Origin of the sequence: Streptomyces sp. NPDC021019, assembly GCF_044333295.1 — a bacterium.
GTDB lineage: Bacteria > Actinomycetota > Actinomycetes > Streptomycetales > Streptomycetaceae > Streptomyces.
Map to the genome: position 1 here is coordinate 1 of NZ_JBIRQR010000006.1, position 57,671 is coordinate 57,671.

The following is a 57,671-nucleotide window of genomic DNA, read 5'->3' on the forward strand; positions in this document are numbered from 1 at the left end:
GAGGAGATCAACACCCGCAAGGGCTGACCCCTCCGCAGAACACCCCGCCCCGGGCCGCACGGTGAACCCCACCGCGCGGCCCGCGGCCGTTCCGGCACCGTCGTCACCGCCGTTCCTCGGCCGGACGTGACGCCAAATCACGGTCGTCGCGATCCCGCGCGCCGAGGCCGAACGTGGTGAAGGCGGTGCGTTCGGGCAGCGGGTAGAACTCCTTGCCCGTCAGCGCGTTGATGATGACGGCGGAACGCCAGGCGGCCAGGCCCAGGTCGGGTGCGCCGACGCCGTGGGTGTGGCGTTCGGCGTTCTGTACGAAGACGGAACCGGCTGTCTCCGGTGCCAGAACGAGCCGTTGGGCCGCGTCGACCTGTGGACGCCCGGCCTCGTCGCGGACGATGTACGGGGCGAGAGCGGCGAGCAGCGTGTCGACGGGGCGCTCCCGGTATCCGGTGGCGAGGACGACGGCGTCCGTGACGTGCCGGCCCCGCGCCTCCTGCTGACCGTGTTCGACACCGAGTTCGATGCGCCCCGCCTCGGTGACAGCGGCATCGGTGACCTCGATGCCGGGGGTGAGAGTCACGTCGGGCCAGCTTCCGCCCAGGCTGCGCCGGTACAGCTCGTCGTGGATGTCCCCGAGCGTCTCCCCGCTGATGCCCTTGTACAGCTGCCACTGGCGGGGCAGGAGCCGGTCCCGGGTGGCCTGCGGAAGTCCGTGGAAGTAGCGGGTGTAGTCGGGGGTGAACTGCTCCAGGCCGATCTTGCTGTACTCCATGGGCGCGAACGCGGGCGTACGGGCCAGCCAGGTCAGACCCTCCGCCCCCTCGGGCCGGGAGCGCAGCAGGTCCAGCAGGACCTCGGCGCCCGACTGGCCCGAGCCGACGACGGTGATGTGACGGGCGGCCAGCAGGCGGTTCCGCTGCGAGAGGTAGTCGGCGGAGTGCAGCACGACGGCGGCCGGGTCCTGGACCAGCCCCCGCAGCGGTTCGGGGACGTGCGGGGCCGTGCCGACGCCGAGGGCGAGGTTGCGGGCATGGGCGAGCCCGGTGGTGAGCGTCTCCCCGTCGGGCCCCAGCCGGGTGAACTCCACGGCGAACGCGTCCTGTCCTGCGTCCCAGGCCACCGTGTCGACCCGGTGGCCGAAGCGGGTGGCGGGGAGCTCGGTACTCACCCAGCGCAGGTAGTTGTCGAACTCGGAGCGGTGGATGTGGAGTTGTTCGGCGAAGTAGAACGGGAAGAGCCTGCGGCGGATCTTGAGGTAATTGAGGTAGGACCAGGGGCTGGTTGGCTCGACGAGGCTTACCAGGTCTGCCAGGAACGGGACTTGGAGTGTGGCGCCCTCGATCAGCAACCCGGGGTGCCAGTGGAAGGCGGCGCGCTGTTCGTGGAAGACGGTGCGCAGCCCGGGGACGCCGTCGGCGAGCGCGGCGAGAGAGAGGTTGAAGGGCCCTGCCCCCACTCCCAGCAGGTCGAGGGGCGGCGTGCGCGGTCCGGGCGTCATCGGGTTCCTCCGGCGGGGGTCGCTGGATCGGCGGCGGGTCGTCCCGGGCACGTCATGGCCACAGCCTTTCCGCCACGGGGGCATCGGCGTCTTCGGCCGCCCCGGCTTCGGCCACCGCACGGTCCGCCGCCGCCGTGACGAGGTCGAGCAGGGGCAGCAGGTCGGCGGTGGCCGCGTCCGGGTGCAGCAGGGTGGCCTTCAGCCACAGGCGGCGCCGGCCGTCGTCGTCCTCCGCCACCGCGCGGCCGAGGACGGCGCGCCCCTCGGCGAGCAGAGCACGGCGGACAGCGGCGACCACGGCGTCGCCCGCCTCGTCCGGCAGCGCGTCGGCCACCGCGGGGCGGAACAGCACGGTGCTGATCCCGATGTCGCCGGGGCGGCGGCGCAACGCGGGGCGGGCGTCGACGGCCCCGCCGAACTCCTGTGCCGTACGCACGCAGTGCTCCACCAGTTCGCCGAGCCCTCGGCGGCCGAGCGCCCGGAAGGTGACCGCCATCTTCAGGGCGTCGGGGCGCCGGGTGGTGCGGATCGAGCGGCCCAGCAGGTCCGGGAGTCCGGCCTCGGTGTCGTCGTCGGCGTTGAGGTAGTCGGCGCGCAGGGACAGCGGCGCGAGCATCCCGGCGTCCGCGACGGCCAGCACTCCGGCGGCGACCGGCTGCCAGCCGAGTTTGTGCAGGTCGAACGTTACGGAGGCGGCGTGCTCCAGGCCCGCGAGCAGCGGGGCCAGCCGCTCGCTGAACAGCAGCGGACCGCCGTAGGCGGCATCGACGTGGAGCTGGGCCGCGTGCCGCTCGGCGACGCGGGCGATCTCCGGCAGCGGGTCGATGCGCCCCTCGTCGGTGGTCCCCGCCGTGGCGACGACCAGCAGCGGCGCTCCGGCGAGGGCGGCCAGCGCGTCGTCGAGGGCGGTCGGGTCGATCCGGCCGTCGCGGCAGGCGACGACCGCGGGGGCGGGCAGGCCGAGCATCCATGCGGCGCGGTGGACGCTGTGGTGGGCGTTGGCACCGGTCACCACCCGGAGGGCGCCGGAGGCTGTCCGCTCCCGGGCGAGGAGCAGGGCCACCAGGTTGGACTCGGTGCCGCCGCTGGTGATGAGGGCGTCGGGGGCGGGGGCCGCGGGGTGGACCAGGCGGGCCAGTGCGGCTGTGGTCAGCTCTTCGATCACCCCGGCGGCGGGCGCCTGGTCCCAGGAGTCCATGGAGGGGTTGAGGGCCGCCCCGGCCAGGTCCGCGGCGACGGCGACGGCGAGCGGCGGGCAGTGCAGATGAGCGACGCAGGCGGGGTCGGCCGGATCGGCGGCCCCTTCCGCGACCGCGCGAACCAGGTCCCCGAGAGCGGCCTCGGGTCCGATGCCCTCCTCCGGCAGGACCGGGGTGCAGAGGGCGAGGGTCTTCAGGGCCACGGCCGCGGGTCCTCCGGCGGGCAGCGGGCCGCCCCGGGCCGGGGCGGCCTTCTCCAGCGCGTCCAGGACGATCGCGGTGAGGGCCCGGAGCCGGCCCGGACCGTGCGCACCGCCCGCGACGAGACCTTCCCACGGTCCTTCCGGGCCGGGAGCCGGCTGCGTTCCGTCGCTCACGCCCCACGCTCCATGGGGAGTTCGCAGGACGGCAGGCCCTGAGCACGCAACATGGCGAAGTCCTTCGGTCGGAGTGCGCGGCGGGTCGTGCGGGTGTGCCGCCCCGCACGCGGGGCGGCACCGGTCGCGGAAAGATCCACAACCGGGCATTCGCTGGTTAGGCTAACCTAACTCCGGCCGTGCGAGAGAATGCGCCGCCGCCGCACGGGGCGACCCATCGGCGTCCGAACTACCTTTCCCCCGAGCGTAGTCGGGACGGAGCCGACGGCCCATGCCGACGTGAGTGCGGCGGCGCCCCGCCCGCCTGCGCGGACGCGTCGAGACAGGCCCCGGCCGCGGGCGCCCTCCCCGGAGCCGTACGGGCAGGGGCCCGGTGCGGGAGCGGTGGCGACCGCTCCCGCACCGGGCCCGGGTCACGCCGCTCCGGTGGGCAGTTCCGCGCGGATCTTCCGCGCGGCGGCGACCAGGTTCTCCAGGGAGACCCGGGTCTCGGGCCAGCCGCGGGTCTTCAGGCCGCAGTCCGGGTTCACCCACAGCCGGGTCGCCGGAATGGCCTCAAGTCCCTTGCGCAGCAGGGACGCCGCCTCCTCGGCGCTGGGGATGCGCGGAGAGTGGATGTCGTAGACGCCCGGGCCCGCCTCGCGGGGGTAGCCGTGGGCGGCCAGTTCGCGGGCGACCTGCATGTGGGAGCGGGCCGCCTCCAGGCTGATGACGTCGGCGTCGAGGTCGTCGATGGCCTGGACGATGTCGCCGAACTCCGCGTAGCACATGTGGGTGTGGATCTGGGTGTCCGGCCGCACCCCGGAGGTGGCGAGCCGGAAGGACTCCGTCGCCCACTCCAGGTACGCGGCGTGCTCGGCCGCCCGCAGCGGCAGTGTCTCGCGCAGCGCGGGCTCATCGACCTGGATCACCGAAGTGCCGCTCGCCTCCAGGTCGTTCACCTCGTCCCGCAGGGCGAGGGCCACCTGGCGGGCGGTGTCGCCGAGCGGCTGGTCGTCGCGGACGAAGGACCAGGCGAGCATGGTGACCGGGCCGGTGAGCATGCCCTTGACGGGGCGTGCGGTCAGCGACTGCGCGTACGTCGTCCAGCGCACCGTCATCGGCCCGGGGCGCGAGATGTCGCCCGCGAGGACCGGCGGCCGGACGTATCGGGTGCCGTAGGACTGCACCCAGCCGTGCTGGGTGGCGAGGTAGCCGGTGAGCTGCTCGGCGAAGTACTGCACCATGTCGTTGCGTTCGGGCTCGCCGTGGACCAGGACGTCGAGTCCGGCCTCCTCCTGGAAGGAGAGGACCTCGCGGATCTCGTTCTTGATGCGCTCCTCGTACCCGGCCTCGTCGATCCGCCCCGCCCGCAGGTCGGCGCGCGCGGTGCGCACGTCGGTGGTCTGCGGGAACGAGCCGATGGTGGTCGTCGGCAGCAGCGGCAGCCCGAGGTGGGCCCGTTGGGCGGCGGCGCGTTCCGGGTACGGCTGGGAGCGGCGGCCGTCCGCGTCGGTGACGGCCGCCGCACGGGCGCGGACGGCGGGGTCGCGGGTGAGCTCGGCATCGGTACGGGAGGCCAGGTCGGCACGGTTGGCGGCGAGTTCGGCCGTGATGGTGTCCGTGCCGCCGCCCAGGCCGCGGGCCAGGACGACGATCTCCTCGGTCTTCTGCTGGGCGAAGGCGAGCCAGCGCGCGATCTGTGGGGCGATTCCGTGCTCGGCGTCGGCGTCCAGCGGGACGTGCAGCAGGGAGCAGGAGGCGGAGACGTCGACCCGGTCGGCGAGGCCGAGGAGGGTGCCGAGGGTGGCGAGCGACTTCTCGTAGTCGTTGATCCAGATGTTGCGGCCGTTCACGACACCGGCGACCAGGCGCTTGCCGGGCAGTCCGCCGGCCGCCGCGAGGTCGTCGAGGTTCCCCGCGCCGGACTCGGTGAAGTCCAGGGCCAGCCCGTCGACGGGGGCCTTGGCCAGGACCGCCAGCGCTTCGCCGAGCCGCCCGAAGTAGGAGGCGACCAGCAGTCGGGGCCGGTCGGCCTGTCCGCCGAGCTCGCGGTAGGCGCGGGCGGCGGCGTTCAGCTCGGCCGGGGTGCGGTCCTGGACGAGTGCGGGTTCGTCCAGCTGCACCCACGTGGCGCCCGCCGCGCGCAGGTCGGCGAGGACCTCGGCGTACACGGGAAGCAGCCGGTCCAGGAGGGTCAGCGGCTCGAAGCCCTCCGCCACCCCGGGGGCCGCCTTGGCGAGCAGGAGGTAGGTGATGGGTCCGACCAGCACCGGCCGGGGCGTCAGACCGAGGGCCAGCGCCTCCTGGAACTCCGCGACCTGCTTGGCGGAGTCGGCGGAGAACAGCGTGTCCGGCCCCAACTCAGGGACGAGATAGTGGTAGTTGGTGTCGAACCACTTCGTCATTTCCAGCGGTGCGACGTCCTGCGTGCCCCGGGCCATGGCGAAGTAGCCGTCGAGGGCGTCGGCGTCGACGGCCTCGCGGTGCCGCTCGGGGACGGCGCCGACCATGACGCTGGTGTCCAGGACATGGTCGTAGTACGAGAAATCACCGGTCGGCACCTCGTGGACTCCGGCCTCGGCGAGCCGCTGCCAGGTTCCCCGGCGCAGCCCGGCGGCGGTCTCCCGGAGTGCGTCGGCGTCGACGCGGCCCTGCCAGTAACCCTCGACGGCCTTCTTCAGTTCACGGTTCCGGCCCTGGCGGGGGTAGCCGTACACGGTGGCCTGCGCTGCCGCGGCTGCGGGCTTCGCTGTCACGTGACTCTCCTTCGCGAGCGTGTCTGCGGGACAGACCCCGGACGGGACGCGGACGCGAAGGGATGACGCCTCGGGCGGAGACCGGGACACGAGGAACCGTGTCCGTCCGCCCGATGGTCACGCCGACCCGCCCACGAGGTCACCGGGATCTCCGCACGCGAACGGTCGCGTGCGGGCAACGGGCAGGTCTTCGGACTCGCGGGCACGTCTGCCGGGGCGGACACCTAATGGCCGTCGCTTCCCAGACCCGGCCGGGCCCAGTGCGTATGACGGCGGTCGTTCCCACTCACCGCTGCGGGGCAGTCCCGGATTCCCACCGGGTTCCCTCTTACGACACCCCGCCTGGCGGACGGGGCGAACCAGCTGCGCCGATCAGCCTAAGCGGGCGCCCGGCCCGCGCACACCGTTGTTCACACTTCGGATGGTGACGTGGGACACGGGTCGGTGAACTCCCCCGACTCCGGCTCGGACCCCGTCGCGGCGGGACACACCATGCCGGGCCACGCCTGTTCTCCGCCCGTTCGGCCGTTCGTCAGCCGCGTGCTGACCACTGGTCAGGTCGAGCGCGTCCACTGGACGTGACAGTGACACAGATGTAACCGAATGGCGTAGGGACTGCGGAACCACCGAGCGTCACAAGCCGTTCTTCTTCCCACTACACGGCCGCCGACCCGCGGCGAGGCCGACCGAGGAAACGGAATACGCCAGATGAAGAAGACAGTCGGGTGGGCCCAGGACGGCGACGACTGGACGATCACCGTGAACGGCACGCTGTATCGCGCGATCGAACGACCGGCGGACGGCCGGGTGCACAACTACCTCGTGCGGGGCGACGACCTCACCGCCGAATGCCCGAGCCTGGGGCACGGGCTCGGCATGATCAGGGCGCACGAGACCGGGCGCTGAACAACCCTGACATCCCTGTCGGTCCGACGACGAGGTGCGGAGGTCCTCCCCGCCCGCGCCTCGACGTGGACCCGTCAGTCATCGGCCGTCAGTCGCCGCCCGCGCCGGGCGGTCGGCTCAGCAGGTAGGTGTCCATGATCCAGCCGTGCCGTTCGCGGGCCTCCGCGCGCAGCCCGCTGATCCGGTCGGCCACCTCGTCGAGCGGGCCGGAGACCAGGATCTCCTCCGGGGTCCCGACGTAGGCGCCCCAGTGGATCCACCATCCCCTGCCCGTCAGCTCCGTGAAGCTCTCGTGGCCGTCGAGCATCACGACGAGGTCGCAGTCCTCGGGGAATCCCTGGGCGAGACGCCGTCCGGGGGTGATGTGGACGGGGCGGCCGACCCGGTTCAGGGTGACGCGGTGCCGGGCGGCGAGGGCGGAGACACTGCTGATGCCGGGGATCACCTCATGGCTGAATTCCACGGTTCCGCGGCCTCGAATGTCGTCGAGGACCGCGAGGGTGCTGTCGTACAGGGACGGGTCGCCCCACACGAGGAAGGCTCCGCACTGCCCCGGTGCGAGCTCTTGGACGATCAGGCGTTCACCGATGTCGGCGCGGCGGTGGCGCCAGTCGTGGACCGCCGAGGTGTAGCGCCCGGCGTCCTGCTGGGTGCGGTCCCGCCACGGGTCCTCGGCATCCACGACCCGGTAGGGGCCGGTCAGGTGTTCGTCGAGGATGTCCCGCCGCAGCCGGGTCAGCGCGTCCTTCTCCTTGCCCTTTCCCAGCACGAAGAAGACGTCGGCCCGGCGCATGGCCTTCACCGCGGCGAGCGTCAGGTGGTCGGGGTCGCCGGCGCCCATGCCGATGACGAGGATGTGACGGGGTGCGTCGCTCATGTCATCCGATCATGCCAGGAGCGGGACGCAGTGGACCTGCCAGGACGTCCGGCCGTGCGTTCGCGGGCAGAGGGGTGGCGCGGTGGAGAACGGCCGCGGGCCCCGGCCGCCGACGGCGCCCCGCAGGACCCCCGTCACCGGATCAGGGGACGGGGGCGGACAGCAGGGTGCCGTCCTCGAAGGTCAGGTAGAGGGAACCGCCGGACACCAGGGCACTGGACGGCCGCATCGAGGGAGCGTCGGCGGCCTCACCCTCCCGAGGCCAGCCGCGGAGCGTGGACCGGCTCGCCACGGCCGTCCCGTGCTCCAGGTCGAAGACCCGCACCCCGCCGTCCCCGAGCACCAGGACCCGGTCACCGGCCACGATGACGGAGTCCTCACCGTTCCAGGTCAGCGACCACTGTTCGCGCCAGGTCCGCGGGTCGAGGGCACTGAGATAGGCGGAGCCCTTCGCCGTGCCACTGCCTCGCACGAGAACCACCTCCTCGTGCCGCGCGCCGTGCAGCATGTCGACACGCGTGTCGCTGACCTTCCTGAGCGTGCGGGTCTCCCGCACCGCTTCCAGACAAGCGACATACGGGGCGCCGCGCCTCGGACCGGGACAGTGGTCGGAGATCCTGTCCAGATCCCTGCCGGTCTTCGGGTCCAGGGTGCGTGTGTCCCCGCCGGTCACCCAGAGACGGTCGCCCGCGATGTCCAACGACTGGGCCTGCGCGGAGGTCATCGCGCGTTCCCACTGCTTCGCGCGGTCCTCGACGGAATACGCGCGGAGGAACACGTCCCCGGCCTCGGCCGGCCCGCCCTCCGCGACGTAGGAGACGAAGAGCTGTCCTTTGTGCACCCGGGCAGCGGCCGGCAGGTACCCCTCACGGCCCGGCAGTCTCGCCACCCGCTTTCCATCGCCGAGATCGAGCACGTCGACACCGGGGCCGTCGGGCGAGGGGGTGTAGACGTGCCGGGTGTCCAGTTCGGCGTAGGGCAGTGAGGTGACGCCCCCTCCGCTGTCGGCGGGATAGCGCCACGCGGGTGTGCCGTCGGCCGCGTTCCTCGCCTCCAGGTACCCCCGCCTCCTGTCCTGGTCCCACCGGACGCAGACGAGCACGGCGCCGCTGAGCGAACAGTCCGACGCGCCGCCCCTTCCGTCGACGGACGTGATCCACGGCTGCCAGCCTTCGGGCTGCAGCGTGCGGTCCAGCGCGTCCGGCCCGAAGTCACCCGTCGCGTCGGCGGCCACGGGGGCGGTGCGTTCGGTGGCGGAGCCGGGGCTCTGCGTGCTCTTCGGGGACCCGCCCGGGTTCCCCGAGGACGCCGTACCCTCGCCGGGTCCGTTCTCCTCGCCCGGCAGGTTCAGCAGGACGACCGTGAGCGTGGCGACGAGGAGAACGGCGCCGACGCCGAGGGACCGGCGCAGCCGGCGTCCCGCCCGTTCCGGGGGCGCCGAGGCCTGCGGTGGCACCGGGGGCGTCGGGGCACCCGGGCCCGGTGGCGCGCCGGCGGGTGCCTTCTGCGGTGCCGGGGGTGCGAGGAGCGCTCGGCCCACGGCGGCCTCGTACGAGCGGATCGCGCCGCGCACACCGTCCGGCCAGGGGAAGGGCGCCCGCACGGGCGCCCGCACGGCTCCCGGGCGGGCCGACGCGGCCTCCGGGTCCAGGGTGCGGATCAGGTCGTCCGTCGTCGGGCGGCGGCCGGGTTCCTGTCGCAGACAGTCGGCCACGACTTCCCGCAACTCCGTCGGCACATGGGCGAGTTCCGCATCACCCTGCACGATGCGGTGCACGATCGCGGCGAGTTCACTGTCCTCGAACGGCCCGTGCCCCGTGGCAGCGAAGCAGAGGACGGCACCGAGACAGAACACGTCGGAAGCGGAGGTCACCGACCGGCCGCCCTCGATGTGCTCGGGGGACATGAAGCCCGGCGAGCCGACCATGATGCCGGTCGCGGTCAGCGCCGTCGCGTCGTAGGCCTGGGCGATGCCGAAGTCGATGAGCCGTGGGCCCGAGGCGCCGAGGACGACGTTGGCCGGTTTCAGGTCCCGGTGCACCAGTCGCGCACCGTGCACGGCGGCCAGACCCCGCGCGAGGTCCGCACCGAGCCGGCGCACCACGTCGACGGGCAGCGGGCCGTGCCGGGCCACCGCGTCGGCGAGCGAGGGACCGGCGACGTACTGGGTGGCCAGCCAGGGTCGCGCGGCTTCCGGTTCGGCAGCGACGAGCGCGGAGACGTACGGACCGCGTACGGCACGCGCCGCCTCCGCCTCGCGTCGGAAACGGATCCGGAAGTCGCCCTCGAGATCCAGGTCGCGGCGGACGGTCTTCAGTGCGACGAGGTCGTCGGGGCCACCGTCCGGCGGCAGGGCGAGGTGGACCGTACCCATGCCGCCGGAGCCGAGACCGGCGAGCAGCCGGTACGGACCCACGTCGTAAGGGGCATCGGCGTCGAGCGGGCGCAACACGGCGTGAGGACTCCAAGTCTGGCGCTTTATAAGGGAGTTCGGCCGACTGAGCAGTCGGGGGCGGGTGCCTCAGTCGGGAAGCTTCATGGACCGCACGGTTCCGTCGTGGTAGATCAGGAAGAGAGCTCCGCCCAGAGACATCACCTGCGGCGCCCAGACCAGGTGCTCGGAGGCGAGGCCGGTCGGGCCTCGATCGCCCGGCGCGCCCTCGATCTCGTGCCGGGCTCGCTCGCCGGCGTCCAACGGCAGCGTGTAGAGGTGGCGGTTGTCGGCGAACACCGCCGTGTCTCCGACGATCACCGGATCCATGGAGGGAAACTCTCCGCCCCCTTCCCCTTCCTTCCGGGGCGGGGCGACCGTGCGCGTCCCGTGCGGAGGGCCATGGGGTGTGAGTTCGACACGGCCATCAGGGCCGAGCCGTAGGCTGTACGTCCTGCCGTTGGCGGGAACCGCGCCCCTTGCGCCGGTCCCGCCCAGGACGGTGCGCGAACCGCCGTCGTCGACCGGTTGCAGAGTCGCCGCGTCCAGCTTCACGGTGGTCCCTTCACGGGTATCGCCGGCCTTCGCGGGTTCCTCGGTGTCACAGTAGACGAAGCCGTTGTCCACCAGCACCGCACCGCACAAGCCGTCCCCGGGCACCCCCAGGGGAGTCGGCTCCCCGGTCCTCGCGTCGAACGCGGTCATGCCGCCGTCCGTCCGGGTGATGAGCCTGCCCTCCGTGAACGCGTCGGCGCCGTACATCCCGGACGCGGCCATCGGCGCGTCATGCGACACCAGGGACCGCTCCCAGAGGTGCTTCCCCGTGCGGACGTCGTAGGCGTGGACGGTCGCGCTCGGCCCGGAGCCCAGGGTGAAGAACGCGACGCCATCACCCAGCAGTGCCCTTCCGAGGCTCTCCGCTTCTCGTCCAAGACCCGTGTCGTGCTCCCAGCGGACCTCTCCGTCCGCGGCGGACCGGCCGCGGACCCTACCGGCCTCGGCGGAGACGACGGTGTCGCCCTGGATGAGGGGGGCGCTGCCGTTGCCCGGAATGCGCATACCGCGGTTGCCCCTGTCCGGCAGGCCGCCGGGATCGGGCGACGCCGCGTTCCACAGCGGTTCCCCGTTGGACGCGCGGACCGCCTCGAGGCCTCCGTCCAAGGTGCGGCAGACCACCAGCACGCTGTTCAGGGCGCAGTCCCAGGGGCGCTCGTCCAGTTTCGCCGACCAGGGCTCCCAGCCGGCCGGACGGACCGTCGAGTCGATGGGGAAGAAGCGGCTGCCGTCCACGCCGTACCGGTGGAGACCGACCCCGGGCGGGATGTCCGCCGACGCGGAGGGCGAGGGGGAGCCCGACGCGGCGCCGGACGCCTCCTCGCCGTCGTCCCCGCCGCCCTCCAGGGCCCGCAGCCCGAAGGCGACGAGCACACCGGCGGCGAGCGCCGCCGCGATCACGGCGACGACCGTGCGCCGGCGCGGACCGGAACGCGGGCCGGCCGGCGGGGTCGCCGGAGGCGGCGGAGTGCCGGTGACCGTTTCCGCGCTGTGCACCGGGGGCGCGCCCGGCATCGTGGGGGCCGCGGTGGCGAGCGCGCCCGCCGCCTCCAGCAGTCCGGCCAGCTCGGCCTCGTCCGCGGCCACCAACTCCCGTACACCGGGCGGCCAGAGGCTGCCGTCGGCGGCGTCCGGCAGGTCGGTCACGGTCCGGAAGCGGGCCTCGAGGACGGCGATGTCGGGGCGGGACGAGGGATCCGGGTGCAGGCAGTCCTCGATCAGTTCTCGCACCGGGTCCGGAACGCCCGCCAGATCCACGTCGGCCTGCGAGATCCGGTAGAGCACGGCGGCCAGCGGGCCCTCCCCGAACGGAGGCGTACCGCTCGCCGCGTAACACAGCACCGACGCCAGGCAGAAGATGTCCGACGCCGCCACCACATGCCGTCCTCCCCGCACGTGCTCCGGCGACATGTAGCCCGGCGAGCCGACCATCACACCGGTCGCCGTCATGGTGCCCGCCCCGAAGTCACGGGCGATGCCGAAGTCGATGACCTTGGGTCCTTCGGCACCGAGCAGGATGTTCGTCGGCTTCAGGTCGCGGTGCTGTACCCGCGCGTGGTGGATGCCGCGCAGCGCCCGTACGAGGCCGAGACCGAGACGGTGGACCGTTTCGACCGGCAGGGGGCCCGCAGCGCGGACCGCCCGCTCAAGGGTCGGCCCTGCCACGTACTCGGTGGCCAGCCACGGCTCCGCGGCATCCGCGTCCGCGGCGAGCAGCCGGGCCGTGAACCGGCTGTCCACCGCACGGGCCGTCTCCGTCTCCCGGCGGAAACGGTCGCGCAGGGCCGGGTCGCCGACCAGTTCCGCCCGCACCCTCTTGACGGCCACGAGCTGCGGGCCGGTGTGGGGGCGCCGAGGCCGCGTATCGGCCCCCAGATACACCTCGCCCATGCCGCCCGCGCCGAGGCGGGCGAGGGTCCGGTAGGGGCCGATACGGCGGGGGGAACGGTCCAGGAGTTCACCGAGCATGCTGCCGCGCCCTCCCTCCGCACGCCGTCGGGCACGTGCGGGCGACGCCCGGAACAGGGGACGTACGTGGTGGTGGCGTGGCTCCGGCCGGGCGAACCCGCATGTTTCGTCCCCCTGTTGAGATGTCGCTGGTCATCACTGCGTTTCCGGTGATCACCCTCGCATGCGGCCGCCTCCGCGGGCCACCCCGCGGACGGGGCCGGCGGTCGATCCGGTCGACGAACGATCCACCACCGCCCTGACCGGCGCACGGACCCCGCTCGGGCACCCGAGATGGGCGAGGCCCGGCAGTGCGGGATGATCCACGCCCCGATGCGCGTTACATCCGGTTGTGTCCGGCTCATTCACCGAGCCGGACCGCGGAACGAAAGCTGGAGGACGGCGCTGTGCACGGTGAGTACAAGATTCCCGGCGGCAAGCTGGTCGTGGTGGACCTCGACGTGGCGGGCGGGGCGTTGCGGAACGTCCGTGTCGCGGGGGACTTCTTCCTCGAACCCGACGAGGCGATCCTCGCGATCGACGCGGCTCTGGAGGGTGCCCCGGCCAACACCGACACGGCCGGGCTCGCGGCCCGGATCGAGGCGGCTCTGCCCGACTCCACGGTGATGCTCGGGCTGAGCGCGGAGGGCGTCGCCGTCGCCGTACGCCGGGCGCTCGCGCAGGCCACGGAGTGGAGCGACTACGACTGGCAGCTGATCCACGATGCCCCGCAGTCGCCGGCGCTGCACATGGCGCTGGACGAGGTCATCACCGCCGAGGTCGCGGCGGGGCTGCGGCCGCCGACGCTGCGGGTCTGGGAGTGGGACTCCCCCGCCGTGATCATCGGAAGCTTCCAGTCGCTGCGCAACGAGGTGGACCCGGCGGGCGTCGAGCGGCACGGCGTGAACGTCGTACGCCGGATCTCCGGCGGCGGCGCGATGTTCGCCGAGCCCAGCTCCACCATCACCTACTCGCTGGCCGTCCCGCAGTCCCTGGTCTCCGGGCTGTCGTTCGCCGACAGCTACGCCTATCTGGACGACTGGGTCCTCGAAGCCCTCGCGGACATGGGCATCAAGGCCTGGTACCAGCCGCTCAACGACATCGCCACCGAGGTCGGCAAGATCGCCGGGGCCGCGCAGAAGCGGATGGTCGGGCCGGACGGCGGGCCGGGAGCCGTGCTGCACCACGTGACCATGGCGTACGACATCGACGCCGACAAGATGCTGGAGGTGCTGCGGATCGGCAAGGAGAAGATGTCCGACAAGGGCACCCGGTCCGCGAAGAAGCGCGTCGACCCGCTGCGGCGGCAGACCGGGCTCCCCCGCCAGACCGTCATCGAGCGCATGATCGAGTCGTTCCGCAAGCGCCACGGACTCACCGCGGGCAGCGTGACGGACGCCGAGCTGGCGCGCGCCGAGGAACTCGTACGCACCAAGTTCGGTACGCCGGAGTGGACCGCCCGGGTGCCGTAGGAGGGTGGCGCGGGGTGCCGTGGACACGTCCGGCCCGGGTGCGCCCGAGCGGTCAGTCGACGGTGACCACGACGGAGTGCCAGCCGCTCGCACCGTCGGGGACGGTCTTGGTGCGCTCCTCGGTCTGGAGTTCGCCGGTGCGGTCGGTGGCGCGGACGGTCAGGGTGTGACCACCGGGGTTCGCCTTCCAGGGGTAGGACCACTGACGCCAGGTGTCGACGGTGCCCTGTTCGGCGAGTTGCGCCGGCCGCCAGGGACCGTCGTCCACCCGGATCTCGACCTTCTCGATGCCGCGGTGCTGGGCCCAGGCCACTCCGGCCACCATCACCGTGCCGGCCTCCGGGCGCCCGAAGGGCTTAGGGGTGTCGATCCGGGACTGGGTCTTGATGGGGGCCTCGCGCGCCCAGTCGCGCTTCACCCAGTAGGCGTCGTAGTCGTCGAACGTGGTGAGCTCGATGTCCTCGATCCACTTGCAGGCGGAGACGTACCCGTACAGGCCGGGGACGAGCATCCGGACCGGGAACCCGTTGACGAAGGGCAGCGGTTCGCCGTTCATGCCGACGGCGAGCATCGCGTCCCGGCCGTCCATGACGTCCTCGACGGGGGTGCCGAGCGTCATGCCGTCCACCGAGCGGGCGATGATCTGGTCGGCCTCGCCGCCTCGGGACGGCGGCTTGACGCCCGCCTCCTTCAGCAGGTCCGCCAGGCGCGCCCCGATCCACCTGGCGTGACCGATGTAGGGTCCGCCGACCTCGTTGGAGACACAGCAGAGGGTGATCTCACGTTCGATCAAGGGGCGTTGCAGCAGATCCTGGTAGGTGAGCTCCAGGTCCCGCCGTACGCCCTTGCCGTGGACGCGGAGCCGCCAGGAGTCCGCGTCGACCTTGGGAACCACGAGCGCGGTGTCCACCCGGTAGAAGGAGTCGTTCGGGGTGGTGAAGGGGCTGACGCCGCGGACCCTCAGCTGTGCCCCCGCCGGGATCGGCTGCGCGGGCGAGGCCGGCTTCGGCAGCGTCACGGCCTCTCGGGAGGCGACGGCGTTCTGACTGCTGCGGCCGTTCAGCGCCCGGCCGACGACGCCGGCCCCGGTGGACGCGGCGGCCGCGGCGGTGGCGGCGATCACGAAGCCCCGCCGGTCCCAGCCGGCCTCGTGCTCCGGCTCGTCGGCCTGTTCGATCTCCTGCTCCCGCTCCCCACCGGTGGTCCGGTGCAGGCGGGTAAGCCGGCCGATGAGGACGTACAGCAGTACGGCCCCGACGACCGCCCCCAGCAGGGACGGCAGACCGTCCACGAGCCCCGTGGAGTCCGGCCTGCCGACGGCGGCCGCCGTGCCGACCACACCGAAGAACAGGACGGCCGCGGAGCCGGCCCGCCGGTGCCGCAGCGCCAACAGGCCGACGCCCAGGGCGAAGAGGGCCAGCGTGACGACGATGCCGAGTTGCAGGACGAGCTTGTCGTCCTCGCCGAAGTTCCGGATCGCCCAGTCCTTCACCCCGGCGGGCGTCCGGTCGATGGCCGCTCCCCCGACCGCCGTCACGGGGCTCGCCTCGGGCCGGACGGCCGCCGAGACGAGCTCGGCGACGGCCAGCGAGGCGAATCCCGCGAGCAGTCCGCTCAGGGCGGCGAGCGTGCCTCGGGTCAGGGTGTTCCGGGTGATCCTCACGGTCGTCATTCGGATCCGTGGCCCCGGCGGATTGGTCCTTCACCCGTACGGGCTCCGAACGCGAACCGCCCCGGCGGGCGCGGGGCCTGCCAGGGCGGGTCGGTGAGGCGGAGGGATCCGCCTCGCATCAGGTCAGGCGAGGGACGCGATGGCCTGGTTGAACGTGGCGGACGGGCGCATGACCGCCTCGGCCTTCGCCGGGTCGGGCTGGAAGTAGCCGCCGATCTCGGCCGGGGAGCCCTGCACCGCGATCAGCTCGGCGACGATGGTCTCCTCCTGCTCGGCCAGCGTCTTGGCGAGCGGCGCGAACGCCTCGGCGAGCTTCGCGTCGTCGGTCTGCCGCGCCAGCTCCTGGGCCCAGTACAGGGCCAGGTAGAAGTGGCTGCCTCGGTTGTCGATGCCGCCGAGGCGACGGCTCGGGGACTTGTCCTCGTTGAGGAAGGAGCCCGTCGCCCGGTCCAGGGTGTCGGCCAGGACCTGCGCCCGCGCGTTGTCCGTGGTGGTCGCCAGGTGCTCGAAGCTGACCGCGAGGGCCAGGAACTCGCCCAGGCTGTCCCAGCGCAGGTAGTTCTCCTTGACGAGCTGCTGGACGTGCTTGGGGGCCGAGCCGCCCGCACCGGTCTCGAAGAGGCCGCCGCCGTTCATCAGCGGGACGACGGAGAGCATCTTCGCGCTGGTGCCGAGCTCCAGGATCGGGAAGAGGTCGGTGAGGTAGTCGCGCAGCACGTTGCCGGTGACGGAGATGGTGTCCTCGCCGCGGCGGATGCGCTCCAGGGAGAAGGCGGTGGCCTCGACCGGGGACTTGACCGAGATGTCCAGGCCGTCGGTGTCGTGGTCGGCGAGGTACGTGGTGACCTTGGCGATCAGGTTGGCGTCGTGCGCGCGGGTCTCGTCCAGCCAGAACACGGCCGGGTTGCCGGTGGCGCGGGCGCGGGTGACGGCGAGCTTGACCCAGTCCTGGATCGGCAGGTCCTTGGTCTGGCACATCCGGAAGATGTCGCCGGCGCCGACGGCCTGCTCCAGCACGACCGCGCCGCTCGCGTCGACGACGCGCACGGTGCCGGTGGCGGGGATCTCAAAGGTCTTGTCGTGGCTGCCGTACTCCTCGGCCTTCTGCGCCATCAGACCGACGTTGGGCACGGAGCCCATGGTCGACGGGTCGAAGGCGCCGTTGGCGCGGCAGTCGTCGATGACGACCTGGTAGACACCGGCGTAGCTGCTGTCCGGGAGGACGGCGATGGTGTCGGCCTCGTCGCCGTCCGGACCCCACATGTGACCCGAGGTGCGGATCATGGCGGGCATCGAGGCGTCGACGATGACGTCGCTGGGAACGTGCAGGTTGGTGATGCCCTTGTCGGAGTCGACCATGGCGAGGGCGGGGCCCTCGGCGAGCTCGGCCTCGAAGGACGCCTGGATCTCGGCGCCGACGTCCGGCAGCGAGTCCAGGCCCTTCAGGATGCCGCCCAGGCCGTCGTTCGGGGTGAGGCCCGCCGCGGCGAGCTGCTCGCCGTACTTGGCGAAGGTGTTCGGGAAGAAGGCGCGGACCGCGTGGCCGAAGATGATCGGGTCGGAGACCTTCATCATGGTGGCCTTGAGGTGCACGGAGAACAGCACGCCCTCGGCCTTGGCGCGGGCGACCTGCGCCGTGAAGAACTCGCGCAGCGCGGCGACGCGCATGACGGCCGCGTCGACGACCTCGCCCTGGAGGACGGGTACGGACTCGCGGAGCACGGTGGTGGCGCCGTCGTCACCGTGCAGCTCGATGCGGAGCGAGCCGTCCTCGGCGATGACCGCGGACTTCTCGGTGGAACGGAAGTCGTCGACGCCCATCGTGGCGACGTTCGTCTTCGAGTCGGCGCTCCAGGCCCCCATGCGGTGCGGGTGGGCCTTGGCGTAGTTCTTGACGGACGCGGGGGCGCGGCGGTCGGAGTTGCCCTCGCGCAGCACCGGGTTCACGGCGCTGCCCTTGACCTTGTCGTACCGGGCGCGAACGTCCTTGGCCTCGTCGGTCCGCGGGTCGTCCGGGTAGTCGGGAAGCGCGTAGCCCTGCCCCTGGAGCTCGGCGATGGCGGCCTTGAGCTGCGGGATCGACGCCGAGATGTTCGGCAGCTTGATGATGTTCGCGCCGGGCGTCCTGGCCAGCTCGCCGAGCTCGGCGAGCGCGTCATCGATACGCTGCTCGGCCTTGAGGTGCTCCGGGAAACTGGCGATGATCCGGCCCGCGAGGGAGATGTCACGGCGCTCGACCGTGACGCCTGCGGTCGAGGCGTAGGCCTCGACGACGGGCAGGAACGAGTAGGTCGCCAGGGCAGGGGCCTCGTCGGTGTGCGTATAGATGATGGTCGAGTCAGTCACCGGGTGCTCCGCTCCACGTCTGCAACATTGCTTGACATCAAGATATCTCTTCACGGTGCCGGGCTCCACAAGGCCCCCGCACGGCTTCACACACCGTGGGCGCGTCCGTGTCCCGGGGGCGGTCTCCCGGCGGTCCGCGACCGGGGCTCGACCACCCCGGGCTCGTCGGCGAAGGCCACGAGCTGCGCCCGGTCGCGGGCCCCGTACCGGATCACGGCCGAGGGCGTGGAGGCCTGGCGGGGGGAGCCGTTCACCGATCACTGTCCGGTCCGCCTGGTCGCGTTCGGCGCGTCGCGGCCGTGGAACGGGTGGCGGGGCTGACCGCCCGGGGGTGAGTCCTGGCCGTCAGACCGGCGGGCGGTGCTCGTACCAGCGCAGGTCGTCCTCCAGCTGGGCGGCGAGCGCGATGAGCCGCTCCTCGCTGCGGGAGGGGCCCAGGAGCTGGGCGCCGACGGGGAGCCCGGACCGGGTGAAGCCGGCCGGGACGTTCACGCCGGGCCAGCCGAGGACGTTCCACGGCCAGGCGTAGGGGCAGGCGGCCGCCATCGTGAGGTCGGTGCGCCAGGCGCTGAGGCGGTCGAAGGCGCCGATGCGGGGCGGTGGCGCGGCCGTGGTCGGGGTGAGCAGCACGTCGAAACCGGAGGCGTCGAAGAGGGCGCCGATCCTGCGGTGCTGGCGCACTTCACGGGCGCGGGCCGCCCGCACCACCCGCCCGCCCAGCCGTGTCCCGGTCCGCAGGGCGCTGCGGGTGCGCGGGTCGAGCAGGGCCGGTTCGGGGTGGCGGGCGGCGAATTCGGCGATGCCCGCGGTGGCGCGGGGCACGAAGGCGAGGCCGATCAGCCCGTATCGGGGGCGGGCCTCCTCGACGTGGTGGCCGAGCCGGGCGAGGGTCTCGGCGAGGGCGGTGACGGCCCGGCGCACCTCCGGGTCCGGTCCGGCGCCGGTGAGCGTGAGCGGGGGACGCCAGGCGAGTGCGATGCGGAGGCGGCCCGGGTCGCGGTGGGCGGCGTCGGCGGCGCGCACGGCGGGCGGGCGGTGGAGGTCCTCGGGGTGCGCTCCGGCGACGGCGTCCAGGAGGAGCGCCGCGTCGGCGACCGTACGGGCGAGGGTGCCGTTCACGGTGAGCCCCTGGAAGGAGTCGCTGTGCGGGTGGACCGAGATGCGCCCGCGCTGCGGTTTGATGCCGACGAGGTGCGTCCACGCGGCGGGGATGCGCACGGATCCGGCGCCGTCCGAGCCGAGGGCGGCGGGGACGAGTCCGGCGGCGACGGCCGACGCCGATCCGCCGGAGGAGCCGCCGGGGGTGTACGCGGTGTTCCAGGGGTTGCGGGTGGCGCCGAAGGCGGGGCCTTCGGTGAAGGGCCACTGGCCCAGTTCGCAGGAGTTGGTCTTGCCGACGACGACGGCTCCGGCGGCGCGCAGCCGGCGGACCGCCTCGCTGTCGGAGGCGGCCGGGGGCCGCTCCCCGTCGCAGCCGAAGTGGGTGGGGAGGCCCGCCACATCGGTGTCGTCCTTGACGGCGACCGGCACGCCGAGCAGCGGCAGCCGCTCCCCCGCCGCGAGCCTCCGGTCGGCCTCGGCGGCGTCGGCGAGAGCCGCTTCGGCGCGCAGGTGGCGGAAGGCGTTGAGGGTGGGCTGCGTGGCCTCGATACGGGCCAGGGCGTCGGCCACGAGTGCGGTGGAGGTGGTGGCCGCGTCGGCGAGCCGACGGGCGCTCTCCGCGAGTCCGGGCCCCGGACCCGGCCCGGGCGGCGGAACGTGGGCGGTGGGGCGGGGGCCGCGCCCGGGTTCCCGTACGGCCGGGCCGGTCCGCTCGGTGGGCTCCGCTGAGGACATGGGCGTGCCGCCTCCCTCGTGGTGCGGGCCGACCGGTCGTCCCGGCGGCGCCCACACGTACTTACTGGAGGGTAACGAGAGGAGGCGGCACGCTCAACCGTTCCGGCCGGAACGGGAGTCCGGGTCTACCGCCACGAGGTCACGGGCGGACGTGGATCTCGCCGATGCCGGTGCCCAGGCTTCCGCAGTGGGCGGTGGACTGGCCGGACTCGCCGGGCCTGAGGGTGACGTGCTCGCCGTCGACGTCCGGGGACCAGCCGCAGACGAGGTGGACCCAGAAGATCTGGGTCTGGCTGCCGTTGTTGCGGCAGAGCGCGAAGCCCGTGTAGTCGTCGATGGCGTGCTTGCCGGTCTCGCAGGAGAGGCCGGGCGGGATCGCGGCCGGGACGGCGGTCGCCGTCGTCGCGGTGACCGGGACCGCCAGCGCTGCCGCCATGGAGGCTGCGGCGACGGCCCGCCGGGCCGACCGGAACCGGTCCCTCCTCAGGAACGGCCTCTTCCCCGTGAACAGCTTCATGGTTCTCCTTACGTGGTACGTGACGTGGTGCGTCCTTACGGTGACCCCGGGCGGGATCACCGCAGCTCTGCCCACCCTCCGTAACGAGAAACGCGTTCACCTCTCACGCTCCGTGTGCGCGCCGGGCGGCTCCCCCGCTCGCGGCGTACGCTCGAATGTGCCGGTTCTCATGGAGCGCACCCCCTGACCGGGGCGTTTTCGAGGAGGCGATGTGAGCGCACACCGTTGGGCCGCGCGTGCGGCGGCAGGGGCCGCGGCCGTTGCCCTCACCCTGACGAGTGGTGTGGTCGCGCAGGCTGATGACGACATCGACTCGCTCTCCGCCGAGGAGATCGCCGACCGCTCGCGCGACGCCCTGCTCGACGTGGACTCCCTGCATCTGAGTGCGCGCGGCAGTATCGACGGGGCCGGGCCGGACGTGCGCCTGGACCTCACGCTGGACCGCGAGGGGAACTGCGCGGGCGGGGTCGACATGGGCGACGACGGTTCGGTGGAGATCGTCAAGCGGGGCGACGACGTCTGGCTGAAGCCGGACGCCGCCTTCTGGAAGAACCACGTGCCGATCGGCGGCTCCGCCTTCGACGCGATCCTCGACGGCCGCTACATGAAGGCCGAGGCCGACGACCCCCGGCTGCTGAGCGTGACCGAGGTCTGCGATCTCGACACCTACCGCGAGCTGGTCACGGACAACGCGGACACCGCCGAGCGGGGCACCCTGACGAAGGGCGAGAGGACCGAGGTGAACGGTGCGCCCGTCGTTCCGGTGACCCGCGCCGAGGGCAACGAGCGCCTGACGGCCTACGTGGCCGCCGAGGGCACGCCGTACCCGGTGCGGATCACCGTGCGCGACTCCGACGAGGAAGGGACCGTGGACTTCGCCGGATTCGACCGGCCCGTGCCCACGGCCACTCCCTCGGCGGACGAGACGGTGGATGTCACGGCCCTGCTGGGCCGCAGCGTCAAGCCTGTCTGAGGCGCCGTCCGGCGCTACGGCCGGGCGATCGGGCGGTCACGCGGTGAGGGCCGGGATGATCTCGGCCCCGTAGACGTCGATGGTCGCCTCCCGGGCGTCGTGCATGTTGTACAGCGCGAACTGGTCGACGCCCAGGTCCCGCAGGGCCTGGAGCTTCTCGATGTGCGCCTCGGCGGGACCGAGCAGACAGAACCGGTCGACGATCTCGTCCGGGACGAAGGCGGTGTCCGGGTTGCCGGTGCGGCCGTGGTGGCTGTAGTCGTAGCCGGAGCGTCCGGCGATGTACGCGGTGAGCGCCTCGGGGACCAGGCCGGAGTGCTCGCCGTAGCGGGCGACCAGGTCCGCCACGTGGTTGCCGACCATCCCGCCGAACCAGCGGCACTGCTCCCGGGCGTGGTCGAGGTCATCGCCGACGTAGGCGGGGGCGGCGACGCAGATGGTGACGGAGTCCGGGTCCCGTCCGGCGTCGTGGGCCGCGTTCCGTACCGCCTTGATCATCCATTCGGTGAGGAAGGGGTCGGCGAGCTGGAGGATGAAGCCGTCGGCCTTCTGCCCGGCCAGGGCCAGGGCCTTGGGCCCGTACGCCGCGATCCACACCGGCAGCTTCCCGTTCGTCACCCAGGGGATCCGGAGCGGCTGCCCGTCGACCGTCGCCTCGCGGCCCTCCGCGAGGTCCCGGATCACGTCGACGGCCTCACCGAGGCGGGCGAGGGTGTTGGGAGCGCGGCCCGCGACGCGCATGGCGGAGTCGCCGCGCCCGATGCCGCAGACGGTGCGGTTGCCGTACATGTCGTTGAGGGTGGCGAAGGTGGAGGCGGTCACCTCCCAGGTGCGGGTGCCGGGGTTGGTGACCATCGGGCCCACGGTCAGCTTCTCCGTGTGCTCCAGGATGCGGCTGTAGATGACGAACGGCTCCTGCCAGAGCACCGCCGAGTCGAAGGTCCATCCGTAACGGAAGCCGTTGCGCTCGGCCCGGCGCATCAGGCCGACGACGGCGGAGGCGGGCGGGTCGGTCTGGAGGACGAGTCCGAAGTCCATGACGGGGTCTCCTGTCCAGGGGCTCTCGCACGCGTCGGAATCGGCTGCGGGCGCTGACCTCGCGTAACGCGCTTCCGAAGATCCTTCCACAGCGGGGCAGGCCGGGCCTTGTCCCGCCACGCCCCGATCGCGCGTCGTGCAAGGGGCACAATCCTGGAGCACTTCCCGGGCCAGGGGAAGACCGGGAGGCGAAGGCGAACCAAGGCATCGCCCCCTCCTCGACCCCGGACGGCCTGCGACAGGCCGGCACCACCGCAAGGTCGGCCATCCACACGGGGCCCGGCCATGCACCCCTCCCCGCCACTCGATAATGGGATCCATTTTCATGTAGCCTGAACGCCGACCCCTACCCAGGAGATATCCATGGCCGTCCCCAAGCGGAAGATGTCCCGCAGCAACACCCGCCACCGCCGCGCACAATGGAAGGCGACGACCCCGCAGTTGGTACCGGTCACCGTCGAAGGCACCGTGCACCGGGTACCTCGGCGCCTGGCCAAGGCGTACGAACGCGGCCTGCTGCGCCCCGAGGGCTGAAGTCGATGACGCACGGCCGACTGCCGGTCACCGTCCTGTCCGGATTCCTCGGCGCCGGAAAGACCACCCTGCTCAACCACGTGCTGAGCAACCGCGAGGGCCTGCGGGTCGCGGTGATCGTCAACGACATGAGTGAGATCAACATCGACGCCGCGCTGGTCCGGGGCGGCGAAGCCGCTCTGTCGCGCACCGAGGAACGCCTGGTCGAGATGACCAACGGGTGCATCTGCTGCACCCTGCGCGACGACCTGCTGGAGGAGGTCGACCGACTGGCCCGCGAGGACCGCTTCGACTACCTCCTCATCGAGTCCAGCGGCATCTCCGAACCCATGCCCGTCGCGGCCACCTTCGCCTTTCCCCGCGACGACGGCGCGACCCTGGGCGACCTGGCCCGGCTCGACACCATGGTCACGGTCGTCGATGCCGCGAACTTCCTGCCCGAACTCTCCGGCGGGGACGGCCTGGTCGAGCGGGGCCTCGACCAGTACGAGGACGACGAGCGCACCGTCAGCGATCTGCTCATGGACCAGATCGAGTTCGCCGACGTCATCGTCCTCAACAAGCTCGACCTGGTCGACACCGAGGCGGCCGACGTACTCAAGGCGGCACTCACCCGCCTCAACCCGGTCGCCAGGATCGTGCCGGCCACCCGGGGGACGGTGCACCCGCACGAAGTGCTGGGCACCGGGTTGTTCGACCTCGAACGCGCCGAGCAAGCACCCGGCTGGGTCATGGAACTCAACGGGGACCACGTCCCGGAGACGGAGGAGTACGGCATCTCGTCCACCGTCTTCCGCTCCGACCGCGCCTTCCACCCCGGCCGGCTGTGGACGTTCGTCACCGAGGGCCTGGACAGCGGAGCGTACGGACAGGTCCTGCGGTCCAAAGGCTTCTTCTGGCTGGCGAGCCGCCCCCGTGTGACCGGCCTGTGGTCACAGGCCGGCGCCGTCGCCCGCTTCGAACCCTCCGGAGCGCGCGACGCGGACACCGCGCAGGGGCAGGAACTCGTCTTCATCGGCACCGGACTGCGCGCGCCGGAGCTGGAGGCCGCCCTGGCGAGCTGCCTCATGCGCGACGGCGAGGGCCATCCCCCCGTTGACGCGTTTCCCTCGTGGGACACCTATGGCATCGACGACGCCTGCGAGCACGAGCACACGAGTCTCGTCACGCGGGCCTGAGATCTCCGCGTTGGGCGGTGGTCGCAGCCATGGCACCGCCCGACCCGGTACGGCGTGCCGCCGCCCGCCCGAGGGGCGGAAGGCGCGCGAGGACGAACCCTGGTCGTCGCCGTGGCCGTACCGCCCTGCCTGCGGGACGTCGACGACGGAAGCGCGCAGGACGGCACCCTGGAAGACAGGGGTACCGTCCTGTGCGCTCGAACAACTCGCGCGAAGCCGTCAGTGGTCGTCCCAATGGCCTGCGTGCGCCGCGTGCCGGTGACCGTCGTGCACGTAGTCCATGTGGCCACCGTGCGGGACCGACACGTGCGATTCCCCGGGCGCTCAGCCGAGGCGCTCAGCCGAGGTACTGACAGAGACCACGCGGCAGGAACGCCCCGTGACCCGCGTGGCCCACGTACGTGTGCCGGTCCACCACCACCTCACCCCGTGAGAGGACGGTCTCGACCTGGCCGGACACCGTCTTCCCCTCGTACGCCGAGTAGTCGACGTTCATGTGGTGGGTTTCGGCCGACAGCACCTGAGTGGCCTGCGGGTCATAGATGACGATGTCCGCGTCCGCACCGGGGCTGATCGTGCCCTTCCGCGGGTAGAGGCCGAACATCCGGGCCGGGGACGCGCACGCGATCTCGATCCAGCGGCGGCGGGAGATGTGCCCGTCCACCACGGCTTGGTGTAGGAGGTCCATGCGGTTCTCCACCCCTGGCAGCCCGTTGGGGATCTTGGAGAAGTCGCCCAGGCCCAGGTCCTTCTGGCCGGTGAAACAGAACGGGCAGTGGTCGGTGGAGACCACCTGGAGGTCGTTCGTGCGCAGCCCCCGCCACAATGCCGCCTGGTGCTCCTTCGGCCGCAGCGGCGTCGAGCACACGTACTTGGCGCCCTCGAAGTCCGTCTCCGCCAGGTTGTCCGTCGACAGGAACAGGTACTGCGGGCAGGTCTCACCGAAGACCGGCAACCCCCTGTCCCTCGCCGCCGCGAGCTCCGCCACCGCCTCCTCCGCGGACACGTGCACGACATACAGCGGGGAGCCCGCGACCCGGGCCAGTTGGATCGCCCGGTGCGTCGCCTCCGCCTCCAGCAACGCCTTACGGACCTCCCCGTGGTACCGCGGATCGGTCTCCCCCCGGGCGAGAGCCTGTTCCACCAGGACGTCGATCGCGATGCCGTTCTCCGCGTGCATCATGATCAGCCCGCCGGTGTCCCCGGCCACCTGCATCGCCCGCAGAATCTGGCCGTCGTCCGAATAGAAGACACCCGGATACGCCATGAACAACTTGAACGAGGAAACACCGATCTCGACCAGCTTCGGCATCTCCCGCAGTGTCGACTCGTTCACATCCGACATGATCATGTGGAACGCGTAGTCGATCGCGCAGTTCCCGTCCGCCTTCTCCAGCCAAGCGTCCAGACCGGTCCGGAGCGCCTGTCCCTTCGACTGCACCGCGAAGTCGACGATCGTCGTCGTCCCGCCCCACGCCGCCGCCCGCGTACCCGTCTCGAACGTGTCCGAAGCGAACGTGCCGCCGAAGGGCAGCTCCATATGCGTGTGCGCGTCGACCCCGCCGGGGACCACGTACTTCTGCGAGGCGTCGATCACCCGGTCCGCCGTCCACTCCTGCGTACCCGGCGCCGCCAGCGCCACCACCCGGCCATGCTCGATCAGCACCTCCGCGTGCACCTCGTCCGCGGCCGTGATCACCAGACCACCGGTAATCAGAGTCCGAGTCATTTCCCACCATTCCCTTCACGCCGACCACCGACCGGACCACCGCGGATCACGGTGCGCCTCATGGGTAGCTCCTTGACTCGGGGCGGCCCCGTCGGCCCTCCGGCCCGCGGCCGGGGGCCGCCCCGCGCGGTTCGTATGTGTACGCGCCCGCCGGGCGAGGGTCAGCCCGCCGCGCGCAGGGCGTCCGCGAGGATCGCCGCGCCTTCCTCGGCCTCGGCGACGGTCAGGGTCAGTGGCGGGGCGATCCTGAGGACGCTGGTGCTGTGGCCCCCGCCCTTGCCGATGAGCAGCCCGCCCGCGCGGGCCGCTTCGAGGACGGCCGCGGCGGCCTCCGGGTCGGCCTCGTCGGTGCCGGGCCTCACCAGTTCGATGCCGATCATCAGGCCCCGGCCGCGCACCTCGCGCACGGCGGGCGACGCCGCGGCGACGCCCCGCAGCCGTTCGATGAGGAGCCCGCCCACGCGTCGCGCGTTGCCCTGGAGGTCGTGCTCCAGGAGGTACGAGAGGTTGGCGAGCGACGCGGCCATGGTGATCGGCGAACCACCGAAGGTGGAGATGGAGTTGGCGTCGAGGCAGTTCATCACCTCGGCCCGGGCCACCACTCCCCCGACCGACATGCCGTTGCCGATGCCCTTGGCGAAGGTGAGGATGTCCGGCGGCCCGTTCTCGGCGTGCGCCTGCCAGCCCCAGAAGTGGTCACCGGTTCGGCCCCAGCCGGTCTGCACCTCGTCCGAGATCCACAGCACCCCGTGCCGGTCCAGGACCTCCCGGAACGCGGCGAACAGGCCGTCGGGCGGGGAGGTGAAGCCGCCGACGCCCTGGACGGGCTCGGCGATCAGGGCCGCGGGCCGGCGGGTGTGCCCGAGGAGGTCCTCCAGGTCGGCGACGCAGGCCTGGATGAACCGCTCGTCGCTCAACTCGGCGTACGGGCCCCGGCCGCGGACGCCGCCGTGGACGTACAGGGTCTGGAGCGGGGACAGACTCGTGGGCGACCAGGCCTGGTTGCCGGTGACGGAGACCGTGGAGAAGGACCGGCCGTGGTAGCTGTTGCGCATCGCGAGGATCTGGTTGGAGCGGCGGTACGCGGTGGCGAGCAGCAGCGCGGTGTCGTTGGCCTCGGTGCCGGAGGTGGTGAAGAAGACCCGGGCGTCGGGGATGCCGGAGAGGGTGGCGATCCGCTCGGCCATCTCCACCATGGGGCGGTTGAGGTAGAGGGTGGAGGAGTGGATGATCCGCCCGGCCTGTTCGGCGACCGCCTTGGTCACCTCGGGCAGGGCGTGGGCGGTCATCGTGGTGAGGATGCCGCCGAAGAAGTCCAGGTAGCGGTTGCCGTCCGCGTCCCAGACGTGGCGGCCCTCGCCGTGGGTGAGTTCCAGGGGGTGGCGGTAGTAGAGGGCCAGCCATGCGGGGCTGACGGCGAGGTGGCGCTCGTGCAGTCCGGTCACGGCTCCACCAGCCCGTCGTAGGCGTCGGGCCGTCGGTCCCGGTAGAACGCCCACTGTTGGCGGACCTGCTCGATCAGGTCGAAGTCCAGGTCGCGGACGAGGAGTTCCTCTTTCTTGTCGCTGGCCACGTCTCCGACGAACTGGCCGCGCGGGTCGACGAAGTAGCTGGTTCCGTAGAAGTCGTTGTCGCCGTACTCCTCCTGGCCGACCCGGTTGATCGCGGCGACGAAGTACTCGTTGGCGACGGCGGAGGCCGGCTGCTCCAGCTGCCAGAGGTGGCTGGAGAGCCCGCGTGAGGTGGCCGACGGGTTGTACACCAACTGGGCTCCGCCGAGCCCGAGTTGACGCCAACCCTCAGGGAAGTGCCGGTCGTAGCAGATGTAGACGCCGACCTTGCCGACGGCGGTGTCGAAGACCGGCCAGCCGGCGTTGCCGGGCTTGAAGTAGTACTTCTCCCAGAATCCCTTGACCTGCGGGATGTGGTGCTTGCGGTACTTGCCGAGGTAGGAGCCGTCGGCGTCGATCACGGCCGCGGTGTTGTAGTAGAAGCCGGACTGCTCGATCTCGAAGACCGGGACGACGATCACCATGCCGGTCTCGCGGGCCAGGTCCCGCATGCGCCGGACGGTCGGGCCGTCCGGGACCGGCTCGGCCCAGCGGTAGTGCTCGGGCTCCTGGACCTGGCAGAAGTAGGGGGCGTTGAACACCTCCTGGAAGCCGATGATCTTCGCGCCCTGCCGGGCGGCCTCGCGCGCGTGTTCCTCGTGCTTGGCGATCATGGATTCGGTGTCGCCGGTCCAGGTCGCCTGGACGAGTGCGGCGCGTACGACGTGGGACATGAGCTGCTCCTTCGACGCGGCGTCAGAGAGCCTGCACGCGTTCTCCCTACGCACGTAGATCGGTGCATGGATGGAGAACGTAAGCTGCGCCGTCCGGCGGGGCAAGACCATCGCCGTGAACCGGCGGAGTCGATCATGTTTGGCACCCGACCGGTCCACAGCGCGCACGGTCCCGTCCCCGGTGGGGTTCGAGGGCGGCCCCCGGGGTCGTCGTCCCACGCCGGAAATCCTCAGACGCCCGGCACGCCCGCCACCCGCAGCGCGTGCACGAGGTCCCACTCCCGTTCCACCGACACGTCGCGGGCAGCCGCCAGGAGCAGGGGCAGCAGCCGGGTCCCGCCGGTCCCGGCCAGCCCGGCGGCCTCCTGCGGAGTGCGTACGCGGACGAAGGCGCCGAGCAGGTCCCGCGCCTCCCGCTCCCGGCCGACGCCGTCCAGAGCGAGCGCCGCCTCGGCCACCTCGGCGGCGGGCCGGGCGACGCCCTGGCGCAGCAGGAGCCCGCAGTCCGCCTCGCGCCCGGCGACGGCCAGCGCGGCCGCCGCGGCGGCGAATGCCGCGGGGGGCAGCGAGGACACCTCCCAGAGCAGGGTCGTCCAGTCGGCGGCGAGCCCGGCCCCGCACAGGGCCACCGCGAGCACCGGCAGTCGGGGCGCGGGCCAGGCCGCGACCTCGCAGAGCACCACGTGCGCCTCACCGCCGCGCCCCTCGGCGCGCAGCCGGATCAGCCGGGCGACGGCCCCGGCGACGGCCTGCCCGGCAGCCGGATCCGGCAGGGCGTCCGGCGCACGGACCCGCCCGGCCGGGCCCCGGCCCTCGCCCCCCTCCTCCCCCGCGCCCGCGCCGAAGCGGGCGCCGCGCGGGGCGGGCGGCCCCGAATGGGAGGGCGTGGGAGGACCGGGCAGCGGCGAGGGCGCGTAGCCGACCTCCTCCGTCTCCTCATCGACCTCCATCCCGGCGAACCGGGCTCCGCGCGGCTTCCGGCGCCGGGGAGCGGGGGCGTCGGCTCGCGGTTCGTCGCCGTTCCCGGCTCTTCCGGGACGCGGATGACCGCCCGTCTCGGCGGGCGGCTCGACGGCCCCCGCCGGCCCGGGAGCGGCGACGGTCCCCGCCCCCCGCCCGTCGGAGTCCTCCGCCCGGAACCAGCCCTCGGGAACCGTCACGGCCGCCAGCCGCCCCCGTAGTTCGTCGCAGCGGGCGGTGGCGCGTTCGTGGTCGTCGCGGGCCCAGGCCAGTGCGCCCGGTTCGCCCGGTACCGGGCCGCCGGGCCCGGTACCGTGCAGGCGTTCCGCCGCCCGGCGCTGCTCGCGGACCATCGACTCCAGCCGGTGGGCGAGCTCCTGGCGTCCGCCGGGCCGCCGGTCATGGGTGGCCGCGGACGCGGAGTGGAGCGCGGCGGCCCGGACCGAGACCCGCTCGGCGAACCGGGCGCCGTGCAGAGCGGCGAGGTCCGCGAGCAACGACTCCACCACGTCCCAGGGCGGGATCTCCAGCCCGTCCAGGCAGGACCGCATGCCGACCGGGTCGCGCCGGGTGAAGACCCCGTACCAGCCGCGTCCGGGGTCCAGTCGTGCCACCAGTTCTCGCAGGTACCGCGCGAACGTCCGTACTTCGTCAGCCTGCTGATGCACCGTCATCGTCGCCCTCGCCGACCGTCGACTGGAGCCCTCCCGTCCGGAGGCATTCGACCGCAGGCGTGTTACGGGGCGGCTACGCGCGGCTTTCGGGCGCGATGCGGCGGGAGCGCGCCGCCCGGCCGCGCACCCTGCGCGCTCCGACGGCGGCGGCCGGCCTCAGAAGGTGATGGCGATCCCCGTGTGCGGGCGCTTGCCGAGCCGGGCGACCGTCGCGGGCCAGTCGACGAGCCAGAACTTCCAGGTGTACTTGCGCGCCAGCAGCTTGCGCGCCGCACGGGTGCCGTCCTCGTCGAGGAGGTTCGCCGTGCCCTCCGCGCTGGGGGCCCCTTCGGCGATCCTGCCGCGCACGTCGCAGACGGTGACGACGACTTCGCCGTTGTTGCGCAGCCGCTTGACCTTCCACGAGTCGGAGCGGGTCCAGACGTACAGCACATCGCCCTCGGCGGCGGCCCAGACGGGCGTGGCGACGGGTGTGCCGTTCTTCCGGTACGTGGTCAGGCTGACGTACTCGCTGCGCGCGAAGTCCTGGAGAGTCACGGCGCGACCCTACGCGCCCCGCGAGGCGACCCGCCGGTCAGGGCGCGGCCCGACTACGCGATCAGCGGGACGGCGGCCGGTTCCGGCGCGCAGCGGCCGAGGATCTCGTCCATGGAGAGGCCCAGCGCACCGGCGAGCGCGGCCACGGTGAAGAAGGCGGGCGTGGGCGCGCGGCCGGTCTCGATCTTCCGGAGGGTCTCCGCGGAGATTCCGGCGCTCGCGGCGACGGCCGCCATGCTGCGCTCCCCGCGCGCCGCGCGGAGCAACGCGCCGAGCCGTTCGCCGCGCAGGCGCTCTTCGGGTGTCAGAGGAGTGCGAACCATGCGCCCATCGTACTACGGAATGCCATTTCTATACCGTCATTACTATACCGGTTCGACCGGTATAGTAATCGGCATGGTGCACATCAAGACGGACACACACATCGCAGCGATGCGCGAGGCCGGCCGGGTCGTCGCGCAGATCCTGACCCGGGCGCGGGAGGTGGCGGCGGTCGGCGTGACCCCCCGCCACATGGACGAGGCGGCCCGCGAGGTGCTGAGCGGGGCGGGGGCCTCCTCGCCCTTCCTGAACTACAAGCCGCACTTCGCGCCCACCCCGTTCCCGGCCGTCATCTGCGTCTCGGTCAACGACGCGGTCGTACACGGCATCCCCTCGGCCGATCCGCTGCGCGACGGGGACCTGGTCAGCGTGGACGCGGGAGCCCTCCTGGGCGGCTGGGCCGGTGACTCGGCGATCAGCTTCACCGTGGGCGAGGCCCGCCCCGCCGACACCCGGCTCATCGACACGGCGAACGAGGCCCTGGCCGCCGGGATCGGCGCGGCCGTGGTCGGCAACCGGATCGGCGACATCGCCCACGCGATCGGCACGGTCTGCCGGAAGGCGGGCTACGGCATCCTGGAGGGGTACGGCGGCCACGGGATCGGCCGGACCATGCACGAGGACCCGTCCGTGCCGAACGAGGGACGGCCGGGGCGCGGCATGGCGCTGCGGCACGGCATGGTCCTGGCGATCGAGCCCATGCTCATCGGCGGTGGCGGCGACGAGTTCCGCCACGACGAGGACGGCTGGACCCTGCGGACCACCGACGGCAGCCGTGCCTCGCACGCCGAGCACACGGTGGCGATCACGGACGACGGCCCGCGCGTCCTGACCGCCCTCTGAGCACCCGTACGGACAGCTCTCCCGCACACCCGCACGGACAGCCTCCTACGAGCGCCCGACGAACTCCCGGGCCAGTTCCGCTCCCCGGCTCCGCGCCCGTGCGCGGCTCTCGATCGGGGAGATACGGGAGTTCTTGAACGCGATGTAGACGACCCCCGACTCGGCGCCCCCGGTCGACGGGTCGGGATCGATGCCCAGGGTCCTCGCCATGGCGTACGACGCCTCCCCGATGATGCCCGTGGGGCCGGTGTCGCCGATCACGCCGTACCGCACGCGGTCCCGGTACACGACCGCCACGACGCTGCCGCCGGTGAGCCCCGACTTCCGGTAGTCCCACACCTTGCTCGGGCCCGGTACGACCACATGGGGGAGCGCGGCCGAGTCCAGGGGTTCGCCGCGGGAGCTCCGGAACGCGGTCTCCGGCAAGAAGTAGGGATCGGTCTTCCGGTTGCAGGCCTTCGTCCTCCGTCCGTCGCAGTCGATGTCCATGTCCGCCTTCCAGAAGACGGCGTCCTGGGTGCCGCAGACGGGCACCGTCGCCTTGGGGCTGCCGCTGTCCGTGCGGTAGGCGCCTTTCGAGATCCGGGAGCAGGCGCGGACCCGGGCCAGCAGTTCGGCGGCGGTCGCGGCGGCCGTGTCCCCTTCGACGGCGGTCGTCCCGGCCGGTTCCGGCTCCTGGCCGCCACCGGGCCCGGGGCCGGTGGCCGACGCGGGCAGGGTCGCCGCTGCGAGAAGCGCGGCACCGCAGGCGGCGGATGTCAGGGCGAGCATGTGGGTGCGCATGGTGCGGAAGGACCCTTTCCGTGGACCGAGGGGCCCCCATACGGGTTCCCTTGTCGGCAGGCCAAGGCCGCGGGGCCGGCACCGCGCGCTGTTCTCGCGTGATACCGGCCCCGGGCCCCTGCTCCGTCCGGCCGGCTCAGTGACCGCCGCCCGGATGCACCACCATGGCCGAGCCGCCGCCCCTGCGCACCTTTTCCGCCGCCGCCAGCCAGCGGCCGTCGGGCAGCCGCTGCACGCCGGTGGCGGCCCCGATCTCCGGGTTCTGCTTGAAGGCGTGGCCGAGCTTCTCCAACTCCGCGCGGACCGGGCTGTTCCACAGGTCCGGCTCGATCTCCGTCGTCGGCGCGTTGCGCTGGCTGGCACGCGGCGCGGCGATCGCGTCGACCAGCGGGAGTCCTCGGTCCAGGTGCCCGGTGAGTGACTGGAGCACGGTCGTGATGATCGTGGCCCCGCCCGGCGAGCCGAGGGCGAGCACCGGCTTGCCGTGCTTCAGCACGATGGTCGGGGAGATCGACGAGCGCGGCCGCTTGCCCGGCCCCGGAAGGTTCGGGTCGTGCACCGCCGGATTGGCGGGCGCGAAGGAGAAGTCGGTCAGTTCGTTGTTGAGCAGGAAGCCGCGGCCGGGCACGGTGATGGCGCTCCCCCCGGTGGACTCGATGGTCAGGGTGTAGGCGACGACGTTGCCCCACTTGTCGGCCGTCGTCAGGTGGGTGGTGTTCTCGCCCTCGAACGTGGTGGGGGCGGCCGTGCCGCCGCTGCCGCACCGCTCGGGGTCGCGCGGGTCGCCCGGCGCCAGCGGGCTGGTCAGCGCCCGGTCGTCCCGGATCAGACACTCCCGCGCGTCGGCGAACCGCTGGCTCAGCAGTTCCTTCGTGGGGACGTCCTCGAACCCGGGGTCGCCGACCCAGCGTCCCCGGTCGGCGAACGCGATCCGGCTCGCCTCGATCAGGCGGTGGAGGTACCGCACCCGGTCGGCGCGCGAAAGGTCGGTGGACTCCAGGATGTTGAGGGCCTCGCCGACGCTGGTGCCGCCGGACGAGGAGGGGGCCATTCCGTAGACGTCCAGGCCCCGGTAGTTCACCTTCGTCGGGTCCTTGCGCAGGGTCCGGTAGGCGGCGAGGTCCTCACGGGTCAGGTCGCCGGGCCGCACCACCCGGGTGGCGTCCGGGTCGACGGGCGGCTTGCGCACCGTACGGACGATGTCGTCGGCCAACTCGCCCCCGTACAGCTCCCCGACGCCCTTGCGGCCGAGCTTCTCGTACGTACGGGCCAGGTCGGGGTTCTTGAACACGGAGCCGACGGCAGGGAGTTCACCGCCGGGCAGGAACAGCTCGGCGGAGGCCGGGAAGTCGGCGAACCGGGCCTGGTTGGAGGCGGTCTGCGAGCGGAAGGTGCCGTCCACCACGAAGCCGTCCCGGGCCAGGCGCTCGGCCGGTTTCAGCAGCGTACGCAGGGACTTGCTGCCCCACGCGTCCAGGGCCCGCTCCCAGGTGGCCGGGGTGCCGGGGGTGCCGACGCCGAGGCCGCTGGTCACACCCTCCTCGAAGGGAATCGGCTTGCCGTTCTCCAGGAAGAGGGAGGCGTCCGCGCTGCGCGGTGCGGTCTCGCGGCCGTCGATCGTCCGCACGGTGCGCTTCTTCGCGTCGTAGTGGACGAAGTAGCCACCGCCGCCGATGCCCGCCGAGTACGGCTCGGTCACGCCGAGAGCGGCGGCGGTGGCCACGGCCGCGTCCACCGCGTTGCCGCCCTTGCGCAGCACCTCGATCCCGGCGGCGGACGCGTCCGGGTCGACGCTCGCCACCGCTCCCCCGTGGCCCACCGCCACCGGCGACTTGGGTGGCGCGGGACGCGGGGCGGCGGACGGTGACGAGGCCACCGGGGCGGCGGCGCCCACCGACGCGACCACCGCGAGGACGGCCAACAGCGACGTTTTCCGGCCGACGGAACGGCGCATACGTACCTCCAGTCAACGGATCTCCCGCCGCAGGGTAGCCCCGGGGAAGCCGGATCGTCAGGACCGCCTCGAACGGTTACCCGAATGACCGATACCCTGCGCGCCCATGACGGACGACGGGCGCAACATCGTGCTGGGCGTGATAGCCGCCGGGATCGGTGCCTCGCTGGGCTGGCTCGCCCGGACCTATCTCCGGCGGCGGGGACTCCGCCGCAAACAGGCCTTCTTCGGACTGCCGGCCAACTCCGACTGCCTGCTCGCTGCCATGCGGGAACGGCTTCCATGCTCCTCGGCGATGTCATGGCTGTAGCTCACACGCCCGCCTTCGACCAGCGATGACTTTGCGTCTGCAGAGTCTCCCCACTGAGCCTTTTCCATCTTGATCAGGTGGTGAGTTCGAGGGCGACGCCGGCCCGGACGACGGCGGTGATCCGTGTGGTGCTGCAGCGGAGCTTCCGCAGGAGCCGCCAGGACTGGAGGGTTGCCATGGCGCGTTCTCTGAGACTGCGGATCTTGGCGTGATCGCGGTTGCGACGACGACATCAGCCGCGCATATTCTTGCCCTGGATCGGGACGCGGACAGCAGGACCCGTGCTGCGGTCAGTCTGGGCTTCCCACGCCACCAACCACAGGCTCTGACCAGCATCCCCTTCCTTCGCGTTTACCGTGTTCAGGGCCGTATGCGGTACGCGTGAAGACTCGCACGTCGCCCGCTCTCGCCCTGGCCCTTCAGAAGAGGTCGTCCAGCGGCCCGGCCAGGGATCCCCATGCGGACGTTGGGTCCCGGTCGGCGTCCCTGTCCTTCTTGCGGTTGATCGGGAACATCAGCTGCGCGCTGAGGAGTACCAGTCCAAGACCTCCCGCACACAGTCCCGCACGAGCCCACCACATGCTGCCCGTCCAGTCCTGGGGCGGTCCGATAATGGCCCACACGGCCAGGGACATGCCGACGAGCAGAACAACCACCGCACTGATGCGACGCGAATCGATCTTCATGTGGTGATGATCGCACCAACGAGTTGGTGCGTGAAAGCGGGTGGACATGCTCTGCGTTTGAGGGCTATGAGTCGTTTCCAACCTGGCGGCGCCGGTCGCGTGTTGGACGGATCTGCGGAACGACGAAGCTCCTGGCAGACGGGTTCACGACCAAGATCCACCGTCCGCCAGGAGCTTCGTATCTGCGGTGCGGTGACTCCTACACCCAGCTCGCCGCCGGGTTCGGGATCGGTATGGCGACCGCTCACCGCTACATACGTGAAGCCGTCGACGTACTGGCCGCCCTCGCGCCCACCCTGGCCAAGGCGATGCGCACCGCGCGGACCTAGGCGTTCGTCATCCTGGACGGAACCCTGCTGCCGATTCGCCGACGCCGACCTCAAGTGCTGGGCCGACAAGGCTCCTCGTCCTTCATCACGCCTCAGCGTGAGGTGGGAAAAGGCTCCGTGAGCGTTCGTGTCGCATAGGGCCGGGTCGTGCTGCTGAGTGACGTTTCTCCTGATCAGAACATGTGCGGTTGGTCGGTCCCTGCTCGCTGGTATGTCGTCGTCCGAAGGCGTCCGCCCACCGGCCGGCCACCGCGGGGGCACCGATGGCGACAAGGAGACGCGCCGGTGCCCATCAGTCCGGGAGGCCCTTCGCCGGGGGTTCGTCGCTGCGGGCGGACTCCCACGAGTGCCAGAGAGAGGCGTACGCTCCCTGCGCCGCGAGGAGTTTGTCGTGGCTGCCGAGTTCGACGATCCGGCCGTGGTCCATGACCGCGATGCGGTCGGCGTCCCGGACAGAGTCCAGGCGGTGCACGATCGAGATCACCGTCCGGCCCTCGATCAGGGCCGCGAGCGAGCGTTCCACTCGGCGCGACGCGGTGGAGTCCAGCAGAGCGGTGGCCTCGTCGAGAACCAGGGTGTGCGGGTCGCAGATCAGCAGGCGGGCCAGCGCGAGCTGCTGGGCGGCGGACGGGGGGACCGGGGCGGCGCCCGGCCCGATCTCGCTGTCCAGGCCGTCGGGCAGCGTCCGTGCCCAGTCCGCGAGGAGGACCGTCTCCAGCGCCTCCCACAGCGGCCCGTCCTCCGCTTCCGGCTCCTCTCCCCCGCCGGTCAGGGTGAGGTTGTCCCGCAGCGTGCCGCTGAAGACGTGCTGCTCCTGCGTCACCAGCACGATCTCGCGGCGCAGCTGCTCGACCGGAAGGCTGGACACCTCGGCGCCGCCGATACGCACTGTTCCCCGGTCCGGGTGGTGCACACCGGCCAGCAGCTTGCCGAGCGTGGACTTGCCCGCGCCCGACGCGCCCACCACGACGAGGCGTTCACCGGGCGTGATGTCGAGGTCGATTCCGGTCAGGACCACCCGGTCCGGCCCGTACCCGAAGCCGACCCCTTCGAGGCGGATCGCGTGGCCTTCGATGGGCGCGGGCGGGCGTGTCTCCTCGCTCGCGAGCAGGTCCACGCCCAGGATGCGGCGCAACGCCGCGTTGCCGATCTGGAGTTCGTCGGTCCAGGTCAACAGGTCGTCGAGGGGTTCACCGAGGGCCTGTACGTAGAGGACGACCGCGGTGACCTCGGCCAGGCCCACCTCGCCCCGCTGGTAGGCGAGGCCGCCGATCAGCAGCGTCAGCGCCATCGGGGCCATGGTGGCGAGGTCCAGGCTGGGGAACCAGACGGTCTGCAGCCAGGTGGTGCGCTGCCGCGTGCGGACTACGGCGTCGACCGCCCGGCCGTGCCGTGCGCGCTGCCGCGTTCCGAGCCCGAGGGACTCGACGGTCGCGGCGCCCCGCGCGGTCTCGTGCACCACGGCCAGGACATCGGCCTCCTGGGCGAGCAGCCGCTCGTACGCCCGGGTCGCGCGCGGCCGGTACCACCACGTCGACAGCACCGCGAACGGCAGCCCCGCCAACAGTGCGAGCGAGAGCAGCGGCGAGGTCAGCACGATCGCGGCGACGGTGAACACCAGGGTCACCGCCGCGAGCGCGATCCGCGGCACGGCCTGCCGAATGCTCTCGTTGAGCCGGTCGGCGTCGGTCGTGGCGCGGCTGAGGAGGTCGCCGGTGCCGACGCTCTCGACCTGGGCGAGCGGCAGACCGAGGACCCGGCGGACGAAGTGCTCACGAGTGCTGGCCAGGACGCGTTCCCCGAGCAGGGTGGCCTGGGTGCGGGCCGCGCGGGCGAGCAGCGCGTGACCCGCCAGGACGCCGAGGAAGACGAGGGCGAACAGGTCGACGCGGCCGGCGCTGGTGCCGTCCTTGACGGACTCGACCAACTGTCCGAGCAGCCGGGGGCCAACCAGCCCGGCGAGCAGCGCGGCGGCGAACAGACCGAAGGTGAGAACGAGTCGGCGGGCCTCGCGGTGCAGGAAGGCGCCGACCCAGGCGCGTACATCGGCCCGGCCGGCCAGCGGCAGCCGCCCGGGCGCCGTGACCGCTTCGGCGGGGTCGGGCCCGGCGCCCGCTCGGGTGGGAGTGATCGTCACGAGGGCTCTCCTGCGGGGCGGTCAGGGCCTGCGGGGACGGGGCCCGCGTTCAGGCGGATCTCGTGGTCGGCGACGCCGCGCCACAGCGGACTGTCGCTGAACACGAGGGTGGTCCGGCCCGCGCGGAGCGCGGCGACCCGATCCGCCACCCGGGCCTCTGTGTAGGCGTCGACGGAGGCGGTGGGGTCCTCCAGGACCAGCACGTCGGGGGAGGCGAGCAGCGCGCGCGCCAGAAGGAGGCGTTGGCGCTGGCCTCCGGACAGCGTCCGGCCTCCCTCGTCCACCTGGGCGTCGAGCCCGCCGGGCAGGGCGTCGACCACGTCGGTGGCGTCGGCGGCCCACAGCGCCCGGTCCAGCGCCTCCGGGGAACGGGTGGGGGTCGCGGCGGTCAGCTCCTCCCGTACGGTGCCGGTGAACAGCGTGTCGGCGGGGCCGGAGCGCAGCGTTCTGGAACGCAGTTGGGCGAGGCCCACACGGCCGAGCGGTACGCCGCCGAGCAGCACGGGCGGAACGTCGTCCGACCGTACGGGCCGGGTGAGGCGGTCAGCGAGATCCCCGGTGCGGTCGGCGGGAGCCACGACCACGGTCAGCCGCCCGGCCCGGGCGGTGATCCCGGTCTCCGTATCGGTGAGGGAAAGCGGGCCGGGGGGCAGCGGTTCGGGGTGCCGGGGCGCGACAGTGTCAGGCTCCAGGCACAGCAGGGTGTAGATCCGGCCCGCGGCGACCCGGGCGAGGCTCACCGTCTCGGCAGCCTCGGTCGCGGTGCTGACGGGCAGGGTGAGGAAGGCCGAAGCACCGTAGAACGCGATGAGTTCACCGGCGGTGATGGCGCCGTCGAGGGCGAGGCGGGCGCCGAACCAGACGATTCCCACGGTGACGAGGCCCGGCAGCAGAACACCCGCCGCCTGGAGCCATGCCTCCAGGCGTCCGGCCGACTCTCCTGCCCTGCGCACCTGTTGGCTGGTGCGGCGGAAGCGCTCGGCGAAGCGTGCCTCGCCGCCGATGCCGCGCAGGATACGCAGGCCCGCGACGATGTCCCCCGCCTGGGAGGTGGCGATACCCATCTGCTCGCGCTGAGCCTCGTCGCGAGTCTGAAGCGGGCGGAGCAGCGGGCCGATGCCGAGTACGGCGGCGGGCACGCCGATGAGGACGGCGAGGCCGAGCAATGGGGAGGTGACCGTGAGCGCGACGGTCACGAGGGCGGCGGCGATCACCGCCCCGGCCGTACGGCCGACGACCTCGAACGCCTGGCCGATGCTCTCGACGTCGGCGGCGGCCGAGGCGGCCACGTCACCGGAGCGGGCCTTGCCGCGCAGAGTGGCGCCGAGCCGGACGACCTGCCGCATCAGCACCCGATGGCTGTACGACACGGCGTGCGCCTCGGCGCCGACGGCGGCCTGGATCAGGCCCGCGCCCGCGAGGGCCTGGACGCCGCCGAGGCCGAGCGCCACCAGGGCCCACAGCACCACGTCACCCGCGCCACCGCCCTGTCCGGCCCCGTCGATGGCCTGCCCGACGACAAGCGGGGTCAGGGCGAGCGGCACCATCCAGGCCGTGCCGAGCAGCGCGCTGAGCACCAGCGGCCAGGGGCGGACACGGACCAGCCACCAGAGGAAGGACCAGGGGCCCCGGACGTTCACCTCGGGTACGGCAGCCGGGGCGACCGAGGGGTCGAAGAGCCGGTTCGTCACAGGTACCGATCCCGGGTGGCAGTGCGGTCGACTTTGCCGGTGCGGGTGTGAGCGAGCGCCGGGACCGCGATGATCCGGTCGGGTACGCAGTGGTCGGGGAGAACGGCCCGCAGCCGCTCCCGCAACGCGTCGGCGGTGGCGCCGGCTTCGGTGGTGGTGGCAGTGGCAGGCACAGTGGCGTTCCCGCCGCCGTCCGCGGCGGCCGTGGTGTCCGCCCCCAGTACCACGAAGGCGACCAGCGCCGTATGTTCGCCCTTGGCATGCGGGGCGGCGGCCACCGCCGTCACGCCGGGGAGCCGCCCGAGTGCCTCCTCGACGTCCAGCAGGTCCACCCGGTGGCCGCGGATCTTGACCTGGTGGTCGAGGCGTCCGTGGAAGACGAGGTTGCCGTCGGTGGCCTCGTGGACGAGGTCGCCGGTGCGGTACCAGCGGGCCGGGCCGTCGCCGAGATCTGCCTCCGTGAAGCAGGCGGCGGTACGTTCGGGGTCGTCGAGGTATCCGGTGGCGAGCTGCGGACCGGCCACCCACAGTTCACCGGGGCCATCGGGCGTCTCCGGACGGGGTACGACGACCTGGCGCACGGACGGCAGCGGGCGGCCGATCGGCACGCCCTCGGGGAACGGGCCCGCGGTGTCCGGCCCTGCGAGGACGGCGGTGTGGGTGACGAGGGCGGTCTCGGTTGAGCCGTAGGTGTTGAGCAGCCGGACGTGACCGGCACCGAGTCGGTCCCAGCGCTCCAGCATGTCCGGGCGGACCGCCTCGCCGCCGACGACGACGGTCTCGACGCGGTCGGGAAGTTTGCGACCTGTCTCCAGCAGGTGGCCGTTGTAGATGTGCCAGTAGTCGACGGGCAGGTTGACGAGCGTGACCTCGTGGTCGGTGAGGACCCGGTCGAGGTCGGTCTCGGCCTCCTCATCGAGGATGACGAGCCCGCCCGAGAGCAGGGTGGGCAGGATCTCCTCCAGGCAGGTGTCGCCGTCGGCCCGGTGGAAGTTGAGGGCGACGGTGGCCGGACCGACGCCGTACCGCTCGATCAGGTGAGGAAGGACGGCATGCAGTGCGCCGTGCGGGACCGCGGAGGCCTTGGGCGCCCCGGTGGAGCCCGAGGTGAACAGCACGTAGGCGGGGTCCTCGGCACGGACGGGGCCTCCGGCCAGCCGCGACAGGGGGCGAGATCGGCTCCAGTTGGGGCACAGGACGCGCGGCACGGCCGGCAGCTGCCCGCTGTCCGCGGTAGTGACCAGCTCCTCGCACCGGAGGGCGCGCAGCGCCTCGTCGGGGTGGCCCTCGGGGCCCTCGGCCACGGGAACGAAGGCGCGCCCGGCCGCGAGGATACCGAGGACGGCGGCGATGTCGCGGACGCTGTGGTGGACCATGATGCCCACGGGCGGGCGTGGCCCCGGGACGCGGGTGGCGACCATTTCGGCCACTGCCTCCGCCCAGCCGGCCAGCCGGCCGTACGCGACGGTGACTCCGTTGTCGACGACGGCGGGCCGGTCGGGTTGTGAACGGGCGAGGGCGAAGAAGGGGTCGAGCACGCTGGGCAGGGTCATGGCAGACGTCTTCACTTGTCCGTCCGTGGGGTAGAGGTCGGGGTGCGGCCGCCGGCGAACCGTCGGGCCCCCGTGTGTGAGGGTGCGTCACAGGTACCTCGTCAGATGGTCGCGGGCACCCCGCCGTTGGCCTCACAAGCCGTGAGAAGGGCGACCAGGGCCGTCCGGTGGCGAGCGGCGAGCAGGCGCACGGTCATCTCGTCGTGCAGAGCCGTGGAGTACCACCACTCGACTCGGAGCACTCCCTCGTCGGTGGTGGCGATCACCTCGATGAGGTGGGGACGCACCCAGTGCGGGGCGGTGATCTCCCCGGCCGGCTCGGGCGCCACGTCCGTCAGGAGCCCGCCGAGCGGCAGCGCGTCCGCGTCGTCGCCCTCGAAGTCGAAGGAGATGTCGCTGGGCGGGGCGGAGCGCAGCACGGCCGCGATCCGGGGGCGGCCGTGGCGGCCGAGCGCGCCGTGTCCCACTCCCCCGCCGGGCATCGCCGCGAGGTGGCCGACGGTCCGGGCGAGCCGCCCGGTCGGGGTACCGGTGGCGAGGTCGAGCAGGACCGGGACGGTGGTGGTGAACCAGCCGGTCGTACGTGTCAGATGGCTGTCGCCCACGCTCTCCTCGCGCCCGTGCCGCAGGATGTCGACGCGGACGGCCGGCTCGTCGAGCCAGCCGGACAGCGCCTCGCCCAGGGCGTGCAGGACGAGGTCGCCGGGGTGGGCGCGGTGGGCGCGGGCGGCCGCGTGGAGCCGGCCGGTCAGCTCCTCGGGCAGCTCCTCGCGGTGCGTGACGGCAGTGGCGGCGGTGTTCGCGGCACGGGGATCGGGGACGTCGTGGTCGAGCGGGACGCCCGCGGGGGTGCGGACAACCTCCGCCCACCACTCCGCCTCGGCCTCCGCCTCGGGTGTCCGGGCGTGATCCGCGAGAGCTCGGGCCCACTCCGGGTAGGAGGTGCCCTCGGCGCACCACACGTCCTGGCGACCTGCGGCGAGCGCCTCGTACAGCTCCTGGAGGTCTTCGAGGAGGACGGACCAGGACACCATGTCGATCGCCAGCTGGTGGACGGCTACGAGCAGGCGGCCGGGCCGCGCCGGGCCCGCGTCGAACCGGATGAAGCGGGCCACCCGCCCGGTGCCGGGATCGAGGGCGCCCTGTTCGGCGGCGCAGCGCCGGGTGACCTCGGCCGACAGTTCCGCGTCGTCGAGCGTGGAAAGGTCGACGGTGTCCAGTATTTTGGCGAGGGCGTCGGCGGGGGGACCGTCGACCGCGACGGCGAGGGCACGCTGCCGGGGCCGCTTGGCCGGGGGCGCCTCAACGGCCAGACGCAGGGAGGCATGCCCGGCGACCAGGCGGCGTACGGCCTCCTCGAAGGCGTCCGGGACGACGCCGGGCCGGGTGGTGAAGAGCAGACTCTGGCTCCAGTGGCCCCGGTCGCCGGTCTGCTCCTCCCACGCCTGCTCCTGTGCCGGGGTGAGCACGACCGGGCCGTGCTCGGCACCGGGCGGGACCGACTCGGGGGCACCGCGCCGGGCAGCCCGTTCGGAGATGAGCGCGGCCAGCCGCTCCGTGGTCGTCTCCGGGCCGAACAGCTCGCGCAGTTGCAACCGCACGCCGAAGACGGCCTCGACGCGGCGGGCGGTGCGGATGAGGTCGAGGGAGTCCACTCCGAGGTCGCGCAGGGGGGCGGCCGGGTCCGCATCGGGGGTGAGCACCGCTTCCGCGATCCACTCCGCGACCTTGGCGCGGATCTCCTCGGGCGCCGGCGTGTCGGGGCCGGCCTCCGCCGTGCCGGGCGCGGGGACGACGGGAAGCGCGGACTCACGGGGGCCGCTCACGGGGGTCTTCTCGCGGTACGGGGCGCTCACTCGCCCGCTCCCCCGGTGGAGCGGCGCAACAGGAACGGCCCGAGCGCCAGGGCGTCCAGCGGGACGCGGTGGAAGGTGGCGAGCGCGTCCTGCGGGCTGCACACGACCGGTTCGTCGCGGCCGTTGAACGAGGTGTTGAGGACGACCGGGGTGCCGGTGTGCTCGCCGACCGCGCCGATGAGCCGGTGGTAGAGCGGATCGACGGCGGCCGAGACGGTCTGCGGTCGGGTGGTCCGGTCGCGGTGGACCACGGCGGGCATGGCCTCGGCGCCCGCGTCGGTGACCGGGGTGGTGACGATCATGTACGGGAGCGGGATGGAGGTCCCGATCAAGGACTCGGCCGCCTCCTCCTGCATGCTGGGGGCGAAGGGGCGCCACGCCTCGCGGTCCTTGATCCGGATATTGACGCGGTCGCGGGTGGACTCAGGGGTGGGCACGGCGACCATGCTGCGGTGGCCGAGCGCGCGGGGGCCGCCCTCGGCGCGGCCCTGGAACCATCCGGCGACGCCTCCTCGCGCCAGCACTCCGGCGGTCGCGGCGGCGATGTCCCCGGGCTCGGTGTAGGCGGCGCCCGAGGCGTCGAGGACGTGGCGTATCCGCTCCGGGGTCCACTGGGGCCCCCAGGCGACGGAGCCGTTCATCGACTGGATCCGGTCGCCGCCCTCGGCGGCGACCCAGACCGCCGCGCCGAGCGAGACGCCCTGGTCGCCCGCGAGGGGCTGGACGAAGAGGTCCTCGACCTCGGGCATGCGCATGAGCTTGCCGTTGAGGGTGGCGTTGAAGCCGACCCCACCCGCGACCATGAGCGTGGTCTCGCCGGTCTCTCGGAGCAGACCGCGCACCAGCGCCATGACCGCGCGTTCGAGGGCGGCCTGGGCGGTGGCGGCGAGGTCGCGATAGTCGAAGGGATTGTGGTCGGTGACGCGTGCGAAGCGGCCGGTGCGCGGGTCGAAGCGGCGCACGGAGCGGTTCGGGGCCTGCTGGAGGGTCTTCTCCAGGTGCGCCGCCCAGTGCCGGATGGTGGCGTCCTCCTCGTCGGTGCCGCCGGAGGAGCGCAGACCGGGGGGCACCACGCCGACCGTGAAGTTCTCGTCGGTGAAGCCGAGGGCACCGCCGAAGGTGAGGTCCTGGGGCGTGCCGTACGAGGCGAGGCCCATCATCTTGCCCGCGGCATCGGCGCCGAGCCCGGCGTACTCGCAGACGGCAGCGTAGAAGTACCCCAGCGACCAGCCCGGTGAGTGCGACCGCAGGGTCTTGATCTTGCCGCCGATGCCGACGGCGAGCGTGGTGCTCTCGTTCTCGCCCTGGCCGTCCAGGACGAGAACGGCGCCCCGGTCGCGCCCGGAGAGGAGATAGGCGCTGGCGGCGTGGGCGAGGTGGTGGTTGACGAAGGTCAGCCGGGGGTCGCGGGAGCGTGGGAACAGCGCCTTGGGCAGTAGGTGTTCCAGCGCCTCGGCGTCGTCGGCGAACCAGTCGAGCCCGCGGTCCTGGAAGAGGGTGGGGAGGTCCCACCCATGAGCGACGACGTCTATGTCGTCCAGGGTGAGACCGCCCTCGGCGAGGCAGTAGGCCGCGGCGTGGAGGGGCGCCTGCCCGTAGGCGTGCTTGTCGCGGGTGAAGCGTTCCTCCTCGGCCAGGGCTATGACGTCTCCGTCCACGACGAGGCAGGCAGCACCGTCGTGGCTGGCCCCGGGCCAGCCGTTGACTCCGAGCACACGCATGGTCAGTCCCCAAAGGTCGGTCGGGATCGTCCGGCTGTGCCCCGGGCCCGAATGGCGCGCGGCGTGCCGGTCACGCCGACTGATCCTGACGGCCCGCCGGGTTGTACACGACCTGTGCCGTAGTACGGAGATCCGCCGCGAAGATCGCGGAGGCCGCCTTGAGTACCTCGTTGGCCCGCCGCAGCTCCGCGACCTCGTCGCGCAGGCGGCGCAGCTCGTCGCGCTCGTCGCCGGTCAGCGCGTCTTCGCCACGCCCCGCAGCACGTGAGGCGGCGTGCGAGGCACGCGAGGCGGCCGGACCGGTCTTCTGGCGCGCTACGCGCTCGATGCCGTACCGCTCCGGGCTGTACGCGGCGACGGCGGGCCGGCCGGGGCGCGTGGGCTCCCTGGCCACAGGCTCCGCTTTACGTCGGGCTTCGGACTGTCCGGCTTCCAGTTCCTCGCTGACATCGTGCCAGCGGCGCACCCACGCCGGTACGTCGCCTCCGCACGCGGCCACATAGGCGAGGGTCACCTTCAACGAAGGTTTCTGCAGTCCCCGGGCCGCTTCCGCGAGCGTCGCCACCGAGTAGTGGGCGCTATTCGCCATGGCGCGATAGGAAGGGCTCCCGGCCTTTCGGCGCAGCCCGCGCAGGTCATGTGCGAATGCCTCCAGCGGTCCGGCCGTGGGATCCAATAACCGCTCTGGCCTGGCCATATATCCCCCTGCTCATGGATGGTGTCCCGAACGAGGCGCACGTACGTCGCCGAACCGCGCAACCGTGGTCGGCGGTTGTACGGCTGGTCGTGCGGCCGGGCGGAGGGTCCCTGCCGGGCCGGCAGGAACCCTCCGCGCTTGGTCTCTGGAGCATTGGTACATGCCACTGACACACCGTCAAGCGATCGTCTGTCGGTTCCAGCCACTTCGGAAGGTGATCGTCCCGATTTCGGCACACCGGCACGGCGCTTTCGCCGACGGCACGCCGCCTTCCGCTTCCTGCCCGTCCGGGCGGAGTTGTATGAGTCTCTTGCGTCAGGAGCCCCGTACAACAACCCCCGGCAATCTTCCCTCGTGTACAACCTCGGACCTCGGCAGGATCAGTGGCGACAGGCGACAGGCGACACGGCCGAAACCGATGAGAACGGGTGGCGGGTTGGTGGACACGGCACGCAGCCAGACGGAGACCGCGGCAGTAGAAGGCGCCTACGAGTACCGGAGCCGTCCGCTCGTGGAGCCGGACTGGCAACGCTTCCCGGGGTGGCGCGAGGTCACCGAGGCCGAGTGGGCGGACCCGCAGTGGCAGCGCGCGCACTGCGTGAAGGGCGTCAAAGGGCTGCACGCCGTCATGGGCACGCTGCTGGACGAGGGCTTCTACGAAGACCTGGAGCGCGACCGGCAGGAGCGCGCCACCATGTCGGTTCTGCTCCCGCCCCAGATGATCAACACCATGGCCCCGGAGTCGGCAGGCGCCCGCCCGGGTGAGATGACCAAGGCGTTCTACGACGACCCGGTGCGGCGCTACATGCTGCCGGTCCTCTCCGACCGACACCCCGAGTGGCCCTCGCACCCGATGGCCGACCGGGACTCACTGCACGAGCAGGACATGTGGGTGGTGGAGGGGCTGACGCACCGCTATCCCACGAAGGTGCTCGCCGAGCTGCTGTCGACGTGCCCCCAGTACTGCGGGCACTGCACGCGCATGGACCTGGTGGGCAACTCCACGCCCCAGGTCACCAAGACGAAGCTCACGCTCAAACCGGCCGACCGGGCCGATCTCATCCTCACTCACCTGCGATCCTCCCCCGGCATCCGGGACGTGGTGGTCTCCGGCGGCGACCTGGCGAACATGCCTTGGCCCCGGCTGGAGCGCTTCCTCGACCAGCTCCTGGACATCGACTCGATCCGGGACGTCCGGCTGGCCAGCAAGGGCCTGATCGGGCTGCCCCAGCACTGGCGCTCCGGCCCGATCCTGGAGGGCGTCGCGCGGGTCGCGGCAAAGGCCAGGGCCCGCGGGGCCCGCATCGCGCTGCACACCCACGCCAACGCGGCCCAGCAGGTGACGCCCTCGGTGGCGGACGCGGCCTGGGCGCTGCTCGACGCGGGGCTGCACGACGTACGGAACCAGGGCGTGCTGATGCGCGGCGTCAACGACAGCGCGCACGAGCTGCTCGACCTGTGCTTCGCGCTCGCCGACCACGCCGGCATCACGCCGTACTACTTCTACATGTGCGACATGATCCCGAACGCCGAGCATTGGCGGGTTCCGTTGCACCGGGCGCAGTTGATCCAGCATCAGATCATGGGCTACCTCCCCGGGTTCGCCACTCCCCGCATCGTGTGCGACGTGCCGATGGCCGGGAAGCGCTGGGTGCACCAGACCGACTCCTACGACCGGGAGTTCGGCGTCTCGCACTGGAGCAAGAGCTACCTCACCCCGCTGGAGGCGGCGGATCCCGAGGCCCGCACTGGCTCCTACCACTACTACGACCCCATCGACACGCTCCCGCTCTCCGGTCAGCGGTGGTGGCGGGACTCCCGTCAGGGATAGAAGGGACAGGTGCAACAGCCATGAGCAGTCTGCGTCCGCGGCACGAGGATCCTCCGGTGCTGGAGGAGTGGTACCGCCGCCATCTGGCCCCCGACATCCACGACATCAGTTCCAGCGGTGTCCATCCGTACTCCTTCGCCGAGATACGCGAACTGTGTGGCATCCGGGCCGAGGACCTGGACGCGATCGTGATGGACGACAGCGTCTCGCAGGGCGGGGCGGGCGTCCGGCAGGCGATCGCGGACCGATACTCGGCAGGCGACGCCGACCGGGTACTGGTCACCCACGGTTCCAGCGAGGCCATCGCGCTCACCCTGCACGCCCTGCTGCGCCCCGGCGACCGGGTGGTCGTGCAGGAGGGCGTCTACCACTCGCTCGCCCATTACCCCCGGGCCGCGGGGTGCGAGATCGCCGAGCTCCCGGCCTCCGCCGTGCGCGAGGGCGAGATCGACCCCGGCGCGCTGGAGCAGCTGGTCACGCCGGGGACCCGGGCGGTGATCGTCAACTTCCCGCACAACCCTTCCGGGGCGACCCTCTCGCCCCAGGGCCTCGAGAAGCTGACCGAGCACGTCGAGGCGGCCGGCGCCACCCTGGTGTGGGACGCGGCGACCGCCGAGATCACCCACCGCTGGGAGCCCCTGCCGACCCCGGGCGGGGCGGGCGGGAACACCGTCTCGTACGGCACGTTCTCCAAGACCTTCGGCCTGCCCGGGCTCCGGGTGGGCTGGGCGGTGGCGCCGCCGGAGCTGATCCGGGCGTCCTTCCCGCTGCGCGACCGGACCACGCTCTTCCTCTCTCCACTGGTGGAGCTGATCGCCGAGCGGGCCATGCGCCACGCGGACAGGCTGATCGGCGCACGGGCGGCCGAGGCCCGGCGCAACCTCGCCCGGCTGAACGACTGGGCGGCCGCCCATGCCGATCTGGTGCACTGGGCCCCGCCGGAGGGCGGGGTGTGCGCACTGCCCGTCTTCCGAGAGCTGGCGGACGCGGACGCTCCGCCGGAAGCGGTGGAACGTTTCTGCCTGGAGCTGCTCGCCCGGCACCGCACGCTGCTCGTGCCGGGCACGGCCTTCGGCGCGCCCCACGGCGCCCGGCTCGGCTTCGGCGGCCCCGAGGAGAGCTTCCGCGCCGGACTCGCGGGCCTCTCGGCCTTCCTGCACGAGCACGCCACCACCGGGGCCGCCCGGTGACCGCCGCGACCGCACCCGACGTGATCGGCCTGTGGGACCGTTCCGTCGGCGCGCACCCCGAGGCCCCCGCCCTGGTGACCCCCCGCCGGGTGTGGACGTACGAGGCGGCGGACCGGCTGACCGATGCCTGGGCCGACTCCCTGGCCGGACAGGGCGCGGGCCCCGGCCGGCTGGTGGGCCTCGCCTTCCCCGACCCGGCCCGTACGGTCCTGGGCATGGTCGCCGCGCTCAAGGCGGGGGCCGGGTTCACCGTCCTGGACGACCGGCTGCCCGCCGTCGCGCGCGCCGCGCTCGTGCGGCGCACCGATGCGACCGTGTGGTTGGGCGACGGCCGGCACGCCCCGGACGGGGCATACGTACCCGTCGGCCTGAGCGCCGCACGTCCTCCGGTACGGCACCGGCCCGACGACCCGGCCTACGTCCTGTTCACCTCCGGCTCCACCGGGGAGCCCAAGGGCACGGTCGTGGAGCGCGACGCGCTCGGCCGGTTCGCGGCCGGGGTCGCCGAACGGCTGGAGCTGACATCTGGGGACCGCTGGCTCCAGGTGGCTTCGCTCGGCTTCGACGTCGTCATCGAGGAGGTCTTCCCCGCCCTCGCCGTAGGCGCCGCGGTGGTGTGCCGGTCCGACACCCGGGCGCTGGACGCGGAGGAGCTGCACACCACGGTGGCCCGGACCCGGACCACCGTGGTGGAGCTGTCCACGCAGTACTGGCTGGAGTACGCGCGGTGGCTGACCACCGCTGGCCTGACAACCCCGCCGGAGCTGCGCACGGTGGTGGTCGGCGGCGAGCGGATGGACCCGGCTCCCTACCGTGAGTGGCAGGCCCGTCAGCCGGCCTCGCTGGCCCATGTCTACGGGCTCACCGAGTGCACCGTCAGCTCGGCCTTCTACACCGGGCTCCTCCCCGAGGGGGCCGAGGAGGTCCCGCTCGGCACTCCGCTGCGGGACGTGGAGATCAGCATCCGGAAAGACGGGCGACCGGTACCGGACGGCGAGATGGGCGAGATCCACATCGGCGGACCGCTGCTGGCCCGAGGCTTCCTCGGCGACGAGGCCGCCACCGCCCGGCGGTTCGTCCCCGATCCTTCGGGACACGCTCCCGGCGCGCGGGTGTACGTCACGGGCGACCTGGGGCGGATCGACGCCGACGGCCACGTGGTGTTCCTCGGGCGGGTCGACGACCAGGTGAAGCTCCGGGGCCACCGGCTGGAGCCGGCCCAGGTGGAGCGCGCCCTGTGCGAGAACCCGGAGGTGGACCAGGCCGTGGTCTTCCCCGACCCGGGGACCGGAACCGTGCTGTGGGCGTTCACCGTCCCGGCCGACCCGCACCGCGCCCCGCCCCCCGGAGCGGCGGCCCGCCCGGCCACGTCCGAACGGGACTCGATGATCCGCCCGTTGGCGCGGGCGCTGCCGGAGTGGGCCGTGCCCCGGGTGCACTACCGGGTGGCCGTCCTACCGAAGAACCCGCACGGCAAGATCGACAAGAAGCTGCTCGCCGCCTGGGCGGCAGACGCGGACCGCACGACCCCGGCGGGGCCTTATCACCCCACCGAGGCCACGCCCGTGCCGCGGGATGAACCCCTGGCCACTGTCCTGACCGCCTTCCGTGACGTCCTCGGGGCGCCCGGGCTCGGCCCCGACGACGACTTCTTCGCCCACGGCGGGCAGTCCCTGCTGGCCATGCGGCTGCTCGCCCGGCTGCGGGACTCCTTCCCGGCGGCGGCGGGGCTGCGGGCGAGCACGCTGTTCGCGTGTCCGACGCCCCGGCTGACGGCGGCGGCGCTCGACGAGCGGGAGGCCGCCCGCACCTGACCACCCGGCCACCCGGCCACCCGGCCACGAAGAAGCGGCACGCTTCAGGTCCGCATCCGAACAGCCACAGCAGCCTGGTTGCGCCCCGGAGGCCCGAAAACCCGTAGGGGAGCGGCTCCGCCCGCAGCCCCGGATCCGGCCCGCACCGCGCCGGCACCGCCACGCACCACCCCGAGGGCCCACGGCCCGGCTCCAGCCATCTGTGGGCAGCACCCCTTCCCGACCACTCAGCGAGAGTTGGCATGTCGAACCTCACCGACCCGTCCACACCCGGCTACATCCTGACGCCGGATGAGGCCGCCGCGACCGCGGAGACCACTATCCAACTGGCCTCCGCCTACCCGTCCTTCGACGATCCCGTGCTGCTGCGGGACCTGCCGCGGTTGGCCGCTTCGCTGCCGCCGGGCACGCAGCGCTTCCTGCGCGAGTTCAAGCTGAGCGACCGCCGCGGCCACGCGGTGATTCGCGGGCACGTCTTCGACCAGGACCGCATCGGTCCGACGCCCGAGCACTGGCGCGGCCGCGGCCGGCCGGGGCCGGAGTTCCCCGAGGAGCTGCTGCTCATGCTCTACGGCGCCCTGCTCGGAGAGCCGTTCGGCTGGGCCACCCAGCAGAACGGCCACCTCGTCCACGACATCTTCCCGATCCGCCAGCACGAGAACGACCAGCTCGGCATGGGCAGCGCGGAGTTGCTCACCTGGCACACCGAGGACGCCTTTCATCCGTACCGCAGCGACTATCTGATCCTCGGGGCGCTGCGCAACCCCGACAGCGTCCCCACCACCATCGGCGAGCTGAACCTCTCCTCGCTCTCGGCCGATGACATCGGCATCCTCTTCGAGCCGCGGTTCCACATCGCCCCGGACGAGTCCCACCTGCCGAAGAACAACACGATCACCAGCGACGAGGAGGCTGCCCGGTTCGCCACCATCCAGCGGATGATCGACGAGCGGCCCCTCGTTCCCCTGCTCTACGGCTCACGCCTCGACCCGTACATGCGGCTCGACCCGTACTTCACCTCCGTCCCCGAGGACGACACCGACGCCCGGCGCGCCTACGACGCTCTGTTCAAGGTGGTCGACGCCGGAATGCGGGAGGTGGTCGCGGACGAGGGTGACGTGCTCTTCATCGACAACCACCGTGCCGTACACGGGAGGCTGCCGTTCCGGGCGCGCTACGACGGCACCGACCGCTGGCTCAAGCGGGTGTGCGTCACCGCCGATCTGCGGCGCTCCCGCGAGATGCGGGCCACGACCGAGACCCGGCTGCTCGGCTGAGCGCCCCGATGAACCCGGCCCTCACCGACCTCGCACGGGACCCGTGGCTGTTGCCGCAACTGGACGCCCTCATCGGCGCCAACATGCCCGCGTTCATGAGCTGGGAGTCTCCCGGCAACTGGCGCTGGCACGGGATGTACGACCGCTACCCGGCCCACCAGCTCTGTCTGGTGGACGGGGACGGGCGGCTGGTGGCCGCGGCCAACGGGCTGCCGGTCCGGTGGGACGGCACCACCTCGTCGCTGCCCTCGGGCAGCGACGAGGTGCTGGTGGAGGCCGTCGACCACGGCCCGCCTGCGCGCCCCGAGGCGCTGTGCATGCTCTCGGTCTCGGTCGAACCCGCGCACCGGGCGGCCGGGCACGCCGAACGGCTGCTCACCGAGGCCCGCCAACGGGCCGCCGAGGACGGTCCGCGCGGCGTCATCATTCCGGTCCGACCCACTCGCAAGCCGCGCTACCCGCTGATCCCGATCGAGACGTACGCCGCCTGGAGCGGTCCGGACGGCCGCTGCTTCGACCCCTGGCTGCGTACGCATCTTGAGCTCGGTGCCCGCCAACTCGCTATTGCTGAGGCGTCTTTGGTGATCCGTCAGCCTGTCGAGCGGTGGGAGGCGGAGCTGGGCCACCCGCTCCCGGGGCCGGGTGACCACCCGCTGCCCGGCGGGCTGGTGCCGCTGCGGGTCGGCGAGGACCGCCACGGGACGTACACCGAGCCGAACGTCTGGGTCCACCACACGCCCGCCCCGAGGCCTTGACCGCCCCCTCGCCCTGCCCCGCAACACCACCGCCATCACCACCGCACCCCGACACCCTGGAGACACCGTGACCACCCCCGTACGCCTCGCCATCGTCGGCTGCGGCGCCGCTGCCCGCGGCTGCCACATCCCCGCGCTCCCCTCGCTGAAGGGAGAAGTGCGGCTCACCGCGCTCGTCGACCGCGACCCCGGGCAGGCCCGCGCCGCTCTCGCCCTCTACCGCGAGCTGGGCGGCGCCGACGCCGACGACGTGGTGATCGCCACCGACCCGTCCGAGGCAGCCGACGCCTTCGACGCCGCTGTGGTCGTCGTTCCGCACACCCACCACGCCCGGACCGTGGAGGGTCTGCTCGACGCGGGAAAGCACGTCCTGTTGGAGAAGCCGATGACCACCTCGGTCGAGGACGCGCGGCGGCTGGCCGCCCACGCCGCGGAACCTGGGTCGCCGGTCCTCGCGATGGCTCACCCGCGCCGCCTGTTCCCGGCCTACGCCTGGGTCAAGCGCCTCATCGACGCGGGCGACCTCGGCGAGGTCGTGCGCGTGGACTGGTCCGAGGGCCACCCGTACGCCTGGGAGCCGGTCTCCTGGTCGATGTTCGACCGGCGGCTCGCCGGCGGCGGTGTGCTCACCGACACCGGTTCACACGTCTTCGACACCCTGCTGTGGTGGCTCGGCCCCCGCGTGGAGGTCGTCCGCCACCAGGACAACGCGCTGGGCGGGGTCGAGACGGACTCCCGCGTCCACCTGCGTTTCGGCGCGGTCGACGTGCACTGCGACTTCAGCCGTCTGCGTGATCTCGGCATCACCTGCACCGTCACGGGCACCCGCGCCACCGTCACCATCGGCACCGATTTCCCCGCCGGGGAGTGCCTGCTGACCACGGCGGGCGGTGAGGAGCTGCACCGGGGCGACGTCGAGGCAGTCGCCCCCGCGCAAGGCGAGTGGGAGGCGCTCTTCACCGAGCAGCTCGCCAACTTCGCCGCCGCCGCGCGTGGTTCGGCCACCGTGCACTCCGGCGCCGAGGACGGAGTCCGGGTCGTGGAGCTGATCCAGGAGTGCTACGAGGGTCCCGCGCGCGAGCGGACGCCGCAGCCCTGGACCACCCACGGCACCGGGGACGGGCCCCTTCTCGACGGCAATACGGTCGCGGTGACCGGCGCAGGCGGCTTCATCGGGGGCCGACTGGTCGAGCGGCTGATCCTGGACAGCCAGGCGAAGGTCCGGCCGGTCGTGCGCGGCTTCGGACGAGTCGCGCGGCTGTCGGTGCTGCCGCAGGAGCAGCTCGACTTCCGGCGGGCCGACCTGATGGACGCCGCCGCGCTGCGGGCCGCCTTCGAAGGGTGCGACACCGTCGTGCACGCCGCCTTCGGCAGCTCCGGCGGTGAGGCCGAGCGCTGGGCGGCATCGGTCGACGGCACCGCCCGCGTCCTGGCCGCGGCACGCGCTGCGGGGGTCCGCCGGGTGGTGCACCTCAGCACGATCGACGTGTACGACCCCGCCGTCTCCGGCGACCTGACGGAGGAGTCCCCGGCCCGCCCGGCCGACCCCGCCGACCGTGAGTACGAGCAGCAGAAACTCGCCGCCGAGCAGCTGGTGCTGGACGCCCATGGACCGGACCTGGAGACCGTCGTGCTCCAACCGGGCGTGGTCTACGGCCCCTGGGGCGGGCAGTGGACCTTCACCCAACTGCGGCGGCCCGACAGTGACTTCGCGGCGCTCCCGTCCGGCGACGGCGGTGGCTTGTGCAACGCCGTGCACGTCGACGACCTCGTGGACGCGGTGCTGCTGGCCGTCGATGCCCACGCCGCGGCCGGTGAACGCTTCCTCGTCGGCCACGACGAAGAGCTGCGCTGGGGCACCTTCTTCGACGCTGTCCGCGCCCTGCGCGGCCCGGCGGCGAAGGCGGCCGACGGTGCCGGCGAACCGGTTCCGGACTGGGAGCTGGAGCTGTACCGCTCCCAGGCCCGGGCCCGTTACGACAAGGCCCACCGGCTGCTCGGCTTCCGGGCCCGCACCTCGTTCGCGGAAGGTGTCGCGGCGACCGGCCGGTGGGCTGCGTGGGCCGGGGAGATCTCGGAGGCGGGCGCATGACCGGCGTCCGTGACGTGCTGGTGGTGGCCCCGCACCCCGACGACGACGTCATCGGGTGCGGCGGCTCCATCGCCAAACACGTACAGAACGGCGCCCGGGTGACGGTGGTCGTGGTCATCGGGCGCGAGCGCAGCGCCCTGGACGACGGGGTCGGCGACGCGGAGTTCGCAGCCGAGACGGCGGCCGCCGCGAAGGCCATGGGCGTACATCGCTGCATCCGTCTCGACGAGCCGTCCCGGGATTTCGCGCTCTCCCGCCGGGTCCATCTGGAGCTGGTCCGGGTACTGCGCGAGGTCCGACCGCAGGTGATCTACCTGCCGCACGACAACGACGACGACGTGGAGCACCGGATGGTGCACCAACTGGCCACCGAGGCGGTGTGGATGGCAGGGTCGGATTTCTTCCACGAGACGGGCGGGGAGCCGATGCCCGCGCCCTGGCTGGTCCTCGGTTACGAGGTGTGGGCGCCGATGTCCCGGTTCCAGTACGCCGAGGACATCGACAACCAGATCGAGACCAAGGTCGAAGCGATGCGGGCGTACGTCTCGCAGTTGCGCCATGCCGCCTGGGACGAAGGGATCCGAGGGCTGGCCCGCTACCGCGGCGCGCTGGCCTCGGGCTCCGGCCACGCGGAGGTCTTCCAGGTACTGAGCCTGGGCGCCCCGGCGTCCCTCGCCCCCGGAGGGGGCCGTGACTGACCGGATCCTGGTATGCGGGCTCGGCTCGGGGATGGGCCGGTCGCTCACCGAACTCAGCTCTCCGAAAATGGAGTTGGTGGTGGCCACCGACACCCCCAGCGACCGGGCCCTGGAGGCCGCGGACACCCTGGTGCTCTGCGACCCCTACGACACCGCGGCCGTGCTCGCGGCGCTCTCGGCGGCCGGGATCGACCGGCTGGACGGGGTCTTCTCGCTGGGCGCCGACAACCCTCCGGTGATCAGCGCGGTGGCGCACCGGTTCGGCTGCCCGGGGCTGCCGCTGGAGACCGCGCTGAACTGCACGCTCAAGGACCGGAGGCTGGAGATCCTGCGCCGGGCGGGGCTGGACCTGCCCCGCTTCGCGACGGCCGCAAGCGTGGAGGAGACGGTACGGGCTGCCGCGGGGATCGGGCTGCCGGTCGTGCTCAAGCCCTCCGACCAAACCGGTTCGCTGGGCGTGATGAAAGTGGAGTCGCCCGAGGAGGTACCCTCCCGGGCCGCGGAGGCGCTCCGGGCCGGCGGCGGCCGGATCGTCGTGGAGGAGTTCCTGCGCGGCACGGAGCACACCTTGGCGGGTTTCATGGTCGACGGCACGCTGCACCGGTTCGGCTTCGCCGACCGGGAGTACGGGCGCAAGGAGGAGTTCGCCCCGTACTTCTTCGAGGGCGGTGACACGCTGCCCAGCCGGCTCACCGCCGAGCAGATCGACGAGGTCAGCGAGACGGTCCAGCGCGGGGCGCGGGCCCTGCGGCTGGACCCGGCGGTGATCAACACCGACATCCTGCGCACCCACGACGGGCGGGTGGTGCTCCTGGAGATCACCTGCCGGATCACCGGTGCCCGGATCGCCACCGAGGTGATGCGGCTGGCGACCGGAGTGGACCCTCTGCCCAACGTGGTGCGCCTGGCGCTCGGCCGCCCGCTGGACCTGGCCGAGCTGGAGCCGACGCGGGACCGGGCGGTCGTCCAACGGTTCCAGCCCGCCGACGGCGGGGTCGTCGAGTGGGTGGGCGACCCCAGGAACGTGACCCGCCGAGTGGGGGTGCACGACGTGTTCTGGGGCATGGAGCTGGCCCCAGGCACGGTCGTACCGCCCTACCGGGGCGGGGCGGGCCCCCTGGCCGGCGTGATCGCCCACGCCGACGACGTGGCCACGGCCGAGGCCGTCGCGGCACGAGCCCTGCGCGCGCTGCCGCTGCGGTTCAAAGACGCGGCCGGATGACCGCCGCCGGGGCTCCGCCCCCGGGCGCGCCCGGGGGCGGAGCCCTTCTCACCACGACGACAAGGAAGAACGGAATGGCCACCGACCCCATGGACGAGGCCGCGGTCGACCGGGGCATCACCCGGACCGCGGTGGTGATCGCGCTCCGCGACGATCTGCGCATCGCGGACTGCATCGCCTCGATCGACGAGGACGTGGAGATCGTCCTCGCCCTCAACGGGCCCAGCGACGCGGTCCTCAAACTGATCGCGGACCACCCGAGGGCGCTGACAGTGACCGAGATCGAGGATGTCGGCAACCTCGGCGCGGCCTACAACGCGGGGGCCGCCGCCACCGACCGGCAGTACCTGCTGCTGATGGACTCCGACTGCACCTTCGCCCCCGGCGTTGTGCGGTCCATGGTTCGCTCCGTACTCACCGAGCCGGTGGTCAAGGGGCAGGTGGTGTACGGGGAGTCGGCGGGGCTGCTGAGCCGGCTCACGGCCCGGGTGCGGGAGTTCGACGAGGGCGACTACGTCAGCGCACTCTCGCCGCCGCTGATCTACAACCGCGTGATCGTGGACCACATCGGCGGCTACCACTTCGACGAGCTGATCCACTGGTGCGAGGACCGGGAGTTCGACTTCCGGCTCCAGCTCGCCGGAGTCCCGGTGGCGTATCTGCCGGAAGCCCGGATCTTCCACGACGCCCAACACGGCTTCGCCAACATGCGCAGCTACTTCCGCTACGGCGTCGGGGAGGGCATCGCGCAGGAGACCGGGGTGTTCACGACCCCGGCGATCCCGGTGGTGTGGCGGCTGTTCGAGGCGGCGCGCACCCTGGCGCACTGTGCCCGGGACAAGGGCCCGGGCGCGGCGGCGTACTACGCGCTGCTCAAGGCAGCCTTCCACACCGGCACCGCGCACCATCTGCTCAACGACCCCTACCGGGTGCGGGACCGTTATCCGGCCTCGGCCAAGCGGGCCCGGATGGTGCGCTCCGTCCCGCAGCACAGCACCCGGCTGACCGGTCCGCAGCAACGGCGGCTGCGACGGGCGCACTGGGAAGCGGGCCGGCGGATCGAGCGGGTGTGTGACCTATCGGTCTTCCACCCGGACGCCGCCGGCCCGGAGGCGTCCTCAGTCGTCGGCGAGGCGCGGCAGCAGCAGGCGTGAGCGGTGGTTGCCGCCGTAGTGGACCGTGTGGTGCGCGACCACCGAGGGGTGCACGTCGAAGCGCGGCGCGTTGCTGGCCGCGATCTCCAGGCGGACCCGGTGGCCGGGGCGGAAGACGTGCCCGACGGCGCCCGTACGGACGGTGACCTCGACCGGCCCACCGTCCCCGGGCACCGCCCCGGCCGCCAGCCGGTGGACACCGTCGCAGAGCAGTTCGGCCCGGCCGTCCGGGTGGACGTCGACGAGCTTGCCGGTGATGTCGGCGCCCGCCGCGTCCGGGGTAACGAGGACCACCAGGGCGGTGTCGCCGACGACGGTCAGTGGGGCGGTGAGCGGGGTGCCGGTGAAGCAGAGCACGTCGGCGCGCCGCTCAACCTCGCGCTGGTCGAGCGGTCCGCAGTCACCGCCGGTGAACTGGCCGGGCAGCGCGGTGGCCCCGCCTGTGGTGGGCACGGGATGGACAGGGTCGTGGCGGAGGGGGC

43 protein-coding genes, 2 pseudogenes and 1 riboswitch (1 of these 46 running past the window's edge) are annotated in these 57,671 nt (G+C 72.5%); of the genes and pseudogenes, 17 read left to right on the top strand and 28 right to left on the bottom strand.

Annotated elements, in window-relative coordinates; translation table 11 throughout:
- Positions 1 to 103 precede the first annotated feature (103 nt).
- The 3 genes from ACH4RG_RS27230 to metE all read right to left on the bottom strand — a co-directional run bounded on the left by ACH4RG_RS27230 (position 104) and on the right by metE (position 5,809).
- Positions 104 to 1,495: a lysine N(6)-hydroxylase/L-ornithine N(5)-oxygenase family protein gene (locus ACH4RG_RS27230; RefSeq protein WP_397932801.1), complete on the bottom strand. Its 1,392-nt coding sequence runs from the start codon at positions 1,493 to 1,495 to the stop codon at positions 104 to 106.
- Positions 1,496 to 1,547: 52 nt separating this feature from the next.
- Positions 1,548 to 3,071 (bottom strand): pyridoxal phosphate-dependent decarboxylase family protein, encoded by a 1,524-nt coding sequence (locus ACH4RG_RS27235; RefSeq protein ID WP_397932799.1) that lies wholly within the window; start codon positions 3,069 to 3,071, stop codon positions 1,548 to 1,550.
- A 413-nt stretch (positions 3,072 to 3,484) separates the two neighbouring features.
- Entirely contained in the window at positions 3,485 to 5,809 is a 2,325-nt protein-coding gene (gene metE / locus ACH4RG_RS27240) for a 5-methyltetrahydropteroyltriglutamate--homocysteine S-methyltransferase (protein WP_397929319.1), read from the bottom strand.
- A gap of 184 nt (positions 5,810 to 5,993) precedes the next feature.
- Positions 5,994 to 6,140, bottom strand: a riboswitch (cobalamin riboswitch).
- A gap of 377 nt (positions 6,141 to 6,517) precedes the next feature.
- Here metE and ACH4RG_RS27245 point away from each other — a divergent pair.
- Entirely contained in the window at positions 6,518 to 6,715 is a 198-nt protein-coding gene (locus ACH4RG_RS27245; RefSeq protein ID WP_397922473.1) for a hypothetical protein, read from the top strand.
- An 88-nt stretch (positions 6,716 to 6,803) separates the two neighbouring features.
- Here ACH4RG_RS27245 and cobF read toward each other — a convergent pair whose 3' ends face one another.
- The 3 genes from cobF to ACH4RG_RS27260 form a co-directional block, all read right to left on the bottom strand.
- Positions 6,804 to 7,592: a precorrin-6A synthase (deacetylating) gene (gene cobF, locus ACH4RG_RS27250; protein WP_397922471.1), complete on the bottom strand. Its 789-nt coding sequence runs from the start codon at positions 7,590 to 7,592 to the stop codon at positions 6,804 to 6,806.
- A gap of 142 nt (positions 7,593 to 7,734) precedes the next feature.
- Positions 7,735 to 10,044 (bottom strand): protein kinase, encoded by a 2,310-nt coding sequence (locus ACH4RG_RS27255; protein ID WP_398540398.1) that lies wholly within the window; start codon positions 10,042 to 10,044, stop codon positions 7,735 to 7,737.
- Between the two features lie 69 nt (positions 10,045 to 10,113).
- Positions 10,114 to 12,546 carry a protein kinase gene (locus ACH4RG_RS27260; protein ID WP_398162772.1) on the bottom strand — a complete coding sequence of 811 codons (2,433 nt, stop codon included), beginning with the start codon at positions 12,544 to 12,546 and terminating at the stop codon, positions 10,114 to 10,116.
- A 386-nt stretch (positions 12,547 to 12,932) separates the two neighbouring features.
- On the opposite strand from ACH4RG_RS27260, the gene ACH4RG_RS27265 reads away from it, so the two are divergent.
- Positions 12,933 to 13,997 (top strand): biotin/lipoate A/B protein ligase family protein, encoded by a 1,065-nt coding sequence (locus ACH4RG_RS27265; RefSeq protein ID WP_397922465.1) that lies wholly within the window; start codon positions 12,933 to 12,935, stop codon positions 13,995 to 13,997.
- A gap of 52 nt (positions 13,998 to 14,049) precedes the next feature.
- Here the strand turns inward: ACH4RG_RS27265 and ACH4RG_RS27270 are convergent, their stop codons facing one another.
- From ACH4RG_RS27270 to ACH4RG_RS27285, 4 genes are all read right to left on the bottom strand, one after another.
- Positions 14,050 to 15,669: a molybdopterin-dependent oxidoreductase gene (locus tag ACH4RG_RS27270; RefSeq protein ID WP_398540399.1), complete on the bottom strand. Its 1,620-nt coding sequence runs from the start codon at positions 15,667 to 15,669 to the stop codon at positions 14,050 to 14,052.
- A 123-nt stretch (positions 15,670 to 15,792) separates the two neighbouring features.
- On the bottom strand, positions 15,793 to 18,015 hold the full coding sequence (locus tag ACH4RG_RS27275; RefSeq protein ID WP_397922462.1) for an NADP-dependent isocitrate dehydrogenase: 2,223 nt from the start codon (positions 18,013 to 18,015) through the stop codon (positions 15,793 to 15,795).
- 345 nt (positions 18,016 to 18,360) lie between these two features.
- Entirely contained in the window at positions 18,361 to 19,851 is a 1,491-nt protein-coding gene (locus ACH4RG_RS27280) for an amidase (RefSeq protein ID WP_397929331.1), read from the bottom strand.
- A 139-nt stretch (positions 19,852 to 19,990) separates the two neighbouring features.
- On the bottom strand, positions 19,991 to 20,368 hold the full coding sequence (locus tag ACH4RG_RS27285) for a hypothetical protein (protein WP_398162774.1): 378 nt from the start codon (positions 20,366 to 20,368) through the stop codon (positions 19,991 to 19,993).
- A gap of 211 nt (positions 20,369 to 20,579) precedes the next feature.
- On the opposite strand from ACH4RG_RS27285, the gene ACH4RG_RS27290 reads away from it, so the two are divergent.
- The gene (locus ACH4RG_RS27290; protein WP_397922456.1) at positions 20,580 to 21,341 is read left to right on the top strand and encodes a hypothetical protein; all 762 of its coding nucleotides are present in this window, start codon (positions 20,580 to 20,582) and stop codon (positions 21,339 to 21,341) included.
- A 36-nt stretch (positions 21,342 to 21,377) separates the two neighbouring features.
- Here the strand turns inward: ACH4RG_RS27290 and ACH4RG_RS27295 are convergent, their stop codons facing one another.
- Positions 21,378 to 22,379 (bottom strand): TIGR03842 family LLM class F420-dependent oxidoreductase, encoded by a 1,002-nt coding sequence (locus ACH4RG_RS27295; RefSeq protein ID WP_398540400.1) that lies wholly within the window; start codon positions 22,377 to 22,379, stop codon positions 21,378 to 21,380.
- 363 nt (positions 22,380 to 22,742) lie between these two features.
- Here ACH4RG_RS27295 and rpmF point away from each other — a divergent pair, with 363 nt between their 5' ends.
- Positions 22,743 to 22,913, top strand: coding sequence for a 50S ribosomal protein L32 (rpmF, locus tag ACH4RG_RS27300; RefSeq protein WP_397922452.1), 171 nt, complete (start codon positions 22,743 to 22,745; stop codon positions 22,911 to 22,913).
- A 5-nt stretch (positions 22,914 to 22,918) separates the two neighbouring features.
- Positions 22,919 to 24,091 (top strand): GTP-binding protein, encoded by a 1,173-nt coding sequence (locus tag ACH4RG_RS27305; RefSeq protein ID WP_398540401.1) that lies wholly within the window; start codon positions 22,919 to 22,921, stop codon positions 24,089 to 24,091.
- A 337-nt stretch (positions 24,092 to 24,428) separates the two neighbouring features.
- Here the strand turns inward: ACH4RG_RS27305 and hydA are convergent, their stop codons facing one another.
- The 6 genes from hydA to ACH4RG_RS27335 form a co-directional block, all read right to left on the bottom strand.
- Positions 24,429 to 25,820, bottom strand: a complete 1,392-nt coding sequence (gene hydA / locus ACH4RG_RS27310) for a dihydropyrimidinase (RefSeq protein WP_397922448.1) — start codon at positions 25,818 to 25,820, stop codon at positions 24,429 to 24,431.
- A gap of 161 nt (positions 25,821 to 25,981) precedes the next feature.
- A complete protein-coding gene (locus tag ACH4RG_RS27315) occupies positions 25,982 to 27,265 on the bottom strand; it encodes an aspartate aminotransferase family protein (protein ID WP_397922446.1) in 1,284 nt (427 codons plus the stop codon).
- Positions 27,262 to 28,104 (bottom strand): nitrilase-related carbon-nitrogen hydrolase, encoded by an 843-nt coding sequence (locus ACH4RG_RS27320; protein WP_397922444.1) that lies wholly within the window; start codon positions 28,102 to 28,104, stop codon positions 27,262 to 27,264. The genes ACH4RG_RS27315 and ACH4RG_RS27320 overlap by 4 nt, the downstream gene beginning before the upstream one ends.
- Before the next feature lie 230 nt (positions 28,105 to 28,334).
- The gene (locus tag ACH4RG_RS27325; RefSeq protein ID WP_398540402.1) at positions 28,335 to 29,738 is read right to left on the bottom strand and encodes a hypothetical protein; all 1,404 of its coding nucleotides are present in this window, start codon (positions 29,736 to 29,738) and stop codon (positions 28,335 to 28,337) included.
- Between the two features lie 156 nt (positions 29,739 to 29,894).
- Positions 29,895 to 30,275: a PPOX class F420-dependent oxidoreductase gene (locus tag ACH4RG_RS27330; protein ID WP_397922440.1), complete on the bottom strand. Its 381-nt coding sequence runs from the start codon at positions 30,273 to 30,275 to the stop codon at positions 29,895 to 29,897.
- Between the two features lie 53 nt (positions 30,276 to 30,328).
- Positions 30,329 to 30,598, bottom strand: coding sequence for a helix-turn-helix domain-containing protein (locus ACH4RG_RS27335; RefSeq protein WP_018961443.1), 270 nt, complete (start codon positions 30,596 to 30,598; stop codon positions 30,329 to 30,331).
- Between the two features lie 73 nt (positions 30,599 to 30,671).
- On the opposite strand from ACH4RG_RS27335, the gene map reads away from it, so the two are divergent.
- Positions 30,672 to 31,439, top strand: a complete 768-nt coding sequence (gene map, locus ACH4RG_RS27340) for a type I methionyl aminopeptidase (RefSeq protein WP_397922438.1) — start codon at positions 30,672 to 30,674, stop codon at positions 31,437 to 31,439.
- Between the two features lie 45 nt (positions 31,440 to 31,484).
- Here the strand turns inward: map and ACH4RG_RS27345 are convergent, their stop codons facing one another.
- Entirely contained in the window at positions 31,485 to 32,222 is a 738-nt protein-coding gene (locus ACH4RG_RS27345; protein ID WP_398162779.1) for a glycoside hydrolase family 75 protein, read from the bottom strand.
- Positions 32,223 to 32,358: 136 nt separating this feature from the next.
- Complete coding sequence (gene ggt, locus ACH4RG_RS27350; RefSeq protein WP_398540403.1) at positions 32,359 to 34,176, bottom strand: gamma-glutamyltransferase; 1,818 nt, start codon at positions 34,174 to 34,176, stop codon at positions 32,359 to 32,361.
- Between the two features lie 106 nt (positions 34,177 to 34,282).
- Here ggt and ACH4RG_RS27355 point away from each other — a divergent pair, with 106 nt between their 5' ends.
- On the top strand, positions 34,283 to 34,486 hold the full coding sequence (locus ACH4RG_RS27355) for a hypothetical protein (RefSeq protein ID WP_397922510.1): 204 nt from the start codon (positions 34,283 to 34,285) through the stop codon (positions 34,484 to 34,486).
- A gap of 73 nt (positions 34,487 to 34,559) precedes the next feature.
- Here the strand turns inward: ACH4RG_RS27355 and ACH4RG_RS27360 are convergent.
- Positions 34,560 to 34,706: pseudogene (locus ACH4RG_RS27360) on the bottom strand (IS5/IS1182 family transposase); the annotation flags it as partial.
- 199 nt (positions 34,707 to 34,905) lie between these two features.
- Positions 34,906 to 35,172 carry a hypothetical protein gene (locus ACH4RG_RS27365; RefSeq protein WP_397922432.1) on the bottom strand — a complete coding sequence of 89 codons (267 nt, stop codon included), beginning with the start codon at positions 35,170 to 35,172 and terminating at the stop codon, positions 34,906 to 34,908.
- Positions 35,173 to 35,348: 176 nt separating this feature from the next.
- On the opposite strand from ACH4RG_RS27365, the pseudogene ACH4RG_RS27370 reads away from it, so the two are divergent.
- Positions 35,349 to 35,498: pseudogene (locus ACH4RG_RS27370) on the top strand (transposase family protein); the annotation flags it as partial.
- Positions 35,499 to 35,793: 295 nt separating this feature from the next.
- Here ACH4RG_RS27370 and ACH4RG_RS27375 read toward each other — a convergent pair.
- The 6 genes from ACH4RG_RS27375 to ACH4RG_RS27400 form a co-directional block, all read right to left on the bottom strand.
- A complete protein-coding gene (locus ACH4RG_RS27375) occupies positions 35,794 to 37,638 on the bottom strand; it encodes an ABC transporter ATP-binding protein (protein ID WP_397922431.1) in 1,845 nt (614 codons plus the stop codon).
- Positions 37,635 to 39,329 (bottom strand): ABC transporter transmembrane domain-containing protein, encoded by a 1,695-nt coding sequence (locus tag ACH4RG_RS27380; RefSeq protein WP_398540404.1) that lies wholly within the window; start codon positions 39,327 to 39,329, stop codon positions 37,635 to 37,637. Before ACH4RG_RS27380 ends, ACH4RG_RS27375 begins: the two co-directional genes overlap by 4 nt.
- Entirely contained in the window at positions 39,326 to 40,882 is a 1,557-nt protein-coding gene (locus ACH4RG_RS27385) for an AMP-binding protein (RefSeq protein ID WP_398162780.1), read from the bottom strand. The genes ACH4RG_RS27380 and ACH4RG_RS27385 overlap by 4 nt, the downstream gene beginning before the upstream one ends.
- 101 nt (positions 40,883 to 40,983) lie before the next feature.
- The gene (locus ACH4RG_RS27390; protein ID WP_398162781.1) at positions 40,984 to 42,738 is read right to left on the bottom strand and encodes a condensation domain-containing protein; all 1,755 of its coding nucleotides are present in this window, start codon (positions 42,736 to 42,738) and stop codon (positions 40,984 to 40,986) included.
- Positions 42,735 to 44,459, bottom strand: coding sequence for a carbamoyltransferase (locus tag ACH4RG_RS27395; protein WP_397922423.1), 1,725 nt, complete (start codon positions 44,457 to 44,459; stop codon positions 42,735 to 42,737). Before ACH4RG_RS27395 ends, ACH4RG_RS27390 begins: the two co-directional genes overlap by 4 nt.
- A 70-nt stretch (positions 44,460 to 44,529) precedes the next feature.
- Positions 44,530 to 45,048, bottom strand: coding sequence for an XRE family transcriptional regulator (locus tag ACH4RG_RS27400; RefSeq protein ID WP_397929350.1), 519 nt, complete (start codon positions 45,046 to 45,048; stop codon positions 44,530 to 44,532).
- Positions 45,049 to 45,595: 547 nt separating this feature from the next.
- Here ACH4RG_RS27400 and ACH4RG_RS27405 point away from each other — a divergent pair.
- The 9 genes from ACH4RG_RS27405 (at position 45,596) to ACH4RG_RS27445 (ending at position 57,189) form a co-directional block, all read left to right on the top strand.
- The gene (locus ACH4RG_RS27405) at positions 45,596 to 46,987 is read left to right on the top strand and encodes a KamA family radical SAM protein (RefSeq protein WP_397922419.1); all 1,392 of its coding nucleotides are present in this window, start codon (positions 45,596 to 45,598) and stop codon (positions 46,985 to 46,987) included.
- 20 nt (positions 46,988 to 47,007) lie between these two features.
- Complete coding sequence (vioD, locus tag ACH4RG_RS27410) at positions 47,008 to 48,177, top strand: capreomycidine synthase (protein WP_397929353.1); 1,170 nt, start codon at positions 47,008 to 47,010, stop codon at positions 48,175 to 48,177.
- Positions 48,174 to 49,991, top strand: coding sequence for an amino acid adenylation domain-containing protein (locus ACH4RG_RS27415; protein WP_397929356.1), 1,818 nt, complete (start codon positions 48,174 to 48,176; stop codon positions 49,989 to 49,991). The genes vioD and ACH4RG_RS27415 overlap by 4 nt, the downstream gene beginning before the upstream one ends.
- Before the next feature lie 242 nt (positions 49,992 to 50,233).
- Entirely contained in the window at positions 50,234 to 51,268 is a 1,035-nt protein-coding gene (gene vioC, locus ACH4RG_RS27420) for an arginine beta-hydroxylase, Fe(II)/alpha-ketoglutarate-dependent (protein WP_397922413.1), read from the top strand.
- An 8-nt stretch (positions 51,269 to 51,276) separates the two neighbouring features.
- On the top strand, positions 51,277 to 52,023 hold the full coding sequence (locus tag ACH4RG_RS27425; protein ID WP_398540405.1) for a hypothetical protein: 747 nt from the start codon (positions 51,277 to 51,279) through the stop codon (positions 52,021 to 52,023).
- A gap of 67 nt (positions 52,024 to 52,090) precedes the next feature.
- Entirely contained in the window at positions 52,091 to 54,115 is a 2,025-nt protein-coding gene (locus ACH4RG_RS27430; protein WP_397922409.1) for an NAD-dependent epimerase/dehydratase family protein, read from the top strand.
- Positions 54,112 to 54,813 carry a PIG-L deacetylase family protein gene (locus ACH4RG_RS27435; protein ID WP_397931097.1) on the top strand — a complete coding sequence of 234 codons (702 nt, stop codon included), beginning with the start codon at positions 54,112 to 54,114 and terminating at the stop codon, positions 54,811 to 54,813. The genes ACH4RG_RS27430 and ACH4RG_RS27435 overlap by 4 nt, the downstream gene beginning before the upstream one ends.
- On the top strand, positions 54,806 to 56,035 hold the full coding sequence (locus ACH4RG_RS27440; RefSeq protein WP_397931094.1) for an acetyl-CoA carboxylase biotin carboxylase subunit family protein: 1,230 nt from the start codon (positions 54,806 to 54,808) through the stop codon (positions 56,033 to 56,035). The genes ACH4RG_RS27435 and ACH4RG_RS27440 overlap by 8 nt, the downstream gene beginning before the upstream one ends.
- Before the next feature lie 74 nt (positions 56,036 to 56,109).
- Positions 56,110 to 57,189, top strand: a complete 1,080-nt coding sequence (locus ACH4RG_RS27445; RefSeq protein WP_398540406.1) for a glycosyltransferase family 2 protein — start codon at positions 56,110 to 56,112, stop codon at positions 57,187 to 57,189.
- On the opposite strand, the gene ACH4RG_RS27450 is transcribed toward ACH4RG_RS27445, so the two are convergent.
- Positions 57,154 to 57,671 carry the end of a CocE/NonD family hydrolase gene (locus ACH4RG_RS27450; protein WP_398540407.1) on the bottom strand. 1,096 nt of this gene lie beyond the right edge of the window, so only the last 518 of its 1,614 coding nucleotides appear in the window; its start codon lies beyond the right edge, outside the window — the gene reads right to left on this strand; it ends in the stop codon at positions 57,154 to 57,156. The genes ACH4RG_RS27445 and ACH4RG_RS27450 overlap by 36 nt on opposite strands.

Excerpts from the sequence above, each read along its gene's own strand:
- ACH4RG_RS27230 (WP_397932801.1), bottom strand. The coding sequence starts at position 1,495 with ATGACGCCCGGACCGCGCACGCCGCCCCTCGACCTGCTGGGAGTGGGG.
- ACH4RG_RS27245 (WP_397922473.1), top strand. The coding sequence starts at position 6,518 with ATGAAGAAGACAGTCGGGTGGGCCCAGGACGGCGACGACTGGACGATC.
- cobF (WP_397922471.1), bottom strand. The coding sequence starts at position 7,592 with ATGAGCGACGCACCCCGTCACATCCTCGTCATCGGCATGGGCGCCGGC.
- ACH4RG_RS27260 (WP_398162772.1), bottom strand. The coding sequence starts at position 12,546 with ATGCTCGGTGAACTCCTGGACCGTTCCCCCCGCCGTATCGGCCCCTAC.
- ACH4RG_RS27270 (WP_398540399.1), bottom strand. The coding sequence starts at position 15,669 with ATGACGACCGTGAGGATCACCCGGAACACCCTGACCCGAGGCACGCTC.
- ACH4RG_RS27280 (WP_397929331.1), bottom strand. The coding sequence starts at position 19,851 with ATGTCCTCAGCGGAGCCCACCGAGCGGACCGGCCCGGCCGTACGGGAA.
- ACH4RG_RS27285 (WP_398162774.1), bottom strand. The coding sequence starts at position 20,368 with ATGAAGCTGTTCACGGGGAAGAGGCCGTTCCTGAGGAGGGACCGGTTC.
- ACH4RG_RS27295 (WP_398540400.1), bottom strand. The coding sequence starts at position 22,379 with ATGGACTTCGGACTCGTCCTCCAGACCGACCCGCCCGCCTCCGCCGTC.
- rpmF (WP_397922452.1), top strand. The coding sequence starts at position 22,743 with ATGGCCGTCCCCAAGCGGAAGATGTCCCGCAGCAACACCCGCCACCGC.
- ACH4RG_RS27305 (WP_398540401.1), top strand. The coding sequence starts at position 22,919 with ATGACGCACGGCCGACTGCCGGTCACCGTCCTGTCCGGATTCCTCGGC.
- hydA (WP_397922448.1), bottom strand. The coding sequence starts at position 25,820 with ATGACTCGGACTCTGATTACCGGTGGTCTGGTGATCACGGCCGCGGAC.
- ACH4RG_RS27320 (WP_397922444.1), bottom strand. The coding sequence starts at position 28,104 with ATGTCCCACGTCGTACGCGCCGCACTCGTCCAGGCGACCTGGACCGGC.
- ACH4RG_RS27325 (WP_398540402.1), bottom strand. The coding sequence starts at position 29,738 with ATGACGGTGCATCAGCAGGCTGACGAAGTACGGACGTTCGCGCGGTAC.
- ACH4RG_RS27335 (WP_018961443.1), bottom strand. The coding sequence starts at position 30,598 with ATGGTTCGCACTCCTCTGACACCCGAAGAGCGCCTGCGCGGCGAACGG.
- map (WP_397922438.1), top strand. The coding sequence starts at position 30,672 with ATGGTGCACATCAAGACGGACACACACATCGCAGCGATGCGCGAGGCC.
- ACH4RG_RS27345 (WP_398162779.1), bottom strand. The coding sequence starts at position 32,222 with ATGCGCACCCACATGCTCGCCCTGACATCCGCCGCCTGCGGTGCCGCG.
- ggt (WP_398540403.1), bottom strand. The coding sequence starts at position 34,176 with ATGCGCCGTTCCGTCGGCCGGAAAACGTCGCTGTTGGCCGTCCTCGCG.
- ACH4RG_RS27355 (WP_397922510.1), top strand. The coding sequence starts at position 34,283 with ATGACGGACGACGGGCGCAACATCGTGCTGGGCGTGATAGCCGCCGGG.
- ACH4RG_RS27365 (WP_397922432.1), bottom strand. The coding sequence starts at position 35,172 with ATGAAGATCGATTCGCGTCGCATCAGTGCGGTGGTTGTTCTGCTCGTC.
- ACH4RG_RS27385 (WP_398162780.1), bottom strand. The coding sequence starts at position 40,882 with ATGACCCTGCCCAGCGTGCTCGACCCCTTCTTCGCCCTCGCCCGTTCA.
- ACH4RG_RS27395 (WP_397922423.1), bottom strand. The coding sequence starts at position 44,459 with ATGCGTGTGCTCGGAGTCAACGGCTGGCCCGGGGCCAGCCACGACGGT.
- ACH4RG_RS27400 (WP_397929350.1), bottom strand. The coding sequence starts at position 45,048 with ATGGCGAATAGCGCCCACTACTCGGTGGCGACGCTCGCGGAAGCGGCC.
- vioD (WP_397929353.1), top strand. The coding sequence starts at position 47,008 with ATGAGCAGTCTGCGTCCGCGGCACGAGGATCCTCCGGTGCTGGAGGAG.
- vioC (WP_397922413.1), top strand. The coding sequence starts at position 50,234 with ATGTCGAACCTCACCGACCCGTCCACACCCGGCTACATCCTGACGCCG.
- ACH4RG_RS27425 (WP_398540405.1), top strand. The coding sequence starts at position 51,277 with ATGAACCCGGCCCTCACCGACCTCGCACGGGACCCGTGGCTGTTGCCG.
- ACH4RG_RS27435 (WP_397931097.1), top strand. The coding sequence starts at position 54,112 with ATGACCGGCGTCCGTGACGTGCTGGTGGTGGCCCCGCACCCCGACGAC.
- ACH4RG_RS27445 (WP_398540406.1), top strand. The coding sequence starts at position 56,110 with ATGGCCACCGACCCCATGGACGAGGCCGCGGTCGACCGGGGCATCACC.